The 57,321-nt window shown below is 42.0% G+C and carries 63 protein-coding genes and 3 pseudogenes (1 of these 66 running past the window's edge); 46 read left to right on the forward strand and 20 right to left on the reverse strand.

Features of this window, described 5'->3' with window-relative positions:
* From H1230_RS12755 to H1230_RS12765, 3 genes are all read left to right on the forward strand, one after another.
* Positions 1-362 carry the 3' portion of a hypothetical protein gene (locus H1230_RS12755; RefSeq protein WP_239715828.1) on the forward strand. Its footprint begins 178 nt before the window's first position, so 362 of the gene's 540 nt are visible here — the last part of the coding sequence; its start codon lies off the left edge, out of view; it ends in the stop codon at positions 360-362.
* Between the two features lie 19 nt (positions 363-381).
* Positions 382-750 carry a hypothetical protein gene (locus H1230_RS12760; RefSeq protein ID WP_239715831.1) on the forward strand — a complete coding sequence of 123 codons (369 nt, stop codon included), beginning with the start codon at positions 382-384 and terminating at the stop codon, positions 748-750.
* Positions 751-828: 78 nt separating this feature from the next.
* Complete coding sequence (locus H1230_RS12765) at positions 829-1,269, forward strand: rhs-associated protein (protein ID WP_239715833.1); 441 nt, start codon at positions 829-831, stop codon at positions 1,267-1,269.
* A gap of 10 nt (positions 1,270-1,279) precedes the next feature.
* Here the strand turns inward: H1230_RS12765 and H1230_RS12770 are convergent, their stop codons facing one another.
* Positions 1,280-1,885 (reverse strand): TetR/AcrR family transcriptional regulator, encoded by a 606-nt coding sequence (locus tag H1230_RS12770; protein ID WP_239715835.1) that lies wholly within the window; start codon positions 1,883-1,885, stop codon positions 1,280-1,282.
* 133 nt (positions 1,886-2,018) lie between these two features.
* Complete coding sequence (locus H1230_RS12775; RefSeq protein WP_239715837.1) at positions 2,019-3,194, reverse strand: YhgE/Pip domain-containing protein; 1,176 nt, start codon at positions 3,192-3,194, stop codon at positions 2,019-2,021.
* Between the two features lie 337 nt (positions 3,195-3,531).
* Between H1230_RS12775 and H1230_RS12780 the strand changes: the two genes are divergently transcribed.
* From H1230_RS12780 to H1230_RS12800, 5 genes are all read left to right on the forward strand, one after another.
* The gene (locus H1230_RS12780) at positions 3,532-4,113 is read left to right on the forward strand and encodes a polymer-forming cytoskeletal protein (protein WP_239715839.1); all 582 of its coding nucleotides are present in this window, start codon (positions 3,532-3,534) and stop codon (positions 4,111-4,113) included.
* Positions 4,114-4,329: 216 nt separating this feature from the next.
* Entirely contained in the window at positions 4,330-5,010 is a 681-nt protein-coding gene (locus tag H1230_RS12785) for a response regulator transcription factor (protein ID WP_239715841.1), read from the forward strand.
* Positions 5,007-6,758: a sensor histidine kinase gene (locus tag H1230_RS12790; protein ID WP_239715842.1), complete on the forward strand. Its 1,752-nt coding sequence runs from the start codon at positions 5,007-5,009 to the stop codon at positions 6,756-6,758. The genes H1230_RS12785 and H1230_RS12790 overlap by 4 nt, the downstream gene beginning before the upstream one ends.
* Positions 6,751-7,242: a hypothetical protein gene (locus H1230_RS12795; protein WP_239715844.1), complete on the forward strand. Its 492-nt coding sequence runs from the start codon at positions 6,751-6,753 to the stop codon at positions 7,240-7,242. Before H1230_RS12790 ends, H1230_RS12795 begins: the two co-directional genes overlap by 8 nt.
* Before the next feature lie 25 nt (positions 7,243-7,267).
* Entirely contained in the window at positions 7,268-7,744 is a 477-nt protein-coding gene (locus tag H1230_RS12800) for a GNAT family N-acetyltransferase (RefSeq protein ID WP_239715846.1), read from the forward strand.
* Here the strand turns inward: H1230_RS12800 and H1230_RS12805 are convergent.
* From H1230_RS12805 to H1230_RS12820, 4 genes are all read right to left on the reverse strand, one after another.
* A complete protein-coding gene (locus tag H1230_RS12805) occupies positions 7,737-8,513 on the reverse strand; it encodes an AraC family transcriptional regulator (protein WP_239715848.1) in 777 nt (258 codons plus the stop codon). The two genes, H1230_RS12800 and H1230_RS12805, sit on opposite strands and share 8 nt — an antisense overlap.
* Before the next feature lie 19 nt (positions 8,514-8,532).
* Positions 8,533-9,114, reverse strand: coding sequence for a LysE family translocator (locus H1230_RS12810; RefSeq protein ID WP_239715850.1), 582 nt, complete (start codon positions 9,112-9,114; stop codon positions 8,533-8,535).
* A 443-nt stretch (positions 9,115-9,557) separates the two neighbouring features.
* Positions 9,558-9,740, reverse strand: coding sequence for a hypothetical protein (locus tag H1230_RS12815; RefSeq protein ID WP_239715852.1), 183 nt, complete (start codon positions 9,738-9,740; stop codon positions 9,558-9,560).
* Positions 9,737-9,916, reverse strand: coding sequence for a hypothetical protein (locus H1230_RS12820; RefSeq protein ID WP_239715854.1), 180 nt, complete (start codon positions 9,914-9,916; stop codon positions 9,737-9,739). Before H1230_RS12820 ends, H1230_RS12815 begins: the two co-directional genes overlap by 4 nt.
* A 190-nt stretch (positions 9,917-10,106) precedes the next feature.
* Here H1230_RS12820 and H1230_RS12825 point away from each other — a divergent pair.
* From H1230_RS12825 to H1230_RS12835, 3 genes and pseudogenes are all read left to right on the forward strand, one after another.
* Positions 10,107-10,211, forward strand: a pseudogene (locus H1230_RS12825) (oxidoreductase); the annotation flags it as partial.
* Positions 10,212-10,283: 72 nt separating this feature from the next.
* Positions 10,284-11,192 carry a helix-turn-helix transcriptional regulator gene (locus tag H1230_RS12830; RefSeq protein ID WP_239715856.1) on the forward strand — a complete coding sequence of 303 codons (909 nt, stop codon included), beginning with the start codon at positions 10,284-10,286 and terminating at the stop codon, positions 11,190-11,192.
* Positions 11,193-11,206: 14 nt separating this feature from the next.
* A complete protein-coding gene (locus tag H1230_RS12835) occupies positions 11,207-11,536 on the forward strand; it encodes a nucleoside triphosphate pyrophosphohydrolase family protein (protein WP_239715858.1) in 330 nt (109 codons plus the stop codon).
* Positions 11,537-11,619: 83 nt separating this feature from the next.
* On the opposite strand, the gene H1230_RS12840 is transcribed toward H1230_RS12835, so the two are convergent.
* Positions 11,620-12,207 carry a TetR/AcrR family transcriptional regulator gene (locus H1230_RS12840; RefSeq protein WP_239715860.1) on the reverse strand — a complete coding sequence of 196 codons (588 nt, stop codon included), beginning with the start codon at positions 12,205-12,207 and terminating at the stop codon, positions 11,620-11,622.
* Between the two features lie 204 nt (positions 12,208-12,411).
* Between H1230_RS12840 and H1230_RS12845 the strand changes: the two genes are divergently transcribed.
* From H1230_RS12845 to H1230_RS12860, 4 genes are all read left to right on the forward strand, one after another.
* Entirely contained in the window at positions 12,412-13,152 is a 741-nt protein-coding gene (locus H1230_RS12845) for an SDR family oxidoreductase (RefSeq protein ID WP_239715862.1), read from the forward strand.
* Between the two features lie 159 nt (positions 13,153-13,311).
* Positions 13,312-14,145 carry an AraC family transcriptional regulator gene (locus H1230_RS12850; protein ID WP_239715864.1) on the forward strand — a complete coding sequence of 278 codons (834 nt, stop codon included), beginning with the start codon at positions 13,312-13,314 and terminating at the stop codon, positions 14,143-14,145.
* A gap of 76 nt (positions 14,146-14,221) precedes the next feature.
* Positions 14,222-15,433 carry a multidrug efflux MFS transporter gene (locus H1230_RS12855; protein WP_239715866.1) on the forward strand — a complete coding sequence of 404 codons (1,212 nt, stop codon included), beginning with the start codon at positions 14,222-14,224 and terminating at the stop codon, positions 15,431-15,433.
* Complete coding sequence (locus H1230_RS12860; protein ID WP_239715868.1) at positions 15,426-16,019, forward strand: hydrolase; 594 nt, start codon at positions 15,426-15,428, stop codon at positions 16,017-16,019. Before H1230_RS12855 ends, H1230_RS12860 begins: the two co-directional genes overlap by 8 nt.
* Positions 16,020-16,027: 8 nt before the next feature.
* Here H1230_RS12860 and H1230_RS12865 read toward each other — a convergent pair whose 3' ends face one another.
* A complete protein-coding gene (locus H1230_RS12865; protein ID WP_239715870.1) occupies positions 16,028-16,189 on the reverse strand; it encodes a hypothetical protein in 162 nt (53 codons plus the stop codon).
* Between the two features lie 227 nt (positions 16,190-16,416).
* On the opposite strand from H1230_RS12865, the gene H1230_RS12870 reads away from it, so the two are divergent.
* The 5 genes from H1230_RS12870 (at position 16,417) to H1230_RS12890 (ending at position 21,234) form a co-directional block, all read left to right on the forward strand.
* On the forward strand, positions 16,417-17,358 hold the full coding sequence (locus H1230_RS12870) for a ketopantoate reductase family protein (protein WP_239715872.1): 942 nt from the start codon (positions 16,417-16,419) through the stop codon (positions 17,356-17,358).
* A 97-nt stretch (positions 17,359-17,455) separates the two neighbouring features.
* Positions 17,456-17,746: an ArsR/SmtB family transcription factor gene (locus tag H1230_RS12875; RefSeq protein WP_239715874.1), complete on the forward strand. Its 291-nt coding sequence runs from the start codon at positions 17,456-17,458 to the stop codon at positions 17,744-17,746.
* 18 nt (positions 17,747-17,764) lie between these two features.
* Positions 17,765-18,655: a ketopantoate reductase family protein gene (locus tag H1230_RS12880; RefSeq protein WP_239715876.1), complete on the forward strand. Its 891-nt coding sequence runs from the start codon at positions 17,765-17,767 to the stop codon at positions 18,653-18,655.
* Positions 18,656-19,151: 496 nt separating this feature from the next.
* Entirely contained in the window at positions 19,152-20,789 is a 1,638-nt protein-coding gene (locus tag H1230_RS12885; RefSeq protein WP_239715877.1) for an ABC transporter ATP-binding protein, read from the forward strand.
* Between the two features lie 16 nt (positions 20,790-20,805).
* On the forward strand, positions 20,806-21,234 hold the full coding sequence (locus H1230_RS12890) for a hypothetical protein (RefSeq protein ID WP_239715879.1): 429 nt from the start codon (positions 20,806-20,808) through the stop codon (positions 21,232-21,234).
* Positions 21,235-21,242: 8 nt separating this feature from the next.
* Here H1230_RS12890 and H1230_RS12895 read toward each other — a convergent pair whose 3' ends face one another.
* Both H1230_RS12895 and H1230_RS12900 read right to left on the reverse strand, forming a co-directional pair.
* Positions 21,243-21,884, reverse strand: coding sequence for an HAD family hydrolase (locus H1230_RS12895; RefSeq protein ID WP_239715881.1), 642 nt, complete (start codon positions 21,882-21,884; stop codon positions 21,243-21,245).
* Complete coding sequence (locus H1230_RS12900; RefSeq protein ID WP_239715883.1) at positions 21,881-22,435, reverse strand: hypothetical protein; 555 nt, start codon at positions 22,433-22,435, stop codon at positions 21,881-21,883. The genes H1230_RS12895 and H1230_RS12900 overlap by 4 nt, the downstream gene beginning before the upstream one ends.
* A 123-nt stretch (positions 22,436-22,558) precedes the next feature.
* On the opposite strand from H1230_RS12900, the gene H1230_RS12905 reads away from it, so the two are divergent.
* Positions 22,559-22,960 carry a LacI family DNA-binding transcriptional regulator gene (locus H1230_RS12905; protein ID WP_345773417.1) on the forward strand — a complete coding sequence of 134 codons (402 nt, stop codon included), beginning with the start codon at positions 22,559-22,561 and terminating at the stop codon, positions 22,958-22,960.
* Positions 22,939-23,166 (forward strand): substrate-binding domain-containing protein, encoded by a 228-nt coding sequence (locus H1230_RS31525; RefSeq protein ID WP_345773418.1) that lies wholly within the window; start codon positions 22,939-22,941, stop codon positions 23,164-23,166. The genes H1230_RS12905 and H1230_RS31525 overlap by 22 nt, the downstream gene beginning before the upstream one ends.
* A gap of 8 nt (positions 23,167-23,174) precedes the next feature.
* Here the strand turns inward: H1230_RS31525 and H1230_RS12910 are convergent, their stop codons facing one another.
* Entirely contained in the window at positions 23,175-23,597 is a 423-nt protein-coding gene (locus tag H1230_RS12910) for a DUF1801 domain-containing protein (protein WP_239715885.1), read from the reverse strand.
* 122 nt (positions 23,598-23,719) lie between these two features.
* On the opposite strand from H1230_RS12910, the gene H1230_RS12915 reads away from it, so the two are divergent.
* From H1230_RS12915 to H1230_RS12925, 3 genes are all read left to right on the forward strand, one after another.
* A complete protein-coding gene (locus tag H1230_RS12915; protein ID WP_239715887.1) occupies positions 23,720-24,118 on the forward strand; it encodes an RrF2 family transcriptional regulator in 399 nt (132 codons plus the stop codon).
* Positions 24,119-24,152: 34 nt separating this feature from the next.
* Positions 24,153-24,368: a hypothetical protein gene (locus H1230_RS12920; protein ID WP_239715889.1), complete on the forward strand. Its 216-nt coding sequence runs from the start codon at positions 24,153-24,155 to the stop codon at positions 24,366-24,368.
* 72 nt (positions 24,369-24,440) lie between these two features.
* Positions 24,441-25,349, forward strand: coding sequence for a class I SAM-dependent methyltransferase (locus H1230_RS12925; RefSeq protein WP_239715891.1), 909 nt, complete (start codon positions 24,441-24,443; stop codon positions 25,347-25,349).
* Between the two features lie 619 nt (positions 25,350-25,968).
* On the opposite strand, the gene H1230_RS12930 is transcribed toward H1230_RS12925, so the two are convergent.
* Positions 25,969-26,898, reverse strand: coding sequence for an AraC family transcriptional regulator (locus tag H1230_RS12930; protein WP_239715893.1), 930 nt, complete (start codon positions 26,896-26,898; stop codon positions 25,969-25,971).
* 227 nt (positions 26,899-27,125) lie between these two features.
* Between H1230_RS12930 and H1230_RS12935 the strand changes: the two genes are divergently transcribed.
* From H1230_RS12935 to H1230_RS12950, 4 genes are all read left to right on the forward strand, one after another.
* Positions 27,126-27,842 (forward strand): MOSC domain-containing protein, encoded by a 717-nt coding sequence (locus H1230_RS12935; RefSeq protein WP_239715895.1) that lies wholly within the window; start codon positions 27,126-27,128, stop codon positions 27,840-27,842.
* A gap of 237 nt (positions 27,843-28,079) precedes the next feature.
* The gene (locus H1230_RS12940; protein WP_239715897.1) at positions 28,080-29,111 is read left to right on the forward strand and encodes an ATP-binding cassette domain-containing protein; all 1,032 of its coding nucleotides are present in this window, start codon (positions 28,080-28,082) and stop codon (positions 29,109-29,111) included.
* Positions 29,108-29,920, forward strand: coding sequence for an ABC transporter permease (locus H1230_RS12945; RefSeq protein ID WP_239715899.1), 813 nt, complete (start codon positions 29,108-29,110; stop codon positions 29,918-29,920). Before H1230_RS12940 ends, H1230_RS12945 begins: the two co-directional genes overlap by 4 nt.
* Before the next feature lie 165 nt (positions 29,921-30,085).
* Complete coding sequence (locus H1230_RS12950) at positions 30,086-30,628, forward strand: DinB family protein (protein WP_239717286.1); 543 nt, start codon at positions 30,086-30,088, stop codon at positions 30,626-30,628.
* A 31-nt stretch (positions 30,629-30,659) separates the two neighbouring features.
* Here H1230_RS12950 and H1230_RS12955 read toward each other — a convergent pair whose 3' ends face one another.
* Complete coding sequence (locus tag H1230_RS12955; protein ID WP_239715901.1) at positions 30,660-30,956, reverse strand: hypothetical protein; 297 nt, start codon at positions 30,954-30,956, stop codon at positions 30,660-30,662.
* Between the two features lie 78 nt (positions 30,957-31,034).
* Here H1230_RS12955 and H1230_RS12960 point away from each other — a divergent pair, with 78 nt between their 5' ends.
* Positions 31,035-31,505 (forward strand): AraC family transcriptional regulator, encoded by a 471-nt coding sequence (locus H1230_RS12960; RefSeq protein ID WP_239715903.1) that lies wholly within the window; start codon positions 31,035-31,037, stop codon positions 31,503-31,505.
* Positions 31,506-31,559: 54 nt separating this feature from the next.
* Here H1230_RS12960 and H1230_RS12965 read toward each other — a convergent pair whose 3' ends face one another.
* From H1230_RS12965 to H1230_RS12975, 3 genes and pseudogenes are all read right to left on the reverse strand, one after another.
* A complete protein-coding gene (locus H1230_RS12965; RefSeq protein WP_239715905.1) occupies positions 31,560-32,393 on the reverse strand; it encodes a lipase family protein in 834 nt (277 codons plus the stop codon).
* Between the two features lie 25 nt (positions 32,394-32,418).
* Entirely contained in the window at positions 32,419-33,366 is a 948-nt protein-coding gene (locus tag H1230_RS12970) for a DMT family transporter (RefSeq protein WP_239715907.1), read from the reverse strand.
* Positions 33,366-34,183 (reverse strand): annotated as a pseudogene (locus tag H1230_RS12975) (AraC family ligand binding domain-containing protein). Before H1230_RS12975 ends, H1230_RS12970 begins: the two are co-directional and overlap by 1 nt.
* Positions 34,184-34,307: 124 nt before the next feature.
* Between H1230_RS12975 and H1230_RS12980 the strand changes: the two are divergent.
* The 3 genes and pseudogenes from H1230_RS12980 to H1230_RS12990 form a co-directional block, all read left to right on the forward strand.
* Positions 34,308-34,763, forward strand: coding sequence for a GNAT family N-acetyltransferase (locus tag H1230_RS12980; protein WP_239715908.1), 456 nt, complete (start codon positions 34,308-34,310; stop codon positions 34,761-34,763).
* A gap of 353 nt (positions 34,764-35,116) precedes the next feature.
* Positions 35,117-35,662: a GNAT family N-acetyltransferase gene (locus H1230_RS12985; protein WP_239715910.1), complete on the forward strand. Its 546-nt coding sequence runs from the start codon at positions 35,117-35,119 to the stop codon at positions 35,660-35,662.
* Positions 35,663-35,682: 20 nt separating this feature from the next.
* Positions 35,683-35,871, forward strand: a pseudogene (locus H1230_RS12990) (isochorismatase family protein); the annotation flags it as partial.
* 79 nt (positions 35,872-35,950) lie between these two features.
* Here the strand turns inward: H1230_RS12990 and H1230_RS12995 are convergent.
* Positions 35,951-37,816 (reverse strand): LTA synthase family protein, encoded by a 1,866-nt coding sequence (locus H1230_RS12995; protein ID WP_239715913.1) that lies wholly within the window; start codon positions 37,814-37,816, stop codon positions 35,951-35,953.
* 311 nt (positions 37,817-38,127) lie between these two features.
* On the opposite strand from H1230_RS12995, the gene H1230_RS13000 reads away from it, so the two are divergent.
* From H1230_RS13000 to H1230_RS13015, 4 genes are all read left to right on the forward strand, one after another.
* The gene (locus H1230_RS13000; protein ID WP_239715915.1) at positions 38,128-41,298 is read left to right on the forward strand and encodes a GNAT family N-acetyltransferase; all 3,171 of its coding nucleotides are present in this window, start codon (positions 38,128-38,130) and stop codon (positions 41,296-41,298) included.
* Entirely contained in the window at positions 41,285-42,160 is an 876-nt protein-coding gene (locus H1230_RS13005; RefSeq protein ID WP_239715917.1) for an amidohydrolase family protein, read from the forward strand. Before H1230_RS13000 ends, H1230_RS13005 begins: the two co-directional genes overlap by 14 nt.
* Before the next feature lie 710 nt (positions 42,161-42,870).
* Complete coding sequence (locus H1230_RS13010; protein WP_239715919.1) at positions 42,871-43,698, forward strand: M12 family metallo-peptidase; 828 nt, start codon at positions 42,871-42,873, stop codon at positions 43,696-43,698.
* 67 nt (positions 43,699-43,765) lie between these two features.
* The gene (locus tag H1230_RS13015) at positions 43,766-44,089 is read left to right on the forward strand and encodes a membrane lipoprotein lipid attachment site-containing protein (RefSeq protein ID WP_239715921.1); all 324 of its coding nucleotides are present in this window, start codon (positions 43,766-43,768) and stop codon (positions 44,087-44,089) included.
* Between the two features lie 111 nt (positions 44,090-44,200).
* On the opposite strand, the gene H1230_RS13020 is transcribed toward H1230_RS13015, so the two are convergent.
* A complete protein-coding gene (locus tag H1230_RS13020) occupies positions 44,201-45,676 on the reverse strand; it encodes a protein adenylyltransferase SelO (RefSeq protein WP_239715923.1) in 1,476 nt (491 codons plus the stop codon).
* A 174-nt stretch (positions 45,677-45,850) separates the two neighbouring features.
* On the opposite strand from H1230_RS13020, the gene H1230_RS13025 reads away from it, so the two are divergent.
* From H1230_RS13025 to H1230_RS13045, 5 genes are all read left to right on the forward strand, one after another.
* The gene (locus H1230_RS13025; protein ID WP_239715925.1) at positions 45,851-46,279 is read left to right on the forward strand and encodes a hypothetical protein; all 429 of its coding nucleotides are present in this window, start codon (positions 45,851-45,853) and stop codon (positions 46,277-46,279) included.
* Between the two features lie 60 nt (positions 46,280-46,339).
* On the forward strand, positions 46,340-47,155 hold the full coding sequence (locus H1230_RS13030; protein ID WP_239717289.1) for a copper amine oxidase N-terminal domain-containing protein: 816 nt from the start codon (positions 46,340-46,342) through the stop codon (positions 47,153-47,155).
* A gap of 432 nt (positions 47,156-47,587) precedes the next feature.
* Positions 47,588-48,064: a hypothetical protein gene (locus tag H1230_RS13035; protein ID WP_239715927.1), complete on the forward strand. Its 477-nt coding sequence runs from the start codon at positions 47,588-47,590 to the stop codon at positions 48,062-48,064.
* Between the two features lie 369 nt (positions 48,065-48,433).
* Positions 48,434-49,099, forward strand: coding sequence for a hypothetical protein (locus H1230_RS13040; RefSeq protein ID WP_239715929.1), 666 nt, complete (start codon positions 48,434-48,436; stop codon positions 49,097-49,099).
* Between the two features lie 416 nt (positions 49,100-49,515).
* Positions 49,516-50,334, forward strand: coding sequence for a hypothetical protein (locus tag H1230_RS13045; protein ID WP_239715931.1), 819 nt, complete (start codon positions 49,516-49,518; stop codon positions 50,332-50,334).
* A 157-nt stretch (positions 50,335-50,491) separates the two neighbouring features.
* On the opposite strand, the gene H1230_RS13050 is transcribed toward H1230_RS13045, so the two are convergent.
* A complete protein-coding gene (locus H1230_RS13050) occupies positions 50,492-52,378 on the reverse strand; it encodes a PAS domain S-box protein (RefSeq protein ID WP_239715933.1) in 1,887 nt (628 codons plus the stop codon).
* 287 nt (positions 52,379-52,665) lie between these two features.
* On the opposite strand from H1230_RS13050, the gene H1230_RS13055 reads away from it, so the two are divergent.
* Positions 52,666-53,787 (forward strand): PTS transporter subunit EIIC, encoded by a 1,122-nt coding sequence (locus H1230_RS13055; RefSeq protein ID WP_239715935.1) that lies wholly within the window; start codon positions 52,666-52,668, stop codon positions 53,785-53,787.
* A gap of 671 nt (positions 53,788-54,458) precedes the next feature.
* On the opposite strand, the gene H1230_RS13060 is transcribed toward H1230_RS13055, so the two are convergent.
* On the reverse strand, positions 54,459-55,358 hold the full coding sequence (locus H1230_RS13060; RefSeq protein WP_239715937.1) for a GNAT family N-acetyltransferase: 900 nt from the start codon (positions 55,356-55,358) through the stop codon (positions 54,459-54,461).
* Between the two features lie 383 nt (positions 55,359-55,741).
* Between H1230_RS13060 and H1230_RS31620 the strand changes: the two genes are divergently transcribed.
* From H1230_RS31620 to H1230_RS13075, 3 genes are all read left to right on the forward strand, one after another.
* Entirely contained in the window at positions 55,742-55,792 is a 51-nt protein-coding gene (locus tag H1230_RS31620; RefSeq protein ID WP_239717291.1) for a thioredoxin domain-containing protein, read from the forward strand.
* 113 nt (positions 55,793-55,905) lie between these two features.
* Entirely contained in the window at positions 55,906-56,448 is a 543-nt protein-coding gene (locus H1230_RS13070; protein ID WP_239715939.1) for a 2'-5' RNA ligase family protein, read from the forward strand.
* 51 nt (positions 56,449-56,499) lie between these two features.
* A complete protein-coding gene (locus H1230_RS13075; protein ID WP_239715941.1) occupies positions 56,500-57,096 on the forward strand; it encodes a DUF2441 domain-containing protein in 597 nt (198 codons plus the stop codon).
* Positions 57,097-57,321 lie beyond the last annotated feature (225 nt).

A 57,321-nucleotide genomic window follows, 5' to 3' on the forward strand; every position in this document is an offset into this window, starting at 1 on the left:
TCGAGAAAATATCGAGCCATAAAAATTGGGCTGTTGAACCATTTAGAGAGGTATCCTCTCAAATCAAACAAATGGGGTATTCAAATGAATGGGTATGGAAGAAAGCTATTAAAAGCCCAGATAAGAATTATTATGCCGAAATATTGTGCCAACATAATATTAACAGCATGGATATCTCAATATTAATTTGGCAGATAAATGGTGTGATGATACAAAGGGAAAAAGTTATATCAGAACTTCCTGATGAGTTCGCATATGCCAAGCATCTGGGTGAATTAAAGTGGATATCTGATGTTGAAGTTGCCTTAATAAATAAAAAAGGTGACCAAGTCGGATCCTTGGGGACACTTCCTTTAGAATAATTAATAAGGAGAAATAGACATGTTGATTGAAAAACCGCCCCATCTAAATGATATTTTGGAAAATGAAATGAGCTCGGTGGTATTCATAAGAGACTATATTCAATTAATTTTTGAAGAAGATTATAAAGAGACAATGATATTCACAGCGTTTACACTTCCAATAATAAGGATAGGATTATCATCCTACACTAGATCTGATATAAGTTATTGCAATATTCTTTGTTCCCTTATTAACCAGACTGTTACAGAAATAGATATTAAGGAGGGTGTTGCTATTACCTTATTTTTCGAAAACAATATTGTATTGGAGGTTTCATTAAAGGGAGAATATAACGAAGGGCCGGAGGCGGCTATGTTTAGAAGTGAAAATGGACTAACTGTGTGGTGATTTCCATTTTGTATTTGATACATCTCAGAAAACCTTTAAAAAAATACAAAAGCGGTTTAGATAAAGGGGTTAATTATTTTGAGTATTTTTGATGATGAACTAGTAAAGGATCTAGTATTAAATGAACAAAATATGTGTGTTGAAGTAATAAAGAATCCAGAAAAATATCTGAATATAATTGAACAAAAATTTGAATTTAATGGTTCAAAAATTGATTGGTTGCAAACTAATAAGCATCATAGTAAAGAGTCAAATATCGAATCTTTACTTACTGATGCTAGTCTATTCATTACTGAACTAACAGAAAAATACTTGAATGATAATGTTCAAGTAATGTATTTAGGCGATAGTCTTACAGAGTTTGGGTATCAGTTCGAAATAAAGGATTTAGAACAGATATTAGTCTATTTTTTAGACATTCCACAGCACCATTATTTCATACCTTTAGAAGGTGATTGGTGTCTTTGTATATCGCATGAAAATTATTTAGATTTCGGATTTAGTTTCAACAGGGATTAGGCAATCTTTTCTAACTGTCTGATGCAGCTGCATCTACATAGCCGATAGACTGCAAGATGAACAGAGTTAAATCTGCTAGAAACGATTCTGTATCATCTTCGTTATTATCGAAAAGTGGCTTGAAGTAGAAGGTTTTGTTATGAAAAACGATACAGCCGAGGACGCTCATAAATGTTTGATCCAGCGATCGAAAATGAAACACACCTTGCTCCCGACCAAGCTTCAGCCAATCGCGGAGCAAAACCCAAGCTGGCAGGGTGAATTCGCGCACCTTATCCATCCGGGGGGATTGCATCACGATTTCCTGCTGCAGCAGACTGACCATGTCCGGCTCCTGCAGCCCGTAAGCGGTGATTTCCCGAATGAGCAACTTGAGACCCGAGACGGGATCCAACTGCTGCGGATCAGTTACTTTCAAAATTTCATGAGGGAAAAATTCCGTGAACAAGGCTTCGAATACCTTGTCTTTACCACCAAAATGATAGGAGACGAGCGATATATTAGCGTCTGCCTCATCGCAAATCTGTCTAACAGTTGTGGCGTTAAAGCCTTGTCGTGCAAATAACTTTTTTGCAGCCAGTAAAATTCGCAGCTTGACATCATTATCTGAGCCCATGCTTTTTCTGTTCCCCTTTGAGCCTTATTATGTTGAATAGTGTTCATTCTTGTATGTTTCTATTATAAACGGGAAAAGAAGCACTTATCTAGAGAAGCCTAGATAAGGATCAAATTGTGTAAACCGCTGTCACTTACAATTCGGAAATGGGAGCCGAACGCTGTTGGTGTTCAGCTACTAGCTTGCCGACAGCCGCGGGTTCCCTCCGTAAGGCAGCCACAATAATTATCACGAGTGCCATAACTACCGTGATAGTAAGTAGCGCTACTGCGTCCCCTCCGATACCAGGACCGCCAAACAGCAAGTTCATTAGCCCTTCTACGGCGTAAGTAGCCGGGAACACGTTGCCGACATGGATGTAGAATCCGGACAATAGTTCACGCGGCATCATTGCACCGGAAGAGACAAGCTGCACCGATAACATCAGAATGTTTATCAACATTCCAGCCATGCCGAACAGAACAAGGAATGTCTGCGTAACAATCATAAATGTGAGCACAAACAGAGCCTGAAACCCCCATAAGGCGAAGAATCCCTGTTCGGCCTGACCGCCCAGCAGTAGGACGAGGGAGGTTCCCACGAGCGAAACAATGATTGCAGACGTAGTTGTAATGGCAAATCGCGCGCCGAGCCGCTGCCAACGTCCAGTTCGGGCGGAGATCGCTGTTGCCGATACCTCTAGATTCTGAGCCATAATCATCGCCCCAACAAAGGAAGCAAGCACCATCATCATGGGGACCATTTGGTTGTTCGTACCATTTACTATATTGACTGATTGAATATCGGATACGACACGCTCTGACAGCAGAGAGGCAAGGGGTGTAGCTTCCTCGACGGTCATTCCTTTCGACAACACTGCTTGGGCACCTACTGCGATTGCTTGCTTGTTGGCTGTTGCAGTAATCTGAGTAGCGACGGAGGACATCATACTTTTGATCATCGATGGATTGGATTCGTTCAGGATATACTGAATCGATGCTTGACCGTCTCGCCCGGCCGCACTTGCTGTGAAGTTGGCAGGGATATGCACGATCATTTGTATCTGACGTTTATCCAGCTGTTGACGTGCTACTTCCATGTCCACTAGGGTTGTCACCTGAACAGGTAGTGATGCTGACAGCTGCTTCGCAATAACGACTCCGCTCTGTACATCCTCGTTCACGACCGCTATGCTCAGTTTATCCATTCGTTCCGATACGCCTTCATACCCTGTCATCCAGACTATGGAAAAGATTAGCTGGAAGAGCAATGCTGTGGCAATGCCGATGATCGTCGTTTTTACTTTCATAAATTCCTGTATTGTTCTCATTAAATCGTCCACTCCTTATAAACATTATTGTATAATTCCTTTTTCAAACAAATGATTAAAACATTTGTTTAAATCATTTGTTTGAATTATAAAGAATAAACTTTAGATTGTCAATTGAGATTTAGAATATGGAATACATGAATCCTCGTTGTCTTATTCATTAAGGTAGGGGGATTTGCGCAAACTTTAAGAGGCTTGAAGTATGATTCTATATCTTAAGTCGAGGGAAGGGACTGCGTTAATACGAAAAAAGACACAAATTTGTGAAATTAATCACGTGCTAAATCTTAAATTTTGATATATAATTACTATATAATAGAAAATAGGGGGAAATGATATGAAGAAGATATTTACAAGTTTGCTAGTGGCAGGAGTTTCGATCGCGGTGTTATCTGGTTGTGGTTCGAATAATGAGAATACAGCCAATGAAGCTGCTACTAATGCTCCAGCCGCTACAACTGCTCCAGCCGCCACAACTGCACCGGTAACTGATGCTGTATCTACAGCATCAATCGTAGATCAAGCAGATGCATTTACTAAGGCTGTAAGCGCAGATGGAAACTGGATTGTTGCTATCCTTAAAGACTTAACAGTCGATCAAGATGTTGTTGTAGCCGGTGAATTCCATGATAAAGGCGCCGCTGATGGAGCTATCTACCGCAAGCTTGCTCTTTATGCACAGGATGCAGATCACAAAATCACAGCATCTTATATCCTAACAGCTCCTAAGGTCACCGTGCAAAGTGAGAACTTCAAAGTCCAAGGCGGAACGATCAAAGGTGATGTTTATGTTGAAGCTAAAGGATTTACTCTTGATAAAACAGCTACAATAGATGGTAACCTGTACTTTAAGACTGAAGATTTGAAAACAAGCGCCGTACTTGATGGTAAAGTAACTGGAGCAACAGAAATCAAATAATTTTGCAACTGCACTGATAACTTTAAATAGGGAAGCCTGTAGACAAAGCCCATTATAGCGGCTACGTTTACAGGCTTTTTTTGGCATTTACTTCTCGGAGTTATTTGTACTTCCTCTGGAATTCATATAAAATACACACGACGTACACAGGAGTTCTCTATAGTGGGGCTTGTAGATAAAAAAATAAGATTGTGAGTGGAAGTGGAGTGCACACCAATGAAACGAAGGATCTTGTTAGTTGAAGATGATATGCTCATGCGTGAATTTATAACGGATTATTTCAAAAAGGAACAATGGGAAGTATATGAAGCAGAGAACGGTAGACTTGGGCTTGAGATTTTCGAACAGACCTCTGTTGACCTGGTTGTGCTGGATATTATGATGCCGGAAATGGATGGATGGTCGGTATGCAGATGTATTCGCGCGAAGTCGGACGTCCCGATTATTATCATTACGGCTAGGTCGGAAGACGATGATCAAATGCTGGGATTCGAGCTGGGTGCGGATGAATACGTAACGAAACCTTTAAGTCCAAGGGTGTTAGTAGCTCGTGCTACTGCATTAATGAAAAGAACTGAAGGAACGATAGGGCGTGAAGGAGATACATTGCTCTATGGTGATTTATTAGTGAATAGAACTGCACATACGGTGTCAGTGGCGGGCATGAGGATTAATCTGTCGCCGAAGGAGTATGATTTGCTCCTTTTTCTCATTAAGCACTATGGAAAAGTTGTATCCCGAGAGTATATATTGGACGCCGTTTGGGGCTACGATTATTTAGGGGATTTGCGCACAGTGGACACCCATATCAAAAAATTAAGAGCCAAGCTAGGAGACGAGGGTCAGTATATCTGTACCGTCATCCGTTCAGGCTATAAATTCGAGCTGGAATCATGAGAAGACAGAGTGTTGTTCTAAAGCTGTTCATTGTAACCACGGTTCTGATCTTACTCGTTTTTTCGTTGGTTATGCTTGCAGAAGGATTGTTTTTTGAGCGGTTTTACCGTTCGTCTAAGATTAACACCTTGGAACGGAATATGAATCAATTCACAGAACAATTCAAACATACAGAATCAAGTGAACAATCGCGACTGCTTGGCGCATTTATGAATCATAATGACACAAGTACCACCATCTTGAATAACCGGTTTGAACGAACACCCATAAATCCTTATTTTGTGAAATTACAATCACAGGGTAAGACAATTATGATTCGTATCCCAATGGAAGGGACGCCAATGAATTACATCCCGGAAGGGATTGAGATCGGCAGTTTGCTGGTGGTCGATGGTATTTTCATGGATGAGTTGGATACGATCATGCAGCCGGTGGTCATACAGCAGACTAAGGTAAGTCTTGAACAGGGCTTGGTACGGGTAAAAGGGAAGGTAACGGACTTCATGCTGCCAGAGCAGCGCTCGTATAACCCTCTTTTTCAGGACTCCTTAATAAATGATGCGCTTCAGGACTGGAATCTCAAAGCAGAATCATATCAATCTCGCCTGCAAAACGGTGCACTTGTACAGATGGATTGGCAGGATAAATGGAGCGGTGTCAATTATGCAGTTCTGATTCGTTCGCTCGCAGAGGACAGCAATGAGGGAGGTTATTTATTCGTCATGACCTCTCTGCAGCCTGTCGGGGAAGCGGTTGGGGTCCTTAAGCAATATTTTGTTTATTTGGCGCCAATCATTGTTGTACTGGTGGTCATTTTGTCGTTGATTTATTCCAGAATTGTCTCCCGTCCGTTAGTGATGTTAAATCGTTCAGCGGCGCGTCTTGCCAAGTTAGACTTCACTGAGCAGCCTGAAATTTATTCGAAGGATGAATTCGGAGAGATGTCCCGCAGCCTGATTACGTTGTCTCAGAACTTGAACACAACCTTAACGGAGCTAACAAGTGCGAATGTGAAACTGCAAGAGGATGTTGCGGAAAAACAGCGCTCAGAGCAGCTTCGTAAAGAGCTGATTGCGAACATCTCCCATGAATTGAAGACTCCTTTAGGGATAGTAAAAGGTTTTGCGGAAGGTCTGCAGGACGGGGTGGCCAGTGAAAAGAAAGATCGTTACCTGGCCCTTATTGTAAATGAAACGGATCGGATGAATGCTTTAATTATGGATCTGTTGGAGCTATCCAAATTCGAAGCTAAGGCCATCCGGCTACAGCCTAGAAGCCTATCCTTAACAACTCTTATTCAAAAGGTGGCGGATTCATTTGCTCAACAGTTGGAGAGTAAGCACCTCCAATTCCGGATTAACACAGTTGAAGTGGAAAAACTGTTTGTTAAGGCTGACCCCAGACGAATGGAGCAGGTTGTTCTGAATTTATTAAGTAATGCCATACGGCATGCCGTGGAGAATAGTGTCATTACCATTGACATCAAACGCATCTCTCCCGAAGAAATTACCACAGTTATTGATAATATCGGTTCACCCATTGCGGAGGAAGATTTGAGCAGGATATGGGATCAATTTTACCGGGTTGAGCGATCACGGGATCGTAAATCCGGTGGGACAGGTCTGGGACTTGCGATCGTCAAACATATCTTGGAGCTTCATGAGAGCAAGTTTGGTGTGGTAAATACGAATCAAGGCGTCGCCTTTTCTTTTACACTATATGAAGACAGAGGAGAAACCCATGAATAAACGAAAATCTATCTATCTTATTTCAGCGCTAACTGTGCTGCTTCTAACGAGCGCGTGTGGTAATCAGACTAACTCCGGATCAAGGAACAATGTAAATATGGTACCGACTGCAACCGAACCGGCGAAGACTGATGCTAATGATTCAGCAGCAAACTCTGACAAGGAAATCTTGATCATTATTGACCAGACCCTCAAACCCATTGAGGGAAATAGCTTCGATTTTGTCGTGAATCAACGGCCAGAAGGCTTCGCTTTAGCTGAAATGCAATGGGTATCCAAAGATAATACGATTGTCAACTCGGTTCAAGAGGCCATTGAGCATGGAGGAAACGGGGAAGATGGTTTTTATATTAGTGGAGATGGACAATTCATGGGCTTCTTCTACCCAGATACTATGAAAGGCGAGAAAGGGCAGGTTGTGTTTCTATTCAAAGATGCTGTGGGCAAAGAGCTAACTTGGAAAAAGGAAATAACTTTGAAATAATTTTGGAATTTCGGAGGGGAAACTAATGAATATACGCGTATTGCAAGAAACAGATGCTCCACGCTATCAAGAATTACGATTGAATTCATTAATAATCAACCCGGAAGCTTTTGGGTCTACATATGAGAGAGAAGTGGGATTTTCGTTAGAAACTGTAGTGGAGCGAATAAAACCGTCTAAGGACAAATTTGTACTAGGGGCGTTTGATAGTAATGGTTCGTTAGTGGGAATTGTGACGTTCATGCGTGAGAATAGCCAGGAAACAGTTCATAAAGGGAATGTTTATGGTATGTATGTAGCGCCTGAAGTGCGCGGGCAAGGGCTAGGGAAATCACTTATGCTTGAACTATTAACAAAAGCGAGGGATTGCGAGGGGTTGGAACAAATAAATTTGACGGTGGTATCCAACAACGATTCCGCAAAGAAGCTGTATAAGTCCGTAGGGTTCGAAGTTTATAGCATGGAAGGTAACGTTTTGAATTTAAGATGTAATATCAATTGAGCTGTGACATGTATTCATATGCAGTTATTCCGAACACACTCTTAAAATGCCTGTTTAAATGAGTAAGATCCACAAATCCGTATTCAGCTACTGCTGTATAGATATCCTTGTTCTTCTCAATGGACTGCTTGGCATGTTCTACCTTGCTATTCAAGAAAAACTGATAAGGCGAGATTCCGGTATGAGCCTTAAACTCGCGATTGAACTGATATTTGGACAGATTAAATTCTTTACAGAGGTCGTCAAGCTTCAGCACATTGTCTATGTTGCAGAACATCATTTCCTTCGCTCTTTTGACAAATGTACTATTATTTCTGTGAGCAGTATTTATTTCTGTATTGGAAACAAGGTCGACTAGGTTTAACAGCAGCTCGCTGCACAGAGATTCATCTTTACCGTGCTGAATAGCCTGGCTAAGGGACAATATACATTGCGCCAATTGGGCATCGTAGACGATGGGGGAGGAGAAGTGCACCAATTCTTTCTTGCCCATTATCTCTAAAAATAGAGCCGGCTTGATATAAAGCATGACATAATCAATGCCAGCCCTATCAAATGAGCTACCGTCGTGATACTGCTCGGGATTAAACAGCATAACACCATTTTTATGGGAGGATTGAAAGCTGCCATCCAGATTATATTGCTGGATACCACGCAGGGTAACACCAAGCGCATATTCCTCATGACAATGCTTTTTATAAGTAAAATCAGTCATGCTTGCCGATAATGCGAGGATATCTGCTGATTTCTTGTAGTTGAATTTCTCCACGCTACCCACCTCCAAATCTCTATAGGATTCCCGATACCATAATTGCCGAGTAAACTAGAAAAAGTGCCGTCAGGGTATTGATCACTTTTTGATAATTTTGTAAAAAACTTCGGAAGACTGCACCAAATACAACCCAGGTCGTAAAGGCTAGAAATCCAATGACGGTTATGATCATAACAAACACGAACGATGCAAGTGAAGAAGTATAGTAGGGCATAACATAGCTAGGTATAACCGTTAGTGTGAACAATAGAACTTTAGGATTTACAAATTGCATCAGCAAGCCAGAGACGAAATTGGCGGTTTGTTTAGGTTTGGCTTCCGCGGAACTCATTCTATAGATTTGATAGGCAAGGTAGAGCATATATAAGCTGCCTATGATCTGCATGATGTTCAGAATATTCGGTATGACCCCGGCAAGAATATGATTTAGCATAGCAGAAGCGGCAAGTAATAAGCCAAAGGCAATCGTGGCCCCGCCTACATACTCCATTGCCTTTTTTGTGCCAAAATGATGCACGGAAGATAAAATAACAATATTGGTAGGTCCGGGCGTAAATGTAACCACAATGTAATAGATGAAAAAGGACGTTATATTCATGATGACCTCCAGTAAAAGTAGTCACATGAATATACACCTAATATTTTGAATGCTTATAGTATATTATTGCGCCAGGCATAAGTGGAAGTCCCGTCTTTATTGTGCATGAACTATCGGACCTGTATCCAATATTGTTGTTATTCTGGTTCTGAGGAGTCGGAATATATTCGCCGCAGGTCGCCTGATGCTAGCTGCATTCGAGCTTCAACGAAGTAACTTAAGGATCATCGACATCGCCTTTTCACAAAGCACTCACCGAGCGGCTCGCGACTCTGGAAGCGCAGAAAGATCTCGCCTTCTCAACTGACTTCCCGGCGAACGCCTAACGAGGAGAGAACTGCCTCTTCTTTCAGGACGCAGTTCACGCGGGGGAACTTATACCTTACTAACTAACTGAAACAGGGTATCTCTTTTGCTATATCAGCTCGTTTTTACTCGTACGCTTATTCCAAATGAAACTTGTTGATAAATTGAACAATCTGTTCTTTATGTTCGTTATCATGGATAACAAATTCCTCAATTAAGAAGGCTAGAGAATAGTTCAATTGTGCATTATATAGATCATCCGGCATTTCTATAAGCTGAGTCACAAGCTGTTCTCTGGTGCGAATGACTTCATCAATCAATGCTGATTGTGTAATTCCTGATTTGGCATAAGCAGCATAAGATGAGAAACCATTTCGCTAATCGACCATTTCCCTTCAGACATTGGTTTAGTCCATACCTCGGCATCCAATTGGTTTAACGTACCAACCCACGGAATAAAGGCTTGAAAATTCAAAATGTTATTATTTTTAGGCATACACTATCGCTCCATTTCCAATAAATCCTCTTCATTTGTACTTGCTAATTCATTATACGACTCGTAATTAGACGGCATCGTGTCATATTTAAAAGTTTTTATAATATGACCCATCGTAGTCATATTATTAATTGTATAGTAAGAAAGCAATTACAGATTCCTTTAAGGAGGTCAAGCCAGCCAATTGGCCATTTCTCCATATAGCATCGCCAGAGCGATTGCCTACGCCATTAATGAACCCGATGATACAGGAATCAATGAAATTATTATTAGACCAACCCTACAACCCTCCTGATAGATATCTCTTTCTGGCGTTGGGTTTGTAATGTCAGCCTTTGGCGTATAATGTTAAATTGAGGTGGTATGTATGCCGATCAGCCGACATTTCGAAATTATTTATCTACTCCTGCAAAAGAAGACTTTAACAGCAGCCGAATTTGCTGAACATTTCGAAGTTTCCACAAGAACAATCTATAGAGACATTGATACCTTAAGTGCGGCCGGCATTCCAATATACAGCAGCAGAGGAAAAGGTGGCGGAATATCATTATTGGATAGGTATGTTTTTAATACCTCTTTGTTATCGGAGTCAGAGCAAAATGATATCTTGATGGCTCTTCAGAGCTTAAGTGCTATTAAACTTCCTGACACACATGACGTGCTGGACAAGCTAAGCAGATTATTTAAGAAAGATATGAATAACTGGATTGAAGTGGATTTTTCGAAGTGGGGAAGTGGAGACCAGCAGCGAGAACTGTTCCCGCTCTTGCGACAAGCGATAATCGCCCATCAACTGATTGAATTTCGCTACTATAATTCAGCAGGCGAACAGAGCCAGCGAAGCGTTGAGCCTCTCAGACTGCTGTTTAAAGATAAATCCTGGTATTTGGAGGGACATTGCCGCAGCAGCGACAGTTCCCGGGTGTTTAAGATCAGCCGTATGAAGGAGATTATTGTTACTGAACTCGTTTGTGATCCAAGACCGGTGGTGACATTTGCAGATGCCGAGGAGAACGTGATGCGCAACGCTATTGAAGTGACATTACGAATTGCTGCACAAGGAGCTTATCGGATCTTCGATGAATTTGCGGAGCATACGATTACACGTAATGAAGATGGCAGTTACAGTATTACGGAATATTTCTCTGAAGGCAACTGGCTGGATAGTTATCTGCTTTCGTTCGGAGTTCTTCTTGAAGAGATTAGGCCCGAACATTTACGGACCCGAATATTGGCTCAATTAGACACGATAAGAACTAAATTAAGTGGGAATTAAAAAGGAGAGATAACATGAGCACAACGAACATTGATTTAACTGCAGCCACTGAGCGAGCTATGCATGTGCGCAGACTTTATCATCAACTTGAACAACAGAGCCTTGGGCGTGAATGGACAATCGAAGAGGATATGCTTGGTTTCTTCACCGATGTTGGTCTCGTTGGCCGCCAGGTTATGGCTGCAGAAGGCACATGGGGCAAAGGCGGAGATACGCAAGTCGAACTCAAACACAAGCTCGCGGAGTCTCTATGGTGGATTCTAGTCCTGTCCGACCGCCTGGGTGTAGATATCTCGGAAGCCTACACCTCGTTTATCGACAAGCTCGACACAGACCTCGCGTAAAGTGTTTAATTATCGCTACATCCAAAAGGTAACTCCAGATCATGTGGAGTTACCTTTTCTCATTCCAGTAACTATACCCTTAGTTAGGTAATCTCTAACTGAGGGTGAATATCATTACGTTCAAACAATTTCCATAATTGTTCCGCCATATACTGCGGGGAATGAGGCATTTTATGCAAAATCCACCACTCCAATGTGCCCACGAAAGCCGAGGCTATAAATTGTGTGATTAATTCCTGATCCATGCCCTGATTGATGCCTTGCATACTAACCTTCACTTGGATGCTATCAACAATGTTCTGCTGCATCCGTTCCCGAAAGGAGAAGGTTCTCTGATTTGAAAGCATGGAAGAAAAGAAGAGGTAGTTCTCCTCAAAATAAGTAAAGGCGGGCTTCAGCGCACTGATCAGATCTAGATGTTCATGAGTTGAGCCGCTTACTAGGCATGATATAAACATTTTGTTCAAATGATCATCTATGCATTTATTAAGCAGGTCATATTTATCGGTGTAATGAAGATAGACGGTTCCCCGGTTCACATTAGCCCGTTCAGAAATATCATTAATGGTGATTTGGTCGAGTTCTTTTTCGGAAAAAAGCTCCAGAAAGGCCTTATTAATTGCTTCCTTTGTTCTTAGGATTCGTCTATCGATCTTCGTTACGGTTTCCATTCTTACATGGCCTCCTTCAGTTAATGAACAATACTATTGCAGATGTTGTATATGAAACAAAAGGGCATGTATTAACGATTGAATTAACTTCTCTTCTCTATATAATAATAATCAACAACAGTTAAATAATCAACCTATGTAAGATATTGAACAATTGTTGCATAGTAATCAACCATTACAAATTCCTTAAAGGGGCGAATCACATTGGAAAACTTAAAATCGAAGGTAGTTGTTATTACGGGAGCCTCCAGCGGAATAGGAGAAGCTACAGCTAAGCTTTTGGCCCAAAACGGTGCAAAGGTAGTACTAGCCGCAAGAAGAGAGGACCGCCTGCAATCTCTCGTGAACGACATTATACAAGCAGGCGGCGAAGCCGTATATTTACCTACTAATGTAACTTCAGCAGAAGATATGCAGAAGCTGGCCCAGTTTGCCCTACAGCAATATGGACGTATCGATGTGCTGATCAACAATGCCGGAATTATGCCGGTTTCTATGCTGAGTGAACTAAAAGTCCAAGAGTGGGACCAAATGATCGATGTGAACATCAAAGGCGTTTTGTACGGAATTGCAGCTGTGCTGCCAACCATGAGAGAACAGCAATCAGGACATATTATCAACCTATCCTCGGTTGCGGGTTATAGTGTCACCCCACTTTCATCGGTATACAGCGCTACAAAATTTGCCGTTAGAGCGATTTCTGAAGGGTTGCGCCAGGAAGAATCTCCGGCCTCACATATTAGATCCACCATTATTTCTCCAGGAATGACGCAGTCTGAGTTAACCCATACGATAAGCAATCCTGATATCCAAGCGATGGTACAACAAATGACCGGTATTTCCATTTCTCCATACAGCATCGCCAGAGCGATTGCCTACGCCATTAATGAGCCCGAGGATACCGGAGTCAATGAGATTGTGATTAGACCGACACTACAACCCTAATCGTATGATCCAGATAGACGTCCTCTACATGTTCAACATGGGGAGGGCGTTTTTTTGTTTTTTCTCAAACTTCACCGTTGATTTGGCTTTAAAATATTATCCTAAGGCGTATACTGTTGTTACATTATAGTGGATTTACATTCGCTTGCGGAGGGAAATATGAATATCAATAATCTCTTTTTTTACATTCATTATTGCAATTTCAGGAAATTTAATGACACTAGAATATATACAAACAAAAAAATCGTCAGATCCCTGCAACATCATGAACTTATATTTGTGACGGGGGGGAAGGGCAGCATCATCATTGAAAAAAAGAAAGTTCAGTTTAAAGAAGGCATGCTTTTTTACATTTGTCCTGATGTACTTCACTCTATAGAGATAGATTCTGAAGATCCTTTATGTTTCCTCGCCGTACATTTCAGTTATACCCATGTGGACTTTAATGATGGCAAATGGGCGGTAAGAGAGAAGTCAGAAATGCTGAAACTGCATGCTATACAAGAGTTAAAGGATTATTACCAAGTAGATGAACTATTTAATAAATTGGTAGACAGCTGGAATGCGAAATTACCGGGATATGAGTTTATGGCTAAGACTTTGCTACAGCAGCTATTCATCGCAATTTACCAAAATATCAAGAAGCAAAATCAAAATTACTCTACTTCTTTAAAAATAGAAAAAGTCATTCAGTATATGCAGCAAAATATCAATCATAGAGTCACCTTGGCTGAATTATCAGATTTGGTGCAATTGTCCTCTACATACCTGTCGCGAGCGTTCAAAGAGATTACGGGGTATTCGATCATTGAATTCTTTAATAAAATGAAAATGGATAAAGCCAAAGAAATGATTCTCGAAGGCGACAAAAAGATAAAAGAGGTCGCACAGACACTTGGATTTACGGATGAGTTCTATTTCAGCAGGATATTTAAAAGAATTCAAGGGCTCAGCCCCTCAGAATTCTACAGCAAGAATGTCCATGTAGTCTAATATAATGCATGGTCTAAGGCCAATTCGGCTGTTAATATGAGGATGTTATTGTTAACAGAAGGAAGGCTTGTCAGTCATGCCAATTTGGAAAAGGAATCTGCTCGTTTGCTGGTTTGGAATGTTTGTAACCGGTGTGGGAATGAGTCAGATAGCTCCGGTATTGCCGCTTTATATCAAGCAGTTGGGTGTGAATAATCCAGCTTCCATTGCTGAACTATCTGGAATTGCTTTTGGGATTACCTTTATCATTTCTGCCGTTTTCTCGCCTATTTGGGGTCTGGCTGCGGATAAGTTCGGACGTAAACCCATGCTTTTGCGGGCAAGCCTTGGTATGGCGTTAGTCATAGGCTGTATGGGTTTTGCACAGAATGTATATGTGTTGATAGCACTCCGATTACTGCAGGGCGTAATCACAGGTTATGGCACAGCTTGTACGACATTAATTGCTACTCAGACGGATAAGGAGCATGCCGGCTATGCTTTAGGTACCCTTTCAACGGCCAGTATTGCCGGTTCTTTGCTTGGGCCAACAATTGGTGGTTTTATTGCAGAGAACCTGGGCTTGCAGAATACCTTTTTTGTCACAGGTGCAATGATGCTGATTGCTTTTATTTCGACCGCTTTATTTGTAAAGGAATCCTTTGCCCGCGAGCATAAAAAGACTCTTCGAATGAAGGAAGTATGGAGTGTTGTACCGGAAAAAAGTTTGACGATTACCCTGTTTGTGACCTTTTTTATACTAACGGTAGCCTTATATTCTGTAGAACCCATCATCACCGTATATGTTTCTCAGTTGTCCAAGAATGCCACTCATATTGCGCTGCTCGCGGGAATAACCTTCTCTGCTTCAGGATTAGCCAATATCGTTGCCGCGCCAAGACTAGGGAAGCTTTCTGACAAAATTGGGGCACATAAGGTTATATTAATCTCACTTATTGCGGCAGGCCTTATCTTCATACCACAGGCCTTTGTCACGAATCCTTGGCAGTTAATGGGGCTGCGCTTTCTATTAGGATTGGCAGCAGGTGGGTTGATTCCCTCGGTGAATATCCTGGTCAAGAAAATTACACCCGCTGCGATTACAGGCCGAGTGTTTGGTTTTACCATGTCCGCAGGGTATTTAGGCATATTTGGAGGTTCAGTGATGGGCGGGCAAGTGGCCGCTTGGTTTGGCCTCCGCTATGTATTTTTTATTACAGGTGCCTTGTTATTGATTAATGCAGGCTGGGTGTATCTTAAGTTGTACAAAAAAATGGGCTTAATGAATGGGAGAGAAGAATATGAATGATGTAACAGCAACAGAAGTGGAATACATTGCAGCAGATAAAACAGCACTGGTAGTCATAGACTTGCAAAATGGTATTGTAAACGGTCGTCAGTCGGCCCCTTATACGGCTGCTCAGGTTGTTCAGAATGCCAGTCATTTAGTGCAGGCCTTCACGGAAAAGGGAGCTTTTGTAGTTCTGGTAAGAGTCTCAACTATAGATGGAAAAGATATGGTGAGACCCCTTACAGATACAAAAATGAATCCGATGCAATTCTCGGCAGGCTGGGATACCATTATTCCTGAATTAGCAGACTTCAACAATACGCATACCATTACCAAACGCCAATGGGGAGCCTTCTTCGGTACTGACCTAGATTTGCAACTGCGCCGCCGTGGAATCGATACCATTGTGCTCTGCGGTATTTCTACCAGCATCGGCGTGGATACTACGGCAAGAGAAGCCTATCAGCATGGGTATAATCAAATTTTTGCAGAAGATGCCTTGACCGCTTCAACCCAAGAAGAGCATGATTATGTCTGTAAAACTATCTTTCCAAGAATCGGCAAAATTCGTACGAGTGATGAAGTGATTATGGCGTTGAGATAAAATGGATCTTAAATCTTAGGTGTTGTCCGTAACTGCGGCGAATGTTTGGACTTCCGGCCGCTGTTGTCTCCCGATTTCTTCAATTGTACCGCTGTTCGCGGTTGAAATCCGGAGACAAAGGCGGTCGCTATCGCTCCTACAGTTCCAAAATTCCCCTCCGTTACTTTCACCTTTTTATTGTTTTCTCTCTAGTCCACTTAGATAGGGCTAGAGTACAGAATTTCAAACATAACTACTGTCAATGGTAGTTTGCTCCTGGCCAGCGTCTGAGACGCTGGCTATTCACATTGAATCAATATTGACAATCAAGGAACTACGCTATACAATCAATTCGATACTTATCGAAATGTAATATTATTATTAAATTTAAAACAAACAATCAGGAGGTTCATTGTAAATGAGAGTATTAGTTTATGGCGCCGGGGTTTTAGGAAGTTATCTTGCCCATGTGTTGGTGCGAGGTGGCAATGACGTAACTATGCTGGCGAGAGGACGTAGGGTGGATGAACTGTTGAATGACGGACTTGTCATTCGTCATTATTTTCAGCTTCGTACTACGGTTGATAAGGTGAATGTGATTACTGAGCTGCAGCCGGAGGACGTCTTTGACCTTATCTTTGTAGTGATGAAATATCCGGATTTCCAGGCCGTACTACCTGCTCTTGCTGCGAATCACAGCAGACATGTGGTAATCACGGGGAATAATGCAAGTCCTGGTGAGATGTTGAGTTATTTGCAGGATAACAGTCCTGTGGAGAAAAAGGTAGCGTTCGCTTTTCAGCTTAACGGTGGCTGGAGGGAGAGTGGCCGGATGATCAGTGTGCGTGGTCCAAAGGTGCAAATGGCCATCGGTGGTCTGGGCGAAGAGTTATCCTGGCAATCGGTGATCAATCAAGCTTTTGTTAAGACTAATTATAAACTGACCTATTATAAGGATATGGATGAGTGGCTGAAAAGTCATATGATCATGGTGTTGCCGTTAAACTTCCTCGCTCCAGCCAGTAACGGTAATTTGCGCCAAGCCGCAAGAGATAAGTTGCTCCTGAATCAGACGATTGACGCTTTAGATGAGGGGCATCAGGTATTGGAAACACTTGGGGTTACCATTACACCAGCAAGTCAAGCACAATTGGTGCGGGATAAGCGGAAGCTGCTCTATATAGGGCTACGAATTATACTGGCGACCCCGTTCGGTAGAACTCTCTTGAGTGATAAGGCGGTGTCTGCAGATGAGATGTCAGCGCTACAGCATGCTTTTAATGAGTTGAAGCTACGTGCGAACATACCGACACCTAACTGGGATAAGCTTCAGGAATATACTCCGACTTTACAGAATTGATTGTATAACTTATATAAATTGACAGGTACTCCAGGCTAAGCTAGAATTATTTGATAATTATCGAATAATGACATTGTTTGATTGGAGTTGCTCAACATTGGATACCAAAAAAATGGCTAAAATCTTTAAAGCCCTTTCGAATGAGAACCGATTGGAATTATATTTAAAAATCGCAGAGTCACATGAAGCCAGCTTTGAAGCTGGTGGTGGACTTTGTGTTGCAGATATCGTCTCATGCTTGAATATTGGCGCTCCGACCGTTTCACATCATATCAAAGAATTGGTGAATGCAGAACTCGTGACCACTGAGAAAAAGGGGAAGTTCCTGATCTGCAGCGTGAATAAAGAAATCGTTACGGAGATTATTGAGATGCTGGCTTTGCGGTAGTAAGAATGGGGTGATGTTATGTCAGTAAAACAAAATCGGATTTTAATTTTTGGTGCAGGAGTTATAGGGAGCGCATACGCAATCAAATTCATTGAAGCAGGGATTGACGTTACTCTGTTTGCACGTTCGAATAGATTTAACACATTGAAAGAAAATGGCCTGCAATATAATGAAAAAGGTGCGGTTAAGTCTATAAAAGTAAATGTCATTGATACGCTTGAAAATGATGATGTATATGATTTTATTTTCGTTACCGTTCGTTACGATCGATCACAATCTGCGTTGTTAGCCCTAAAAGACAATCAAAGCCAAAATATTGTTACGATGATTAGTAATTCAATTGGATTTTCTTCGTGGCAAGATATTGTTGGAGATAGACTTTTACCAGCTTTTCCCGGTGTTGGCGGACAGATTAAAGATGGGATTTTGTATGCTCGATTTCCACCAAAGTTTCTAATGGCTGCTGTGTTTGGAGAAATTAGTGGTTTGGTGACAGAACGAGCAGATAACCTTGCAAAATTATTTAAAACAGCAAAACTTCCCTACGCAATTAATAAGGATATGAAATCGTATCTAATAACACATTCAGTATCGGACATTGCAATGCTTAGCTTTTTAATGGACGAAAAAACAGCTAGTATCAGAAAAACGGCACACCAAATAACATCCACTTTAAAAGCAGATTTAAGGGCAATCCAAAAAGCTGGCGTTGTTATTAATCCATTTGCATATAAAATTATGCTTAGGTGTCCAAACTTGATCTTGGATTTGTTCTTTATGCTATGGTTACGGACTAAAATGGTGAAGGATATGAGGTTGCCGGATTATGCGACTAGTGCTAACAACGAAGTTGTGCAGCTGAATAACGATTTATTGAAGTTTTTAAGTCAAAATAATATCACGCCATAAGAACGGAAACAATCTTGTCTATGTTTTTCCAGTTTCAAATGTAGATTAAATCGTCAAGTAGAGAATACTCATAAAAAAAGCACTCGTGATTATCGAGGCCACTGAAATAGTCCATTAGTATCTAGAAGAGACATCTCCCTCATTTTGCTGAGGAAAATGTCTCTTTTTTTTCGGTACAATTATAGCATCCAAATAAAGGCTGGTGGTTCCGATGCTTCCCAAAGATAATTTGCGGTGGAGAATGGACGAGTTGGTGGACGTTGTCCCAGCTCGAACTATATGATGAACAAGTTTATGTTCCTAGAATCAGAACGAATGAAGCCAAATTTCTTGAAAGTAATCATATGGATGTAAAAAGTGGCCTGTGAAAATGAAAACTAAGCTTTGAAGGATTGGGATGATATGGTACAGAATATTATTAAACTGGGAGTGAAATCCGGAACATACAAGGGAATGAAGTACTGCAGCGAAATCAATCAAGGTCAGGAGAAAGTTCATGTGGAAGAATCTAAAGTTAGTATGGAACTATAGCAAACATTTTCAGAAGAAAATTATTCAATCTTTTCTTCTCTTAATCGTGATTACGTTGGTTGGATTAGTTCCTGCTTTTTTGATTCAGAAAGTGTTTGATGAGGGGTTGATGAAAGGGGATTATGGAGTTGTCCTTTTTTACAGCATCGCTTTGGCTAGTATTTATCTAATTAGAAGTATCCTAAGTTACGCATCGACCTATTTATTTACTCATATGAATCAAAATATTATTTATAAAATAAGAGAAGAAATCTCAATAAAGCTTCTTAAATATCCGCTGGATTTTTACAATTATAAAGAAAGCGGATATATTACTTCCAGGTTAAATGAAGTCAACAATTTGAGTGGGTTATTTTCAGCCAATACATTTAAAATGGTACTTGGTTTTTTTGAATTTGTGGGTGTACTTGTTATATTGATGATCCAAAATGTTCCGTTAACCTTGATCATGTGTCTTTTGATTCCTTGTTACTATTTGGTTTCTATCCGGTTAATGGGGTCCGTTTCCAAATATTCAAAAGATATTGCAGAGCAAAGTGCCCAACTGAACAGTAAAATCCAACAGTCCGTTAGCGGAATTGAGGAAGTGAAAAATTTATCGCTGGAAGATGTTGAATCCAAGAAAATTAATGAAATGACCCAAAAATTGATGAAGGCTAGTGTGAAACAAACGTTAAGCTACTCTTTGGGGATGGAAATGATTATTTTTCTGGGTTCGGTATCCACAGTAATTTTGATGGTAGCTGGAGGTAAATTTATCATCACTCAACATTTGTCGATAGGCGTGTATATGCTATTTCTGAGTTATGTGCCAAAGCTTTACACTCCTATCCAAAGTATTTCAACCGCTACATTAACTCTCCAACCAGCTTTTATTAGTTTGCAAAGATTAAAAATGTTTTTGGAGGAAGCTTTGGAAGATGCCGATGATAGCAATAAAATTGAATTGACTGAAATAAACACCATCAATGTGGATCATGTGGGTTTTCAGTATAGAAATGCTCCGCTCCTTTTTCAAAATCTCAGTCTGGAACTTGAGTTGTATGATAAATTAATGATATTTGGCGAGAATGGTTCCGGTAAAACCACTTTCTTCAGACTATTAATGGGATTATATGAGTGCACAGAAGGTAACATAACGCTGAATGGAATGGAAATTTCGTCTATATCTAAAAAATCTCTGCGAAAAAATATAGGGATTGTCTCGCAAAAAATTTTTCTGTTTAATGATACGATTGAGCACAATGTTAAATATGGGGTAGACGAAGTAAATGAAGCAAGGTATGAGGAAGTTATTAGGCTGACCGAGTTAAATAAAGTGATTGCTAAACTCGGGAATCAAAATATTGGAGAGAACGGGAATCTGCTTTCTGGCGGGGAAATTCAGCGTGTTGCCATTGCAAGAGCATTGCTCAGGGAGTCCTGTGTTTTTTTGTTTGATGAAATAGCCGCTCATTTGGACGATGAAACCAAAAGGCTGATGAATAAGTTATTAGAAACTGCGTTAAACGACAGAATTTGTATTTTTATAGACCATAGTCATTCTTTTGATATTTTATGCAACAAATCTTTATGGCTAAATGCAAGCAAATCATATCAATGAGAAGGCAGCATTTCATGTGAAGCGCGATCGCTATAATCCCTTCTGCAAATTCAAGGCTTTTTTTCTGAGTGAAATGGAAGGTATTCTGGAGCAGGATTCCGTCTTCATTCGCTTAAGTGCTATAAAGAATACGATACTGGAGAAAAATATTGATGAAGCAACGGCGATTAAAGCCGGCACTACCTTGTATGCTTCCTTAGAACCCATTGTACGATTTCTGACTGAAAGAGTAAGCTTTTTAAATGCAGAGTCCTTCTTTAATTTAATGGTGGCACAGAACGCTATTATTGTAGGGTATGTTAATATAGCCAGCATGCCAGATGTGATGGTCAAAGCTATTGCTGAGCAAAAGCTTAAAGACTTTAAGATTGATTTCAAAGAAAATGCCTTGACCGCAATGGAATATTTCCTTGATGGATTATATGAAAGCCAGAAGAGGAATTGAAAGAAGCTTCAGTTTGTAAGGCTTTGCTTAATGAACTCCTTAAATTCCTTTACCTGTGTAAAGAGCCAATCGGGCTGGAGGGCCAACAGCTCCTCTGGATCGGTTGTCTCTGCCCAAGCGGCAGCTACAACGGGTACTCCAACTTCTCGGGATTCAATAATATCACTTGGAGAATCCCCTACATAGATACACTCCTCAGGAGCAACGCCCCATTGCTTTAATACATTTGTTATGGCCTCTACTTTTCTGGACCCTTGGGGAGAACCGGTTTCAATAAGACCAAAATAGGAACCAATCCCAAACGTAGCTAGTGTAATCGTTGTGCCTCGTTCTCCCTTGCCAGTAACCAGGGCCAGCTGAACATTAAGGCTTTTGGCATAATCCAAGACCTCCACAATTCCCTCAAAAGGTGCAGCACACATCGTATGCAGATTGTGATAATGCACTAGGAAATTCTCGATCCCTTCATCATAGTGGTCGGGAATCAAAGCCTGTAGTATTCCTTCTTCGGAAGGTCCAAAGGTAGCTCTAATTTCTTGATCTGTATACGTTCTGCCCGCCAAGGGTTCAATGGATTTTTTTAAAGCAGCAATAGATAACGGCAACGTATTTCCAATCGTACCATCCAGATCAAACAGGATACATTTCAACTTGTACATTCTCCTTTTGTAAATTCATTCACATCTGTTAACAATAAATCTAATTTATTCTTCAAAATTTGATTGAGCTCATTATCATGTGTATTTATTTCAAGCGTGTAACCGAGTAGCGTAGCTGTTAAGTGACAGGATTCGGTAAGCAACTCATCGGCGTTAAAGTGTGCTGGGCCAACGGGAAGGGAAAGTTCCCCCAAATCCATCCTCAAAGGAGTGGACCAACAGAGCATGTGTGTTTCATTCATAAACTGCAAAAGTCGCTCATCTGGATTATTTATCATGGATTTTAAGGTGCTTGTATATTCAACCATCAAGCGTAATACACCATAAGCCTCATCGCCAAAACCGGAAATGGACAGAAGCTGCAGTGCAAGCATGGACTTATGAAATCTGGTTATAAAGGATGCCGATACATGGGATAGCAGGCTTTGCGGAAAAGGTTGTTCCAGCAGATACCCATCCAATAATCCAACCCAATCCTCATAGATTCTCAACAATTCCTTATGCTTATTTATCATTTCGATACGGACTTCTTCGTTGTACATACTCCTCTCACCTCGATACTAATGTAAATTATGAAACGCCTTCCATGTCAACTTTTTTATTTGCTTTTGAAAAAAATATAGGATTATACTGGTGTGACGATTCTTTGGAAGGAAAGGTACCTTATGGCGAATATTAAAGATATTGCTAAACTTGCGGGTGTATCGGTTACTACGGTGTCACGAGTCATTAACGGTCATCCTTATGTAAGTACTCTAAAAAAAGAAGCTGTCCAACGTGCTATGGAGATGGAGAACTATGAGCGTAACATCAACGCGGTTCATTTAAGCAAAGGGAAAACGAATCTTATCGGTGTCGTAGTCCCTTCCATAAGACGTCCTTATTTCGGAATGGTAGTAGAAGGAATAGCGGATGAGGCCATCAAAGATAATTATACATTAGTGCTCATTCAGACCAATTATGAGGTGGAACGGGAGATGGATGCGCTAATGATGTTGAAGCTGAAACAAATTGACGCACTCATTATTTGTTCGAAAACAAGCGGTTGGGATGTTGTGGAGGCATAACTTACTGCAAGGAAAATAACATACGCGTACCGGAGGATCTAGCCATCGTAGGATTTGATAACCAGCCTATCGCAAAAGTGTTGCATATTACCACCTTTGAAATTCCAATTGTTGAGATGGGAAGAAAGTTATTTCTCAAGGCGATTGACGGAAGTCACTCCCATGAAGAAATCCCGATACATTTAATCGAACGTTTAACTGTCTAGACTAAATCTCAAGGATTCGGATAGGTTTCTTTCAGAAACTGTATAGATTGCTTTATTAACGCAGCTAAGACATCGACATTAATATCAGCTACTTTATTGATGTAGACACATGCTTTTGCAGCTGTATGTTTTCCCAGATCTTGCAATAATGCCGTTCGTTCTGGATTTCCAGTGGCAAAATACAAGCTTATCTTAGCTTTGCGAGGTGAAAACCCAACTAGAGCTGCATCGCCTTCATGACCAGAAGCATATTTGTAGTGATAGTTTCCAAATCCAATAATACTGGGTCCCCACATTTTCGCCGAGAAACCCGTCGTTTCCGTGAATATATCTAACAATCGATAAGCGTCTTCACGTTTTTTAGGATTTTCAACATTTCCAATAAACTCAATCACACTGTTGTCGGTTTGTTTTGTTTTCTGTTCATACATCGGAAGAAACACCCCTTTCCATATCATCAATAGTATAGAGTCAATTATAGAATTAATCTAATTAGCTTTTCAACTGCATTAAGGGTATAATAGATAAACAAAGTCCTTAATAGGAGTGAACTATGAAATATTCAAAAGCAACAAATTACGCACTGCATCTCATGCTCTATCTGGTAGCTGCTGCGCCTGACAAGCCTGTAGGTGTGCAGTCACTTGCGGAACACCAGGGCGTTTCCCCCACTTATCTGTCCAAGATTCTGACCAAGTTGGTGAAGGCAGGACTAATTGAATCAGCGTCTGGCGCGAATGGCGGTTATCGGCTCAAGCGGAACAAAGAAGAGATTTCCTTTCTGGATATTATCCACGCCATTGAAGGAACGACATCGCTGTTTGACTGCTCTCTTGATCATCCCAGAGAGTGTCCGATCCAGCAGGAAATGGTTCGCGCCGAGCAGCAGATGGAGCAGTACCTGAGAAATAAAAAAATATCCGAGCTTGCCGGAAAAATAACAGCGGTTTAATGGCTCTATCTAAAATCAGAGGTTGACTAAACGTGTGGACGTAAGCGGAGGGTCGGAGGGATTCTGGAGAAACGAAGTGGTCGCCTTTAAAGCCCGATTTCACCCTATAGTCATTGTTCGATCAGGAAATCGGGCTTTAACAGCGATCGTAAGAACCCTCCGAACCGTAGCGGCTCTACTCACAACAGGTCAACTGCTGATTTTGGCTTTGAGCTGGTTTAATGAAGCCATTGTTATTTTTCTGACTTAATTATAGATATCATAAGACTATTAAGTCTATAAAGGCTTTGGAAATATAGAATGCAGAAAGGGATGGACAGGAATGATAAACGAATTATTTAGTACTGCGGTTTGGGAGAAGGCTTGGAAGGAAGATCCTAACGCAATGGGCAATAAGATGAAGAAAATGGGGATGGACACCACCCATTTTGATCATAAGGCGGTGGCTTTTAACAAAGAGGTATTCAGTGAAGGTGGAAGACAGCGGAGCGAGCGGATCATCGGCTGGCTGGAAGGTCAGGGAGTAGATTTCAAAGGTATCTCCGTTCTTGATGTGGGCGCAGCCTCAGGCGGATTCACTGTACCTTTTGCCGAAAGAGGTGCTAGGGTTACGGCTGTAGAGCCTAACATTCCTCTTGGGGATCTGCTCTTGGAAAATACAAAACAGTTCGATCAGGGGCAGGTAGAACTGGTGCGTGAACCTTTTGAGCATATAGATATTGTGTCCAGGGGCTGGAACAATGCCTTCGATCTCGTATTTGTATCCATGTGCCCGGTGGTTGTCGATTGGGCAAGTGTGGAGAGGGTACTCAGTTGTGCGCGCCAATTTTGCTATATCAGTGGTATTGCCGGAAGAATGGAGCATGGTCTGGTAAATGAACTTCTACCTTTGCTGACCGGCCGGGAACTGCACGCGGCGAGCTCGGATATGGCCTATTTGAACCATTTGCTCTATCTGAAAGGTTATTCATTTGAGTCGCTGATCACCCAGGAAATGAAGAGCGCCGAGTTTACAATCGAAGTGGCCATCGAAGAGGCGATGCAAGGGTTGAAGCCTCATGACGTAACCTTAAATGAGGCATCTCGGAAAATTGTGTTGGATTATATGCACCGCACTTATCCTGACAATAAGGTGGTCATCCGCCAAGGCGGACGTTTCGGGAAGGTGCTGGTCCGGCTGCAGGAGCAGCACATGTACAGCAGGGAAGCAGTTGTTAAAGGTACAATGTGAAGGGGCGGCCGAGAGGCCGCTCCTTTTTGCCTACATATCGGTTAATAGTTTCGTGAAAAGAAGGGAGAAAGTGAATGGATATAGAAGATAACGGAATAGAATACGCCACAAGGAGGTAACCACTTGTTTCATCCTTTGAGTCTCTTGATCCCGCTTATGATATTGTTGCCTAACCTTATTTTCTTTAGATTAGGACCACAGAATATGCCCAGTGAAAACAATAAAACCTCGATCTTTACTGTAGCAGAAGGTATTGGGAGATTTGGAGTGATCCTAGTGCCTTTATTTTTTTCAATACATATCCAAACTACATTTGAAATAATCTCACTGATTGTGATGTTACTTTCGCTTGCCGCCTACTATTTTGGGTGGTTCAGATATTTTCGGAATAATAGGGAGTATAAGCTGCTATTTTCTCCATTATTGGGTGTTCCGGTGCCTTTAGCGATTAGTCCGTCCCTATATTTTCTGTTCGCTGCAGTGGTTCTGCACTCATTCTATTTCTTTATCTTTAGCGTAATTTTTGCAGTTGGACATATTCCAAACAGTCTTAATGACTATAATCGGAGTGAAAAGTAATGTTATTTGACTTGGGTTTACGAATTACCTATATAGATCATTAAGTGACGCTTCTATTCTTAAAGAATTCGACTGCTGCAGAATTTTTTTGCAAAGCTTTTATATCTTGAAGTGGAGGTAGTCCAAATAAACGCCGGTATTCTCGGTTAAATTGTGAGGGACTTTCATAACCAACTTCCAAAGCGGCAGATGTAACATCTTTAGAACCGCTTAGCATGAGTCGTCTTGCTGCTTGAAGGCGGAGTTGTTTCTGATATTGTAAGGGACCCATTGTCGTTATAGCCTTGAACTTATGATGTAGTGCCGAGACGCTCATATTGTTCGATTTTGCCAGCTCCTGGGCGGTGAATGAACTAGTGTAATTTTCTTTGATCCAGGCAATGGCTTTGCCCACTCCCTTGGCTTGTTGGTCAAAGAATACTTGTTGGAAAAATAAGTGTCCGTAATCTCCTGTCAGTAGTTTGAAGATCATTTCCCTTTTGATGAGTGCGGACAGAAAGCGTACTTCCTGGGGGTGGTCGATGAGGTTTAGTAACCTAATAAACAACTCTAAAAAGTTGGCATCGGATTTTCCAAGGAAAGCTCCGGTATTCAACTTTTTATTCTTAGGATTAATGTTGATTTCAGCCTCCATCATTACAGAAGCAATTTCTTTTGTCGTAAAATCAATCCGCAGACCGATATAAGGAAACTCTTTGGTTGCACCGTCGATTTGCGCAGATGCAGGCAGATCAATCAAAGAGGCTAGAAAATCGCCTGCATGAGCATAAATAATGTCTTTACCAAAATGGATTTTCTTGGTTCCTTGCAGAATAAGGCAAAAGGAGGGAGTCAACACACTGGGAATGGGCGGAGTTTGACTGCTCCTTCTGGAAATAGAAAGAAACGGGATGATAGTTTGGAATCTTCCATCGGCAATGGTAATTTTCTCAGTCAACGCAATGATTTGATCCACATCTTTTTCTAACATTCAATGTTCACCTGTCTCTGTTTTATTAATTCCATCAATATTCAAATTATACCTTTATGGTGGCAGGACGCAATATAGTGGAACGATGTGAATTATAATGTACAGCAGCTTTAGGCAACGTACAGCCCTCAACCTGATGAAAGGTGAGGGCTGTTTACTTTTTTTTCTATTCTAGCTTAGAATGTAAGAAGAGCAGTTGTATTTTAAGACAGATGGAGGAGTTAGACTTGCAATTAACTGTTGGTGAGATCCGTGACATTAATCGTTATCCGGTGAAATCATTCGCGGGCGAGCAATTGGAAACTTGTGTTATTGAACCGTACGGAATGCTTGGTGATCGCTTTTGCACTTTTTACGATGAGACCAAAAAGGACTGGTGGCGTTATATTACAGCAAGGAATATTCCGAACATGCTTACTTATCAAGCGCAATTCATCAATGGAGAAATCCTCATAACGGCAGCGGATGGACGAACTTTTGGCTGGGATGCTGATTTATTGGGAGAGATCCAGAGCCAAACTCCAACTCAGATCTCCATGTCTGGTATCAAAGATCCCCACCCAGAGCATCCGCAGCTGTTATCGGTTGAAGGGGCTAGTATTCTGCTTATTTCGGATGCCAGTTTAGCAAAGCTTGAAGCCCTGTGGGGAAAGAATCTAGATCAACGCCGGTTTCGTGGGAATTTCGTTGTGGCCTTAAACGATGCTTCGTTAGTCGAAGGTGATTGGATTGGACGGCAGCTTCACATAGGCGATGTGCAACTGCAAGTGGATAGTTATTGCGAGAGATGCGTTGTCATAACGATGGACCCCGACAGTCTGGAGAAGGAGCCTTCACTGTTAAAAATAGTGAACAAAGAGTTTGGGCTGCACTTCGGCGTTTACGCTTCCGTGGTCAAAACCGGACAAATCACAATCGGTGACAAAGTCGAATTAGTTGAATAGCTGATTGAAAGTAGTGGCGCTTGTCCGCAAGAGCTAACAGAAGCAAGAAGAACCAAAGTACTAGTATAGGATACATCTACAGGCTGATCCATAAGGGTCAGCTTTTTGATTTAATAGAAGCGTGAGGGAATGATAACGACCGGTGAACAGGCGCGATGAAGGAAGGGCGTGTTTATATTCAGTTTAAATATGTCTGTTATCATGCTTATATATTCAGTTGTCTAGGAGGAATAGCGAATGAATCAAGATTTAAGAACAAAAAAAGCGCCTAACTATGGTGAGCTGGCCATCGAGGCACAGGGGCTCGTCAAAATCTATGGAAGCAACCGTGCAGTTGATGGCGTAGATCTCAAAGTGGGTACCGGCATGATCTACGGTGTGCTGGGACCGAATGGAGCAGGGAAGACTACCGCAATCCGCATGCTGGCGACCTTATTGCGACCGGATGCAGGTTCGGCACGTATCTTCGGACACGATGTGGTGAAGGAACCGCATATCGTGCGTCAATTGATCGGAGTAACCGGCCAGTACGCGTCCGTCGATGAGGCACTCAGTGCAACCGAGAATTTGATCATTTTCTCTCGATTGCTTGGACTGGGACGTGCGGAAGCTCGGAAAAAGGCAGCGGATCTGCTGGAGGAATTTGGTCTGACCGAAGCTGCAAAACGTCCACTCAAGAATTTCTCTGGCGGTATGCGTCGCCGGCTGGATTTGGCGGCAAGTCTTATTGCACAGCCGCCGCTTATTTTTCTGGATGAACCAACAACTGGACTAGATCCACGCACGCGTAATCAAATGTGGGATACGATCCGGCGGTTAGTGAAAACAGGTTCAACTGTGTTGCTAACTACGCAGTACCTTGAAGAGGCTGATCAATTGGCAGACCGGATTGCGGTTATTGATCAGGGGCGGGTAGTCGCCGAAGGCACTGTGGATGATCTGAAAGCATCTGTAGGTACCTCATCGTTGCATTTAAGAGTTCAGAATCTTAAGGACATCGAGCAGGCCCGTCAGACCGTTGAACAAGTGCTTAAGGTACAGTCCAATGTATCAGCTGGAGCTGGAAAGATTACTGCACCGATGGGGAACATTGACCGTGTTACCGACCTGCTGATCGCTCTTCGCGAAGCGTCAATCCCATTGGCTGAGATGAGTGTGCAGAAACCAACGCTTGACGAAGTGTTTTTGACTCTTACGGGTCATGGTGTTCAAGAAGATACACTGCTTTCGTCCAGTGAATCGAACCATGTAGAGGGGGTAAGAGTATGAGTACTTTAATAAAGCCAGGTGTTGACCGTCAATTGAAAAATCATACGAGTTTCGGCCAATCGGTTCGCAACTCATTGACGATGGCCTATCGGGGTCTGCTGAAAATTCGCCGTACACCGGAGCAATTGTTTGACGTTACGCTCCAACCGATTATTTTTACACTGATGTTCACCTACATCTTTGGCGGGGCCATCTCTGGAGACGTGGTGAGTTATTTGCCTGTCATCATTCCCGGCATCCTTGTTCAGACCGTGATTACAACCTCAATCGTCACTGGGGTCCAGTTGCGTGAGGATATGGAAAAGGGCGTGTTTGATCGCTTCAAGTCACTGCCGATCTCACGAATTGCTCCGCTCGCAGGGGCTCTGCTTGCAGATACCATCCGGTATACAATTGCTACTGTGCTTACCTTTATCATGGGATATATCATGGGTTTTCGTCCTGAGGGGGGCATTGGATATGTCGCAATCGCTGCGCTTCTCGTAATCGTGTGTTCTTGGGCAATCAGTTGGATCTTTGCCTTCTTCGGTGTGATTGCACGGACGGCTTCAAGTGTACAAGGGATATCGATGATTGTGCTGTTCCCGCTCACTTTTCTCTCTAATGCTTTCGTGCCGGTCGATACTATGCCCAATTGGCTCCAGTGGTTCGTGAACGCCAACCCGATTTCGCATCTTGTCACTGCCGTCCGACTTCTTGTCAACTCTGGGACCGTAGGCAGCGATCTTGTCTATTCCCTCGTTGGCGCTGCAGTCATTGTGGCGATCTTCGCACCAATCACGGTACGTGCTTATATGCGCCGCACATAAATAAGTTTTTCTTAATCATAATCTTGGTTAAAGACGTTAACGGATGTCAAACATCCAGGTGACGTCTTTTTTTTGGAAATCAAGAGGTTTTTGCATGTATAATTTTCCAAATTATAGTATAATGAGGCTATATTACATAGCTTGGAGGGTCATCAATTGATTAACATGGACAAGATCTATCTCATTACCGATATTCCCGGGTATTCACCACAAATTAGTCGTTTGCTATCTATGATGAATTACGCAAGACATACAACGATCGAATCTACAAATGATTTATCTATTGAGCAATTGGATTATTTGCTTGATCCACTCAGCAATTCAATTGGAGCATTATTATTACACTTTGCAGCTGTAGAATACGCGTATCAAGTTGCAACATTCGCGGGAAGAGACCTATCTGAAGAAGAGTTATTGGTCTGGGGGCCTGCGTTAAACTTGGGGGAAGAGGGGCGAGTGAACATTAGAGGTAATGATTTGAATTATTACATAGATCAATTAAATACTGTAAGACTTAGAACTTTTGAATTATTTCAATCCGTAAATGACGATTGGTTAACTAAAGAAGAACCGTTCTGGTATGACAAGCCCGCTAATTATTATTTTATGTGGTATCACGTATTTGAAGATGAAATAAACCACAGAGGTCAGATCAGAATGATCAGAAAGAGATTGACGGCACAGACACCTCCAACATCACTAATTTAATAAAGATGCTGGAAGCGTCTTTTCGTTTGCCTTAGAACTGGAGCACAACCATTTGATGACAAATCCATGACGGAACCGTATAGCTTACGGTTCCGTTTTCCTGCTGGAAGGAAAGGGGAGTCCGCTGCGGAGCCAGATAAACCTTACGCACCGGATCGGTTGCGGAGAGAGTAACCGTGATGTCTATAAGCGCAGGTAAATCTTCAATGACCTCGACATTTTGCCCTCTGCGAACCGGAGAGGCATATAGCAAATGGTTAATCCAGCGGCTATCCGCGCTCTGCGCCTGCAGCGTGGTAATGCCCTGTGCTGGCAGGTTGGTGAGCAACGATTTCTGTCCTAACAGACGATCCAGCGCGCAAACAACAATTCCCTTAAATTTTCCACTGTAGATTTACGGACGATTATGCCCCTGCTCATTGAAATGCTTGAGCTGCACCAGGTACTTACGCGTTATCGGTCCTTTGAACTGCAAATGTTGTTCGGCAAGCTGCTTTTGCAATTGCAGCAGGGTATTAAGAGAAGCAGTCCGCAAGCTCGTTCTTATTATCTTGGCGAGCAGGTCGCAACCTATTTGGCAGGGCGATTGGAGTTGCCGTTTGATTCCGGGCAAGTGGAGCACGATTTGCATTATCATTTTGATTATTTGGCGCGGTGTTTGAAGCAATATTCAGGGATGAGTCCACTACAATACAGGCATCATTTGCAGATTGAGCGAGCCAAACGGCTATTAGCGCATTCGGAGCTTCCGCTCATCCAAATTGGGGTAGAATGCGGATTTTCGGACAATAACTATTTCATACGTATGTTTAAACGCCAAACCTTACTTACGCCCGGCGAATACCGTAAACAGCATCAGCTGTTTCGGCTGGATTAGGAAGTTTCCGCTGGAACCACCATCCGCTTTATTTGCGATGTTATCTCCATGGTGTTACAGCATGGGGGCTTGCTTTACCGACTTATTTTCTCCTCTGCCTGATTTTGCTTCAATAACAGGACAGAAACCTGGGTTCGCCCCACATAATTTTTGGGTGAATTTCGGTTCAAGTTGGGAGAGCTCGGCGAAATAGCTTCCAATAATGTGATTGAGGCCTAAGGCTCCGTTCTGGAAAGACAGCGATGAAAGGGTCTGGACATGACTGTAATAGTACTTTTTGTCCCGCTTGGGCAGCTTGTAGATGGATGGTGGAGCATGTGTTATGACATCAAAGAGATTCGCAATACGGTAGCTGTTCGGGACATACATTGTAAAAGCCTTCGCAAAAGCCGGATCACCTACACGGGGAGATCCAAATGTATATAAGTTGGGTGAGCTGTAGGTAGTATTGGCTGCAATATCCATCGCACATAATGTCGCGAGTGCTGCACCAAGACTGTGACCTGTAATGTATAATGTCTTATCAGGTGATAGGCTGGCAAGTGTGGAGATGATCTCGTTGCGGGCTGAAGAATAGATATCCGTGAAACCACGATGTGTAAGACAGTCTTCCTTAATATATTTGAACCTCTTTTGCGAGGCGATCGTATCGGAGATCCAATTGGTTGTTGAGCTGGTTCCTCGAAAAGCAATAATAATCTCTTGCGGAGATTCAATAATAAACCCGAAACGTTCCCATGTAATGGATTTCGCTTGAATTGTATGACTGACCGAATAATTCAATGGAACGACAAACGAACCGTCCGTATTAGCAAATTGGGCATAGGTCTGTCCACAGATTGCAGCCAAAAAGATAGCCCGCTCCTCAAAAACTTCAATGTTCCCCATCAGAATCCCGCCCTTCTTTTCTACCTTATGTATGATAAGAACGCGGGATTGGTGCTTTACTTCTCACTCTGATCCTCTTTTTGGGGATCATTTTAATTTTGCGTTCCGAGATATATGAGCCGATTAGTGTCAGGAAGGCTCCCGTCAATGTGGCCCAAGTTATTTTTTCATGCAAAATAAGGAAAGAGGCGGCCAGTGTAATTACAGGCACAAGATAAATGTACACGCTTGTTTTTACTGCTCCCAAGATTCCTACTGCCCGGTTCCAGGTCACAAAACATAATGCGGATGCTCCCAAGCCTAAGTAGAGAAGGTTTGTTGCATTTGCGACTTCGCCCAAACGTTTGAAATTTAGATGGAACTCAAATAGAAATAAAGTAGGCAGCATACCCAATAGCCCATAAAAAAACACTCTGCGGGTAGCTCCAATAATAGGGTAATTTAGCCCGCTTATTTTGCGCATTAACACAGAATAAATCGCCCAAACCACAGGAGCCAGGAAAGCAAGCAGGTCTCCGATTGGGTTCAATTGTAAGAGGAAACTCCCGTTCAACCCGATAAGAATAATTCCTGTGAGTGCAATCAAAAATCCAGTAATAAATTGAGTATTTAATTTCTCTTCTTCTAAGAAAAAGTGTGCAAGTAACGCCGTGAAAAATGGAGCGATCGACACAATCACACCTACATGGGAAGCAAGTGTATATACAAGGGCAATATTCTCGATTAGAAAATATAAAGTGACTCCACAAAGCCCTGCCGAGATAAACAGCAATTCTTCTGAAAACGATTGAGTCCGGATGCGACGCGAAGAGATTAGAAATAATACGAAGTATCCCATAAGAAAGCGGAAAAATAGAATTTCAACGGGACTAAAGTCAATTAACAATATTTTTGTAGAGATAAAGGTCGTTCCCCAGATCAAAATCGTAATGAATGTGAGCAGATGCCCGGTTGTGACCTGACGTTTATCCATTATGGTGTGATATCCACTGTACGTTTCGAGGCCACTTCATGAGTAAATATGCGCATGTATTGTTTAGGGGTTACGCCGATCAGTTTTTTGAAGAAATTTGTAAAATGGCTCTGATCACTAAAACCGGTCTGAATGGCCACCTCCATCGGAAACACTCCTTGTTCTAAAAGCCTTTTAGCATGATTAATCCGAATCGTTTCCAGGTAACAATACGGCGAAATCCCTTTTTGTCTGGTAAATAAACGCAGCAAGTGATATTTGCTTATACCTGCTAATTCACTAAGTTGATTGAGAGTAATGCTGTCCGTATAATGAGATTCTATGTATTCGCAAATGATTTTAATTTCAGTAGTAAGCTCCTGAGAAGGACTAGGTGTAGCTGTATCTGAATAGTCTCTGAGCAGTTGCTCCAGCAGAAACAGAAACAACTCTTCTTTTTGGAAATCGGATTGACTCTCTAAAATCTTAAGATGCAGCTCATGCAGTGACAAGGCCAGTTCACTCTGATAAAGAACGTAATTTCCAACACATACTCTCGCATGACCTGCGGTTGGATGTTGATAGCGCGATAGTCAAGGGTACTCCCGTCGATCTGTTCACAGGCATGGGGATCTTGTGGGTTAAAAATAATTACATCTCCGCTGTTAAGGATATACTCTTCATTGTTGCAAACTAGATATCGCTTGCCTTGTTCAATAAACCCAATTACATAATAGTCATGAAAATGGTTGGGAAACCTCTGCATGATCCCTTCAAACTGATACCCCTCAAGCTTTAATTCCTGATCAAAGACTACGGTTCTAACTTCGCGAGTCACCGTCTCACCTTCTTATTCTGTAATGTATGTTCATTATAGTATGGAAGTTAGAAACATTCTTGAACGATGTTGCTGCAAGGGTATAATAGTGATAAAAAATAATAGAGAAGTCGGAGTGATTATTATGGATATTAAGCTAGATGATTTAACTGGATCTGAAGTGGTTGCATTAATCGGGGAACATCTTCAGGGTATGGCCCTTCATTCTCCGCCAGAAAGTATACATGCCCTAAATCTGGATGAATTAAAAAAGCCGGAAATAACATTCTGGAGTGCCTGGGAAAAAGAAGAGTTATTGGGTTGTGGGGCACTTAAAGAGCTTGATCGTCAACATGGAGAGATAAAATCAATGCGAACTTCTTCAGCACATCTAAGAAAAGGGACGGCAAAGCGAATCCTTGAACACATCATTGCAGAAGCCAAGCAACGTGGTTATCAACGGCTAAGTTTGGAAACGGGTTCGATGGAGGCTTTCGAGCCAGCCAAAAGACTATATGCAAGTTTTGGGTTTCAGTATGGCAAGCCGTTTTCAGATTACACTGAGGACCCTCATAGTGTATTTATGACAAAGGAATTATAAGTGTTAAATAAGTACAAATCCTTCTTCATTGAATCCATTTTCTCTTCTTAATGTTAACGCTATATTGAGAAACAGGAAGTGAGTATTTATTAGGCTTCAAATAAAGAGAATCTCACGAAGAAGGATCTTCAGGAACTGTTCCTTTCGGTAGAATGGGAGTCTGGTAAGTATCCGAACGAACTGTTACAAGCAATCAGAGGTACACATTCCATTGTTACTGCATGGGAATAAGGGATAGGTAAGGAACTGATGATTATGATGCTTAATAGATATAAGGATTGTAAAACAAAAGTATTGATTTCTTATCCTAACGTCTTTATTTCAGAGTAACTTTGAATAGAGGTGTCCAAAACATGATCAATCAGTATGAGTTGACCATAAGCAATCTTACTCAAGCGGATACATTATCGGTAAACCAGCTGTTCGAAGCCTCGATTACAGATGCCTTTGAACAAGAAAGCTTGGGTCATTTTCAAAATGATATTCAACTAGAAATTGAAAATAAAAAGCGGCTAGTGGAGAGAGCGCTTGACCCGACTATAACAGATATCCATTTCCTTCTTGCCAAAATAAATGAGGTCGTTGTCGGCACAATTTCCTACAAGCCCTGTGGCGAAGATATCCGAATATGCACAGAAAATGGGCTGGATGATGTAGGCGAATTGGGCAGTTTATACGTGTTGCCTAGCTATCAGAACCGACGTATCGGTTCGGCCTTAATTAAAGGCATGGTAACTTTTCTAAAAAAACAGGGTATTGATGAATTTTGCTTGGACAGTGGCTACAAACGTGCTCAGGAGAGATGGGTGCGGAAGTTTGGAGAGCCTTATAAGACGGTTAAGGACTATTGGGGACCTGGTTCAATTCATATGGTCTGGCTGTGTAAAGTAAACAAATAGAAGGGGATTGTTTGAATCAAGCGGATTCGCAAATCTTTGACAAGCTAGCGAGAAATTCTTTTCATGGGACGGGACTTCTTCAATATTTAAAAGATAAACAGGAAGAGCATATAGTCATCATGGGTTGTAAAACACAATACTGTATCGATACTGCAGTCAGAAGTGCTGAGGAAGACTTATTTCGTCCAACACATGATTCTTATAGATAATCGCCACAAGCCCGTAAGAGTTGGAAAACCCGTCAATATCCTTGCTTTAGCATGGTATTGACGGGTTTTTGTATCTAACTTATTCCTTGACTGCTCTATCCGGTAATTGTGTCACATAACTATCGGACAGTTGAAGGAGCTTCAGCGCACGATTGAATTCATCTTCTGTGGATTGAAGCGGTTTGTTGCCGTCACCGGACAAAGTATAATGCTGCCCGTCCTCAAATCCGCTGCCGGATAAGAACAGTTCTTCGTTATTAACGAATGATCCGGTTGGCAAATAGTACCGTTGAGGCAGCAAATTGTAGGCAGTCTGATTCAATAAATCTTGTCCAAAATGAATATGGTTATTCAATGAAACTCCTAATAGATTTGTTACAGTTGGTAGAATATCTACCTGTCCACCTAATTGATTGTTTACACTTGGAGTCACAACCCCCTCAGAGGCTATGACCAATGGAATATTGATCAGATCGCGTTCGGTATATTCATGGTTCAGAATTTCCTCCATCAAGGTTTTATCCTCATCTTTCAGCGAGAAAATAGGCAGTCCGCGATGATCACCGTACAGTATGACTAAGCTATCATCCCATACACCGTTCTCCTTGAGTTCTGCAATAAACTGCCCAAGCGCGTAATCCGCGTAATTCTGGGCACGAATGTAATCACCAACAAAAGTGCCCTCGAATCGTTCTGGGAGAGCCATTTGGTATTTATCTTCCGGGATCGAGAAAGGATTATGCGATGACATCGAGATAACCTGTGAATAGAAAGGCTGACTGCTCTCATTCATGCGGGCCAATTCAGTGGCTGTCTTCGAATACAGAACTTCATCGGACGCTCCATAAAATAGGGTGTCGTCTTCACCGAAAAAAGGTTTGTCATAGTACCGGTTAAATCCTAGTGCACTGTACAGCTCGCCACGGTTCCAGAAGTCAACAGCATTCGTATGAAAAGTGGCGGTGTCGTAACCTTGGCTCTGCAGCAGTTTAGGTAAGCTTGGAAGCTCTTTGGGAGCGTATATCTCTGTTGCCGGCCCATCTGGCGGAACATAAAAGGAGGTGTTTACGATAAATTCGGCATCAGAGGTGTTGCCTTGCCCGACCTGTTGGAAGAATCGGGGGAAATAGAGACTGCTATCCGCGAGCTTATTCATATTCGGTGTAATTTCATGTCCATCAAGCGATAAATGGATTAAGAAGTTCTGAAAGGACTCCATTTGAATGATGATCAGGTTCTTTCCTTTGGCGGCACCATATAATACCGGGTTAGACTGAGATTGGATTCCTTTTGTTTGATCAATAACAGATTGTGTAATCTGAGAGAAGTCGATTTGCTCTTCCTCTTGACCCGCGAGCAGCGCGTAAGCTTCGTAATTTAGAATGCCCATCTGCTCAGCTTGGACGTTCTCATTCATACTGGCCTGGTTCGGGAAGATATTCATCATACATAATGCCAAGGATATACAGAAAAGGGCAGCGACCACCTTCCGGTTGCTAGGGCCAGACATGGATTTCTTCCAGGCTAGCGCTTTCTTCCGGCTGAGCATAACAAAGCTAATGATAATAATATCCAGAAAAATAAGCATATATTGAGGGTGGACGACTGCGAAAATACTCTTCTTGACGGCTCCTACTTGCTTTGCCTGACCGATCACTTGAGAAGTAGCAATAATGCCAAAGTGATTGTGGTAGATTATCAAGGAGAAGAATAAAATGGTAATTAGTAGATTTACAAGCATATAGATGGCAATCTTCCGTTTCGTGGCAAACCATTCAATCAGGCAGAAGATTAATAGTACAAAGGGAATTTCTTTGAACAATGTACCCCAGGTTGGCCCATCTTCGAACAAGTAGTACCAGGCAAAATAACTTTTTGCAAGCATAATAATAGAGAAAAACAGTATGGATCTTTTGCTGAGTGTTCGTGTTTTATGCAACCGCATTGCTTATGCGCATCCTTTTCTTTTTAATTAGTTTATTCTATTACATTGTAGGTTTCATAATCAACTATAAAAGATTAGCTAAACATACTACAAGAATGCTCATTTGTACTATCCTCAAGTATTTCAATTAATCTTGCGTCACTTATGCGCTCTAGCGAGTAATACTAATAATGACCCATACCGCTTACCTGAGAAAAAGCCGTGTTTCTTGTCATAATATTCCAAATAATAGTATAATAAGAGCTCAACGGCTATTATTGAATCTTTATTACGAATACATACTCATATTTGAACAATAAGGAGAAGAGTTCATGACACCAAATACCATCGCGGAACAAATCCGCATTATCGAATACGATCCTTCCTACGCTCGAGCAGTCGCTGATATGTGGAATCTCAGCAATGAAAGCTGGGGAGGCGGCACTAACCAGAGAACAGAGGACACGGTGCGTCGGGAGATGGATATTTCATCCAATCTTTATGTGTTTCTCGCCGTGGATGGCAAGGAGGTAGTCGGCTTCTGCAGTTTTGCACACTATCGTCAAGATGAAGGTGCCTTGTATATACCGCTACTAAATGTGCGACCCGACTATCACGGTTATAAGGTCGGTCGCAATCTGATTTTGCACGCCGTCCGCAAAACAGTCGAAGCGGGTTGGCCGCGACTGGATCTATTTACCTGGGCTGGTAACACCAAAGCTGTACCAATGTATAAGAAATGCGGTTTCTTTTGGGAAAAAAATGAAGATTATGTCCATCTGATGAATTTCATTCCAACTGTCCTGAAAATGGAAGCGCTTGCTCCTTATTTCGAGGAGCTGGATTGGTACGCAGACAGCACTCGCGAACTCCCTATCCAGCCAGATGGCCGCCGAGAGCGTGGCTTTGATTTCTTAGATTACACTTGGCAAAAGGGAGAACTTTCTTTGCGGGCAGAATTCGAGAAGACCGGTCGCGGATTGACCGCCCTTGACACTCCTGACTATGAAATTTCTACGGAGATCGACGACCATGATCTTGTGTTTGGCTCCGCCTACAAGATTCGCTATCACATCAAGAATCGCTCTACGACCGAACTGGCAATTGAGATCAAGGGCCAGAACGACAAAAACATTCGTTTTTCCCTGTTCGTTGCCCAAACGCTCGCCCCGGGAGAAACGGTCATCGTAGAGGGTGATTTCGAGCTTGATCCTGTTCGGGAGGAGCAGAATGAGAAGAAGACCCATCCGGTGGTTAGGAGCAATTGGATTATCGGTGGCAAGCGGGCTGAGTTCCGCCTTGGCATCGCTCCGAAATTTCCAGCCAAGCTGAAGCTAACATTACCAACAAGGGAGCTGTATCCGGGCCTTCCGGCCGAAATGTACTTGAACGTGGAGAATAATTTTGCCTCGGAAGCAGAGTTCACTTTTGACTTGCCGGAGGACGAATTCCTGAAATGGAGTGATCGTGCGGTACGCTTCACGGTTCCGGCTAAGAGTAAAACTTCTGTCCCGGTACCCTTCACTCTGCAGTCTTACGGACTTTATTCACGAGATATTGAGGTAACGGCCATTCCGGTTGGAAAGAAGGCGGTCTCCTTCACAAGTAAACTATCCGTCCTAATGAAGGGAACGCATGGCCGATTTGGTGGACAGGTGGGGGAGCAGTGGGTTGCCGTAAACGGTGCATTCTCCCTCCATCTGAACAAGATCGACAATGGAATATGGATTGAATATCCCGGCTCCAGCCACAACTTCTGGTGGGCTTTTCCGAGGTTAGGCAAGCCGTTCGCAGAAGAATTCTCCAAGAAGCAGGCCAAAGAAGTGAAGATCTATGCGGAAGGGGAGAGCCAGGTTCTCGAAGCCCTCTACGAGTCAGATGACTTCCCAGGCTTGGAGATAAAGACGGTAGCCAAGCTGTTCGCAAACGGAATCGCTGAGTTTCATCATGAGATCTGCAATACCAACAGCAAAACACTGGATGAAGACGTATATGTATTGACGAATTTCGGCTTTTTTGGCAAGCGGCTCGTCCTGCCATACCAAGGCCATTACGTGGATATGGGCGATGCGCACTCTAGTGATCCGAGTTATTGGGATAGTGCCCAGATCACGGAGAATTGGCTGTTCTGCAAGGAAGAGAACGTCACCTGCGGAATATGCTGGGATCCTGCTCTGAAGCTGCTCCGCCCGGAATATACACTTGGGCTGGAGCACAATCTTGGCCGGATTTCCGGCGGAGATGTCGTGCGGACAAAGGTGACTGTGTTTGCTCTAAATACCTTCGGCAAGTGGTCCGAATTCCGCTCCTTTGCTCGGAAGCAACTGAATTCGGTCGTTCCGGTGCTGGACGATCATCTTGAATTAATGCTAGGCGGCGGAAATCCGTTTGCGGCGGGGGCGCTTCATGCAGAACTAATCGAACGAAAGATGATTCCGCTTGCTGGAAGCCTTGAACTGTATGTGCAAAACGATGGTAGTACGGAGTGGAGAGCGGCTGGTATCGAGTTGCAAAGGGAGCAGGATTTGCATTCTGCGGGTTTTGAGCTTTCTGCTGAGGAAATGGAATCGTCGGGACACGGTGAGTCCGGCCGAAAGGTCCGGCTCGTCTATCAGGGAGAGGATCGCGTTCAGGAACGGTCGGGCCTCTGGTTCCCTCAGAGTGATACAACTTTCGTTTGTGAGATGGAAGAAGGCCCAGCAGGTTCCCTGTACACGATGAGCAACGGAGTTCTCTCCATAGCGGCTACCCCTGAATTCGGGAGTGTCGTGCATTCACTGAAGTACCAAGGGGAAGAATGGCTGGACAGTTCTTATCCGGAAGCAGGCCCGCGTTCCTGGTGGAATCCCTGGCATGGTGGACTCGGTGTGGGAATTCAAGGCCTAGGTGGATTCAGCCGGCAGCAGGAGACGAGAACCGCGGCTTGGGTGAAGCGAATGGATGAACACGGCAATGTCTGGAAGGGACTGCGAATAACCACTTCTATCGAGAAGCAAGAAGCAAATCGGGGAATTACAATTAATCAGCATTACCTTATGCTGCCCGGCGTCCCTATGCTCTGTGTACAACATTCGGTGACCAATGGTAGTGGATTAGTTCTGCCACAGTATTCGCTATCAGAGGATAGTTACTTCAAGCCTTCGCCTGTCTTCTCCGAAGGATGGATGGAGTTCCCCGAGGAAGGCAAGTTCCTGCTTGGAAAGATAGAAGCTCAGCTTGATTCCAAGGGGATCATACGAATCGGTGCGGCAACACGTAAGGATATGTTGCATATTGTGAATAGTTATCCCAATCAGAAGGCTTCGGCGTATGTGAACAACAAGGTGTTCTCTCATAGTGTGAATCACCAGCTTCCACTTCTCAATGGAGAGGCCGCATGGACTCAGCCGACCTTCCTGATCTTGGGACAGATCGCTCTGAATCCAGAGGATGTACGTAGCCTTCTGAAGCTGAACTTTGCCAATCCTACTGATAATGAGGAGACCTTACATGCCGATCATTGACATTCACATTCATCTGTCCAATATTGACAGCTTTCATCAAACAGCGGTGGAGCTGTCCAAAGTTGATTACACTGCAGCTGGCCTCAAGGCGGAGTTTGACAAGAACAACGTCGTTCTCGGCATTGGCATGGGTGTTACGGAGCAGACGGAGGGAGCCTTTCCGGACTCTACTTCACCCAATCCGATGGGTCTTGACTTGGAAGACACTGTTCCGCCGTTCTTAATGGAATGCATTGGCATCAATCCGAACAGGCTCACAGGGGAGCACGCCCAAGAGGAGCTGGAGCGAATCGAAGCGCGGTTGCAAGCTCCCGAGGTAGCGGGAATTAAGCTTTATGCTGGGTATTATCATCATTACGTCTATGACTCAATCTATGGACCGATCTATGAGCTGGCTGCCAAGTACGGTATGCCCGTGGTCATTCATACTGGCGATACGTACTCGATGAATGGATTGCTCAAATATTCGCATCCTCTCACCGTGGATGAATTAGCCTATCAGCAGCGTGGTGTGAACTTTATGATCTGTCATCTGGGTGATCCTTGGGTAATGGACGCTGCCGAAGTGGTGGCCAAGAATCCGAATGTCTATGCCGATTTGTCCGGCCTCGTCGTCGGCGATCGGCCGCATTTTGAACGGTTCATGAATGAACCCTTATTCATGGACCATTTTCGCCGGGCGCTGGTGTACTCCGATCATTACGAGAAAATGTTGTTCGGAACCGATTGGCCGCTTGCACCCATTGACCTGTATGCGGAATTCGTTCGCCGGCTCATACCTGAGCAGCATCACGAGAAGGTATTCTACGAGAATGCCTTTGGGCTGTTTCCACGCATCCAGCAGCGGATTGCGGCGGTCTGATTGTAGAAGTTTTCGTCAATTGCCTTGGTCGAAAGGGTGATTTTAGAAGCTGCTGTTCATACTTGCTTGTCGCCATGCGGTTTGTCCCATCAGTTCCCGCATGGTAGACAGGTACTCGTGTTCCGATTGATGCTCAAGAAAATAGATTCGAAAAGCTACCGTAGTATCATGATTGGTTTAGTTCATTCGACCCGATCGTTTGTGTCAGCCGCGTCTGGTAAAGCGCTGTCCTCCAAATAAGCTGCCTCCGGTAGAGTACCGTAAACAGCTTATAGCCAAGGGTCTTTTTTTCAGTGTCTATAAAATGGAGGCATGGCCAACATCAAGATTAGGGTTAATTGACGCTTACGTATAAGAAATCTCCGGTAAAGTATTTTTTAAATAATTATCGTAGTCATAGGCTGTATTCTGTACGATATAAACATGAAATGCTTTTATTTGTTCACTAGCTTCTATTATTAAAAGTATACCAATCTGTACTATTAATTAATCTTCGTCACATAAAAAAATATAAAGGAAACCAATTTTCAAAGATACATAAATCATCACTCCGTTAACTATTACTTGTAAAAAGCCTGCCATAAAGTAAAAAGGACGACATGTTCGTCGTCAAATTTCCGCTGTTGCATTCCTATTATGGGAGTTTCATATGTTAAAAAAAAAGAAAACTCGTCTTTATTACAACAGCTTTTCTACTTTGTTCAATGTCGTTGGCTACTTCTGGATTTGCGAGCGTTGAGGGTGCAAATTCAACCTTCAACGCAGATGAAGTGAAAATCTTTTACCAGAAGTATGCTACACAGTCTGAGGGTTCTCCTATAGAGACCTCGCCACAATTAAAACTATTCACTTCAACTCCTACACCGAAAATTGAAAGATCATCTGTTGCACCTATATTTGATGAGAGTGGCAAGATTGTTAGCACAGTAAATATTGGAAAAAATGTTGTCGGTACTAAGTCAATAAACTTAGATTCCGCTAGTGCCGCCGCCACAGGGAAAATCTGTTCAGTGTTGGTGGCCGTTGATGAAGAATATCGTGCAAAACACAGTGATTGGCAAACACTAACAACAAACATAGTTGAGGCCGCTGATGATGCATTCAACTCTAATTTCGGGGTTGATTTATCAGTTACTGCTTATCGATACTGGTTCTCATCTGGAAGCAATTCAGCTGAAATACTTGATAACTTAAAAGGTAGTGGAACGGATGGTTATGATTTTGTTACTGGCTTTACTGCTGAACCTGATTTTTTTACTAATGGGGTACAAATTGGCGGGAAGGCATATACTTATTCCTCTGCACCTTTATATGCGGCATATAGTGCGGTCTGGGATCAAGCATCGTATGGTTCAAATTGGCATGCATTACAACACGAACTTTCACATAACTATTCTTTAGAACATGACTTACCAGAAGGGCCCACCCCGGTTTGTATTATGAATTATGGTACAATGTATCAGACAACCGCATGGCACACTGACCATCGTACGCAGTTAGCTGCACATGTAAGCTGGTACGGAAATAATATTAATTAATATTAATACGGATGCGCCATAAAACATGGTTTTGTGGCGCATTTGATAAAGAGAGGACCACCAATTAATGAAAAAATTCCTTGTAATATTTCTTTTTGTTCTATTTTTGAGCGGATGTGTTACAAGAGAATCCAGTAATAGTGAAACTGAAAAAATCGTTGATGATCCAGTGACTTGGTTGAATATTGAAGGAAAGAAGTACTATTACTTCTCTTCTCAGCCTGTTGCACTTGAAGAGAATACTCTTGTTGATACGGGAATAATTACGGACTCAGATGATGGTATATCTGACGTGGGGCTGAAAATTTATAAGAGTGATGATTTTACAGATAGCTTCTTTATCAAGAATCCAGGTGATGGAGTATGGCTTGAATATCGATATCGCAAATAAATCAAATTAAAGGTACAATTCATGATGCTTGAACAACAAACAACAAAATTATTTTTAACATCGGGAACATTGCTACTAATTTGACGCTTACACTGACCATAGAAGTAAACCTCAGGTTCCGCAGTATGTACGGAAAGGACGGTCTGAAGGCATAGCAGGCGTGGAATATTCGGCTTGCTCCGCAGTGTGGGCATAGGGGTCTGATAGAGCCAGCATAAGCTCAGTCATTTTCGTATAATCACCGAGTGTCACTGCAGCTTCCAACGCTTCTTCCACTTTGTGATTGCGGGGAATGATTGCCGGATTACTCTTTCGCATCAGTTGCTGGGAGGCGGCGTCAGATTCCTGCTGTCTGCTTTTTCTGGTGTTCCACCGTTCTACCCATTCCGTAAAAACTGTGGTGCCAGATAAGACGGTGTCTTCCTGCTTGTCATAGGTCAAGGCTAGGAAGGTATTGGTGTAGTCCGCACCATGCTTTTGCATCATCACCAGCAAATCCTCGAAAAGTGCCTCATCCTGAAGCTCTTCATTAAAAAGACCAAGCTTTGCTCTCATTCCTGAAAAAAAGTGCTGTTCGAAGTATACAGGGAATTGGGCTATGGCTTCCTCCGCCAGCTCAATAGATTGATTCTCATCCTCATGCAGCAGAGGAAGGAGCGCTTCGGCCAATCTGGACAGATCCCATGCGGCAATATTAGGTTGGTTCCCATAAGCATAACGCCCTCCGCTGTCAATGGAGCTGAATACAGTGCCAGGATCATAGGTATCCATGAAGGCGCAAGGACCATAATCAATGGTTTCGCCGCTAAGAGTGATGTTATCCGTGTTCATGACCCCATGGACAAAACCCACAAGCTGCCATTTGGCAATTAATGAGGCTTGCGCCTTGAGAACAGCCTGAAGCAGGGCAAGATAGCGTTGTTCTTCCGCTTCAGCTTCAGGGTAATGTCTGTGCAGCGTATAATCGGCCAACGTGCGGAGATCTTCGGTAGTCCCCCACTTTGCAACGTATTGGAAGGTGCCCACTCGCAGATGACTGGCCGCTACCCGGGTCAAAATGGCGCCCGGAAGATCGGATTCACGCGTGACAACTTGTCCGGTATCCACCACCGCCAGACTTCGAGTGGTAGGAATGCCAAGCCCATACATTGCTTCGCTGATGATATATTCACGCAGCATCGGTCCAAGCGCAGCTCGGCCGTCACCTCCGCGAGAATAAGGAGTTCTACCGGAGCCTTTGAGCTGAATATCCAATCGCTCTCCTGAAGGCGTGATCTGTTCCCCAAGGAGAAGTGCCCGCCCATCGCCCAGCATATTGAAGGAACCGAATTGATGTCCTGCATAGGCCTGGGCAAGTGGAGAGGCACCTTCGGGGATGCTATTTCCGGCGAGTACCTCCAGTCCGTCACTGCTGTACAGATATTCTAAATTCAAGCCCAAGGATGACGCCAGCGGCCCGTTAACAATCGCCAGTCTTGGCGCTCTTACAGGCACAGGGTTCATTCGGGTAAAAAGCATTTCCGGGAGAGCGGCATAACTGTTATCGAAGTTCCATCCTGTTTCATGTCCTGCTTGTTTCTCTGCCATTATAACTTCTACTCCCTCGGGTGTTGGTTTTAGGATTTTCCTAAGCAACGATCTATTTAGTATGAATTTTATCACATATCTAATTCTCATCAAAACAAGGGGTATGACAGCTATTATCGATGGACAATACAATAAGATATATATTCCAACATATGGTATAATTGAGATGTTTTTATGATGGAGAAGCAGCTCGAAAGGATAAACAGATGGGGTATTGGAAAAGTCATCCATGCAGAGGGCTACTCCTTTTATGACCCATCCGATCATATAACCAAAGTAATGTTATTGGCGAATGATAAGAAGTTGGCTCTTATTGAGATGCGAAAACAGCCCGTTTGGGGATGGGAAACATTTTATACGGAATTCCATGATTTTGTCGCCCGATATGTTGATGCAATTGATTCAAATATCAATAATACTGTAGTGCCACCGCTTATTAAGGGAACCGAGCAAATGTATCTGAACGTGGATTACTTTTCGGTCAACGGCCGAACGCTCCTTTTTGCTCACGCTATATCGGGAAAACCCAATCATAGCTTCGGTTCTGAGGAAGTAACAGAATATATTGATTCACGCTTGAACGAGTTGGGGAGAGAAGACTGATTAACATCATTTATGCTGTTCGTAATAAAAAGCAAGGGAGAATTGAAGAACTTGGACATCATGAAAAAAATGACTTGTTTCATTCTTTTAATCTTATCTCTTTCGTTAGGAATACCTACATTCAGTCAAGCCGAATCATTAAAAAGTAACGCCAATGTACATTTGAAAATCAATCAGTATTTTGTGCTTTACTCCACGCCAAAAGCTCCTTATTTAAGCAATGGAAGGTTGTATATTCCTTTACGTTCTGTGAGCGAATTGCTTGGTGGAAAGGCAACTTATGAAGCGACAACTAAATTGGCTAAAATCGAGTTGAACAACCATAAACTTGAAATCAATACAGCAACTAATCAAACTTTTTATGATGGTGTAATGGTGCAAACAGAAGTGGAAACACAATTGTATCAACAAAGTTTATTCGTTCCAATGCGCACTTTGGTTGAAAGTTTAATGGTGAATGGAACCTGGAATCAACAGCAACAAATGTTCACTTTAACAAATGAGAACCTAAACAAGACGCCGATTTTCATTAATATTGAAGAGTTCGATGCTACAGATGTGTATAATCAGGATGTTTTTTTACCCATCTCTTATACCTATGATATTAAGAAGGAAAAAAATCGGTATACACTGAATCTCAGTGTGAAAGCTCAAAATATATCGGGAAAAGATATCCCAACGGGAGAAGAATATCTGCATCCTCTCTATTTGTTTTCAAATGGTGGTTTTTCCTACGATAGAAAAAAAGGAACCAGACCTGCAGTGAAAAAAAACGCGATCATCACACGTTCATGGAAGAGAACAGAGTTAGAGAGTTTTCAATATATACTTTTTGAAGGCATCACAGGGACTGACCGGACGATAGACTTGCCTTAACAGGGAGAACAAAATCACTGGAGTTTTTAGTGGATTTGCAATATATCAATCAATACTTGCCTAAACATGGTTGCATTTTGGATAATAGTGCTGGACCAGGGAAGTATAGCAGATGACTTTTCTATGTGGAATGAAAGAAGTGATTGCGATATTCATTCAGGGACCAATGATTTGTACTTTTATTGATGACGAACAATGCATTCACGCTTCTTTTTTTCTAAAAAGCCTCTATGTTTTCACTGGGGATGTTGTTAGATCAGGAGAAACTTAAAGCCTGGATCGAACGTTCAAAACACCTTATACAGAATCCCGAAGAGTATGATTATGACTATTGGGGTCTTGGGTCTAAGTACGTATATTAAACCCCTTTTATTTTGCAAGCACCACTAGTATTCAAGAAATGATAATGGACTTAAAAGGAGAATTATCATAATGGCATTATTCAAAAATAATTCCAAAAAATGGTCCATACTCGGAGTTGCTGTTATTTTATTGATAAGTGGCACAATTGTAGAAAAAGATGAGACAATTAAATCAGAGGTGAATATAGAAGATCTTACTACGGTTTGGGCAAATGCACTTAAATCAAGAGATGGAACCCCACGATATGAAATGATGTCTAAAAAAGCGAAAGAAAAATTCAAACAAGAACAGATTATTAGAAGTGGAGAAAACTGGAATTATAATATTGGTGATTCTAGTCCTTGGGTTGTTGATTTTGAGATTAAGATTGACGGCATGAATGCTATGATCGATTATGTAACCGAAACAAGTGAACCGTCCTCTTATAAAATGCAGGAATCCCTTTCATTTGCTAAGGAAAATGGGAATATTGTAGTAGATGATTATCAAACAAGCCTTGTTTTTTTTGATAAGAGTGCCTTGCCCGACATCAGCACAGCGCAGTAAGCAACAGTTCCATCGCGAGCAAAGTGGGCTTTTTATGATAAAAGCATTACCCTCTCGTTACATTTCTTTTTAATCGAAATTTACATGATGGAGCCGTAGTAAGAGAGTGTAATGGTGCGGTCATACAAGGTAAAGATGAACTAGACTTTCACGTGAATTATCAAGGGATTATAGTGAAACTATAAGAAACGAGGGAGTTTTGTGCGATTATTTCGAAGGTTCTACTTTGCAATTCCAAAAAAGGAGAAACCCGAAGATGTTGCTAACAGAATTCAAAGAGTTATAAACTCCGTTGGTGGAAGTTATTCAGTACAATTCTATATGAATGATCATGATTCATTGCTTAGGTCCGTTTCAGCAGTAAAGAGAGTGATTAAGAAATTTCCTGAGATGGCTGAATTTTTCTATACAATGAACAAAAATAGTGTTGATGAAGTCAATGTACTGTCGAATTATAATGAAGACTGGGGATTCGAGGCATATCAGAACCCGAATAATCAGACTAGCGACGTAGATATAAAGATTCTAGTAGATATCATCACGGGAATCCCAAGAACATTTCCCTTTGCAATGGCAGCTATGATATTTAAAGATTTGTGCATTCCTGGCACTATTCAGAACGATGTTATACCCAATTTCAAAGGTCAAAAACCCTTACTTCACAATACTTATTATCCGTTCCTCTCCAATTCAATACAATATATCAATTCTTGGGGCTACAGTTCCCGAATTCAGTACATACATGTAATAATGGAAGTTCCTGTCCCCGATAGTTATAGTCTTATCCTTCCTGCGATCACTCCAACAGCCCATGAATTTCTGGATGTTCTCGGTAAATTCAAAAGTGAGGATGTTGTGGCGACACCTTCGCCAGAAGAAGAAATGAATTTGTTACTTAGAGAAGAAGAGGCAAAAAAATTGATTGATAATTGGAGAGATTCCGAATATTATCAAAAAATCATTTCCCTAACAACTTGCCGCATCCCCAGGATCAAAGCTTTGATTGGAATATTGGGTCGCGTAAAAACGGTTTGATAAAGTTTTTTAAGCCTAGGTACTACAAGTATCACGCCAATCGTTCAAGAGGGCCAGGTGAATATATTCTTGACAAGAAAACGGATAACAATAATCAAATTCTTCTAACTTTTGAATCAGGTAACTTGACAGCACTCTCAGGTCGTATGACATTTAAAACGCCATTTTCCGAGCATGCGGTTGAAATACCGATATCATCAACATTTGGTATAGTGGGGCTTTACCCCATTAAATACGAAAGATATGGTTTACAGTCCTAATTTTCTTGAATTATAGGTACTTAGCCCGTTTGTCCATGTTTATTGTCACGAGAAAATTATTGGGGAATCCATAACTAAATAATTAAGAATTGTACACTTGTTGTACACAGCTTAGTTATATACTCGGAGTATAAATTGAATTTGGAGGAAACAACTATGATAAACACTAGCATGAAAAAAGCCGCAATGATTCTGAGTTTCTCCATTGTTTTAACAGCATTTTCCGGCCAAGCTTGGGCTGAGCAAGGTACTAATACTTCAACGCCTGCTTCCGTAACGAGTTCAGATAGCCAAAATCCTTATGAGATTGCGGGCATAAACGATCCAGCAGAATTCACCACTTATTTTGCCAAATTACAGAAAGCTGTTAAGGATAACAAACCAGCAGTAGTGGCAGAGCTGATCTCCTATCCAATGAATTTAAACAAAGACAACAAAACTTATGTGATTTATAGCAAGGATGAATTTATTAAGAAATACGATCGCATCTTCACTTCTCTTGTACGTGACAATCTACTAGCCCAAAAAGTCGATAAACTGTTTGTGAACTATCAAGGGATTATGGTTGGAAATGGCGATTTGTGGATGGGTCAACGAAACAATAAAATTGGAGTTATAGCGGTTAATATCTTTAATAACCCATATGAAGTCGCAGGCATCAAGAATCCGATCGTATTTGAGCATAACTTCAGTTTGCTCCAGAAATACGTTATAGAAGCGAAAAAATCCGGAGTCGCCAATTTGATGGTGTACCCATTGAAAGTGAATACTAAGGGAAAAACCATGGAAATCAAAACCCAAAAAGAATTTATTGCAAAATACGACAAAATCATGACTGCTAAAGTTAAGCATGCGTTATTAGCACAAAAAGTCGATAAAGTATTTGTTAATTGGAAAGGTGTTATGATTGGTAACGGAGCGCTATGGATGGGCCAGTTTGGAGAACAAGTTGGTGTATTCGCTATAAATCAGTAAGTGATGTTATGAATAAACAATTTGCAATATGTTTGAAAAAGCCGCCTAATAGGCGGCTTTTTGTCGTTTTCCTTGAATCTAGTGACTTTAGTCGACGTGATAGCATTTCCATGGATCTGAAAAAACAGACATCAGAATTTTATTACCCCAATATGAATTACTTCACAAACTGGTTTAATAGCTTTTGAACAACTTCACGATTTACAGGCTTACTGATATACTCATCCATCCCTTCAGTGAGGCATTTTTCCCGATCACCCTTCAAAGCATTGGCCGTGACCGCGATGATGGGAGGACTACTCTCCATGAGCTCCTCTTTAATCATCTTCATCGCATCGAAGCCGTTCATAATCGGCATGTGCAGATCCATAAAAATGAGATCAAACAGTTCTTTGCGCGTTGCGTGCACTGCGTCTATGCCGTTTGAGACGGTGGTAACCTTATGACCCATTTTTTCAAGTGTTTTGGTCAGTACCAGTTGATTGATATGGTTGTCTTCAGCAAGCAAAATGTTCGCCTCTCGTGCTGTTTGAGGTTTGTGTATGTGAATTTTTTGGTTGGGTCCTAAGACTGTTTTCTTGAGCCTGATAGTGAACGTAAACGACGAGCCGCTCTTCCCGTCGCTTTCCGCGTAAATCTCACCGCCCATCATGTCGATAATTCTACGACTGATGGCTAGCCCAAGGCCAGTGCCTTCATGCCTGCGTGTCATAAAACTGTCAATCTGCGCAAAAGGTTCAAAAATCTCGTTGAGCTGCGTGGAATCAATCCCTATGCCTGTATCGGATACCGTAAATACCAATAGGGAGGGATCTTCTTTTTCAAGCATTATCTTTACGGATATGCTTCCCTTGGATGTGAATTTCACGGCATTGTTGAGCAGGTTTAGCAGTACTTGTTTTAAGCGTTCGGCGTCGCCATAAATATAGTCAGGAACACCGTGATTTATAGTGCTTGAGAGCTCCAGGTGTTTTTGCTCGGCTTTAATAGAAATGACTGCGAAGCTTTCCTTAATGCATTTATGCAATTCGAATGTATCCTCTTGCAAATCTGTTCGTCCTGCCTCAATCTTAGAAAGATCAAGGATGTCATTGATAATATTGAGCAGAGTATCCCCGCTTTTGCGGATGATCTCCACATAGCCTCGTTGTTCTTCATTGAGCTCCGTGGTGTCAAGCAAAATATCCGTCATGCCGACCACCCCGTTCATGGGGGTGCGGATTTCATGGCTCATCATGGCCAGAAACTCACTTTTAGCTTTGTTTGTAGACTCGGCGGTCTCCTTCGCTAGCAACAACTGTTTCTGCTCGGAAATGTCTTTGCATATAAGATAGAATCCGATATTTTGATTGTTCACAAAAATAGGTGCAATACTGGTAAGCACTTCGATTTCTTTGCCATCTTGGGCCACAAGAGTGTTTATGTGCTGCTCAACCGTATTATCGTACAACGCCCTATCTAGAATGTTCTGGACATTCTTCTGTCCAATTAGACTTGCAAGCTCCATACCGATCAGTTCGGACTCGATGGAGTAGCCTGTTATCTTTTCCGACATACTGTTGGCGTTAATGATTCGACCGTCAAGGCCAAAGGAAATGACGCTGTCATGGTTGTATTTCTTGAGAGACGTATACCGTTCAACAGATTCCTGAAGTCGTTGCTCGGATTCCTTTTGCTTTGTGATTTCAATAATTTGGAAGATGTAATACGTCGGTAGGTTCGCCTCATTAATGAAAAGCTTTAGAGAGAGCAATCCCCACATATCGTCACTCATCCTTGTGAGAAAACGCTTCTCAACCTGTACTTCCATTTTCTCACTCATGAGTGCCTTTAGATCGTTAATATTTCTGATATTATCATTTTCGTGGGAGAGATCTTCAAACTTCATGCCGTCAAACTCTGCTTTGGAATAGCCAAAGATCCGTTCCATAGCGAAGTTTACTGTTAAAATTATACCTTCTGGTGTAACAAGTGCGATCCCAGAGGAAGCATGATCAAACACTTGTTGATGGAATTGATCCTGATTTAGGTTAACTCGATGCATAGCGACCTCCATAGGGTAAGATAATGTTTTCACGAAAAATAGACCTTTTATTTGAAGGTCATATCAATATCTAAAAATTAAATTAATATAGCTCTAAAGTTATTCACCCACTTATTGCTTATCGAAACATATCCTAATTGAAATGAATTTTTCGTTTAATAGGAATCAATAAATACACTAATTTTAGGGGTGCCTGTATTAATAATATCTATGATATAGTACTCTTTGATTGTTTGGTGGGGGGGATGCCTTTGCCGGCTAATTTGTTGGGAATGTAGGAGGTACATATGAAGGTTGAGAATCAAGTTATTTCTGTCGAGCAGCCCCGGAAGAACATAGTTAATATCATTATAGACGGGATTTCAGGCATCTTTCTTCCACTGGTGAATATTTTGAGCGCGGCGGGAATTATGAAGGGTTTGCTGGCTGCTGCAGTGGCATTAGATCTGTTAAACAATAGGGAAGGTACCTATCAGGTACTAAATGCGATGGCTGACAGCCTGTTTTATTATCTTCCCGTACTTCTGGCATTTACATCGGCTAAAAAATTCGGGGCAAACCCATTTACCGCCGTAGTCATTGCCGGAGTGCTGCTGCACCCGAGTCTTAGCACTCTCTTTGGAGACGATCAAGCGATTAACTTTTTTGGCCTGAGCATTACGCCGGTTACTTATCCGGCCAGTGCGATTCCCATTATTATGGCGACGGGCTTGCTGCTATATATCGAAAGATTCTGCTTTAAAGTTTTACCTGAAGTCATCCGAGGCTTCTTTACTCCTTTATTTTCTATAATTATGGTCTCTTCCGTTACGCTGTTGGTCTTTGGTCCAATGGGCATGATCGCGGGGGATGCGCTCGCAAAAGGTTATGGCTTTGTGTATAATCTCAGCCCGGTCGGTGCGGGAATGGCTCTGGGGGGAGCGATCCAGGTGATGGTCATATTTGGACTGCACTGGAGTTTGGTGCCTCTTGCCATAAACAATATTGCACTTAACGGTTCGGATACGATTTTAGCTTTGATGGGTCCGGCTGCGTTCGCCCAGGCAGGAGCGGCGTTAGCGGTTTTCTTTAAAGCCAAGGATAAAAAGTTTAAAACTCTGGCATTATCCGCATCGATTTCAGCATTATTCGGTGTAACCGAACCCGCGATGTTTGGTGTGAATCTTCCCCTGCGCAAGCCGATGGTTGTCGTTTGCTGTGCCGGAGCTGTTGGCGGTGGAATGGCCGGATTTTTTCACTCGGCTGCAATTTCTTTCGCCTTTCCCGGATTGGCAACCTTGCCGGCTTATTTGGGGGACGGATTCAGCGGCTTCCTTATCGCCTGCTCGACGGGCTTGGTCATATCCTTTGTTGCAACCCTGTCCCTAAAGCTGGCGTTGGCTCCTGCCGAACCGTCGGTAAACGAGTAGAAGCAGGCAGGCGTCGATTAGACCCTATTTGAATAAATTTGTACACTTTGCCGGTTGGCATATGAAATGATTATGCTGATCTATTATTTACTGGTTTCCTTGTTTAATAGCAAGACAGTATAAAGCAAGAACAAAAGCCTATACTCCTAGGTTTTTGTTCTTTTTTTGTGGTTCAACCTCAAAATCAGTGCTTGAGATGAGGAACTGCTTGTGCGACCCATTTATCGAAACCTTAGCAATTGTAAAATTGGTCTAGCGAGATTCATCCCGACTACATCACCTAAGGAATAACGTGAACAAAAAATGGTTATGTAGAAAGCAAGAAACAGGGCAATATTGGAGTGCTTTATGATTCTCAAGTCAAAACTCCCCATTTGGATAGATTAGTCCAAGAAGCAGAGGCGAAGTACCATAATGAGATGAAATAATAATAGGCATATTGCTTACAAAACAACGGGCTCCCGGTGGAAGAACGGAGAATACTTCGATTATGAAATAAAAACAAGCCGGCGCATAATTGGTTATGTGCATCGGCTTGTTTTTATTGAGTTTCGGGCCATCGCTTTCCCTTTGTCATGCACAATCAAAGCATCCATGGAGCGATTGCCAAAATTCATTTTGCGAAGCGCACCGCCGTCAATGACAATGTCGCCTCTCACATTTTATTATGTTTATCTTTTTACTTTCTTCGTCCATATGGTAGAGGTACTAAATGGATGCAATCCAATACTGTAATAGAACTGTTGTGAAGAGCCTACTAAAGCAGTCTTTGCCCCAAGCTCTCCAGTACGTCTGATTCCCTCTAAAACTGCCGCCTTCCCTAATCCCATCTTTCGATAATCAGGATCTGTTGCTACTGGTTCTATCACTGCAAAACCAGCTTCTAGGTCATACCACATTCCACAGTAGGAAACAAAATTCCCATCAGGTGAAACAACAGCCACCTTTAGACTTAAGTCTACATTAGGACGCAGCATTTCTTCATTTGATGCTTGCTCGTCTTCTTTTGAAAATGTGAACTCTCCTTCACCATTCAATTCATGGTTAAATCCTTTCCACAATACACGTCTATATTGGTAAAGGTCATAAGTATCCTTCATGGTAGTAATATAAAATCCTTCTGGCAAATTATATTCAGTTGATGTTCTGTCCATATAAAAAATTGCATCATTTTCTTTCTGATCTGTTGCAGTAAACCCTGAATGTGCAGCAATGTCTTGAAACTTTAAATCCGAGTCTGAAATTACTATGCAAAACTTTTCATCTTTATTCAGATTATCCTTTGCATATAGCAACATCTCTTTTTTTAAGAAAGCGTATTCTGGAAAAGCTAAACAATAGGAGTCTCCGAGCTGGCAGTCAAAAGTAGCTACCCCCACAATTTGTTCAGCATCCTCCCATATACCAATTCTCCCCACAGTAGACTTGTCTAAGTGTCCGTGCGTTGTCATCCAATCCCATCTTGCATATGTGAATTCAGAATATCCCAGCTTTACAAGGAATGACCTGACTTTATGATAGTCTTCTGTAATACCCGCTTGATTTGTATAGTTTCTAAACTGTATTGTCATAATTTACTTCCCCTTTTTTATTCTATTATATGTTCAGATAAATACGGTTTATATCCCTACTTTGAATATAATTATTCTATACCGATTGTTCCTGAAGAGGAACGAATCAAGGTGCTGGGAACGCATTAGAAGTTGAAGACATTGTGCCAAAACGCGGCTGTAGAATGCAGTTCAGAGTAGGTCAAAGCAAGAAACGGTTTTTTATCTGGGGAAATTTAGTTCATTTGGAAGGGGAGTAGAGAACTTTGTCGAATAAAAAAGAGATTGGGGTACTGGAGTTTTTGGAATAATTTCTGATGATCTTAGCGAGAAATTGATGACCATGAATTTCCGGTCCCTTACTAAATCTTCCCTGGTTCTCTTGGTCGGAAGAGGCTTTTGAAATCGCAAAGCGCGACAACCAATCGATCTTCCTTTCTATTGGGTATAGCTAGTTAGCTACTGGATACATGTTGAATGGAGAAGCTACAAAAATATATGAAATAACAACACGTTCAACAAACGTGAAACAATAGCCGAATAGTTCCTTTTTAAGGTGGGTGTAAAATTGCAGTATTTTTTAGGTATTGTTCCTCCAAATGAGTACAAGGAACAAATAATCAGATTTCAAAATCGTTGGTCTAGTAATCGCATTTTGGATGTGGTAGAACCTCATGTTACCGTTAAAGCCCAAGGAGGACTTAACCAGGACATGGTTTGGATGGATAAAATCAAAGAGGTATGTTCTTCATTTTCGCCTTTCCAGCTATCGCTTTCTGAAACGGCGTCGTTCGGCAACTCTGTTGTATACATAAGCGTTCAATCGAATATGATTTTTGAGCTACATAGGCGTCTGGTTGAGGCAGTGATGCCATCACAGGAACTTATTGAACGATATTTTGAATTGGACAATTACGCACCTCATTTGACACTGGGACAAACCTATTGGGGTATGAATGAAACAGAACTGGAAGCTATGAAATTTGATTCAAGCAAGGCGTTATCCCCATTTCCAACTTTTACTGTGACGCGCGTTCGGGTATATAAAGAAGTTGAACCTGACAAGTACGTACCTTATGAAGATATTCGATTGGACGAGTACGAGAGTTGATTGGTAATGTAGTGAAATATGTAAATAATATCTTTGAATAGGGGATTTTACATGGAAGAAGAGAATGAATTGTACGTTTATCATATTGTTACTAGAAAAATAATGTATCCTAGACAGGTGATTTATTTTGATAAAGACAAGAAAAACCAATTATATAACTTCTTTTTTGAAAAGGAACAATTCAATTCTAAAGGTGAAGACTTTATTCAAATTTTAAACGGTCATTATACAAATGAAGGCTTGAAGATGGATAAAGAAAATGCCGAAGTAGCCATTAAGTATGTAGGACAAACAATCAGAGCCATAAGAGAAGTGATAGTTGAAATGGTAAGACTACAGGAATATCCTGAGTATCCATCGAGATTGTCTTGCTTATATGCTGCAAAGAGCTACAAAGACGCTTTGAAGTGGAAGGAATTATTTGATTCTTATAATCGGAAAGTTTTGCAAATTGTTAAACTAAGGGTTAATGGAAATATCTTTGAAGGTGATGGAGACTTATTACCGAAGGAAGATGCGGTTCCCTTCTCCCAAAAAATTGAACAAGCCAGGGAATACTGGAAAGGTAACGTGAACAACGAGCTTCCTGAGCTTTTAATTAACGGGGAAATTGAAGTGGTCGAGATTATTGAGGATTTTTCTGCTTAAATTAGGTTTTAAAAGAATGATTGATTTAACGGAGACTGAGAACTCAATAATATACACCGCGATGGCTACTGTAGGACTTTATTTCTCGAAACCCTTGATTACTAAAAGAAGCTATCCGTTAAAACCCTCATATTTTATTTGATGCTTGAACAATTCAGTTCTTTCTTGGGAATTTATTGTATTTATTGGAATGACTGATTCAAAGAAATCCATTACAATTAAGAA

This window comes from Paenibacillus sp. 19GGS1-52 (genome assembly GCF_022369515.1).
Taxonomy (GTDB): Bacteria; Bacillota; Bacilli; order Paenibacillales; family Paenibacillaceae; genus Paenibacillus_AQ.

Coding starts and splice junctions, on each gene's coding strand:
- H1230_RS12760 (WP_239715831.1), top strand. CDS start 382: ATGTTGATTGAAAAACCGCCCCATCTAAATGATATTTTGGAAAATGAA.
- H1230_RS12770 (WP_239715835.1), bottom strand. CDS start 1,885: ATGGGCTCAGATAATGATGTCAAGCTGCGAATTTTACTGGCTGCAAAA.
- H1230_RS12775 (WP_239715837.1), bottom strand. CDS start 3,194: ATGAGAACAATACAGGAATTTATGAAAGTAAAAACGACGATCATCGGC.
- H1230_RS12780 (WP_239715839.1), top strand. CDS start 3,532: ATGAAGAAGATATTTACAAGTTTGCTAGTGGCAGGAGTTTCGATCGCG.
- H1230_RS12785 (WP_239715841.1), top strand. CDS start 4,330: ATGAAACGAAGGATCTTGTTAGTTGAAGATGATATGCTCATGCGTGAA.
- H1230_RS12790 (WP_239715842.1), top strand. CDS start 5,007: ATGAGAAGACAGAGTGTTGTTCTAAAGCTGTTCATTGTAACCACGGTT.
- H1230_RS12795 (WP_239715844.1), top strand. CDS start 6,751: ATGAATAAACGAAAATCTATCTATCTTATTTCAGCGCTAACTGTGCTG.
- H1230_RS12800 (WP_239715846.1), top strand. CDS start 7,268: ATGAATATACGCGTATTGCAAGAAACAGATGCTCCACGCTATCAAGAA.
- H1230_RS12810 (WP_239715850.1), bottom strand. CDS start 9,114: ATGAATATAACGTCCTTTTTCATCTATTACATTGTGGTTACATTTACG.
- H1230_RS12820 (WP_239715854.1), bottom strand. CDS start 9,916: ATGCCTAAAAATAATAACATTTTGAATTTTCAAGCCTTTATTCCGTGG.
- H1230_RS12830 (WP_239715856.1), top strand. CDS start 10,284: ATGCCGATCAGCCGACATTTCGAAATTATTTATCTACTCCTGCAAAAG.
- H1230_RS12835 (WP_239715858.1), top strand. CDS start 11,207: ATGAGCACAACGAACATTGATTTAACTGCAGCCACTGAGCGAGCTATG.
- H1230_RS12840 (WP_239715860.1), bottom strand. CDS start 12,207: ATGGAAACCGTAACGAAGATCGATAGACGAATCCTAAGAACAAAGGAA.
- H1230_RS12850 (WP_239715864.1), top strand. CDS start 13,312: ATGAATATCAATAATCTCTTTTTTTACATTCATTATTGCAATTTCAGG.
- H1230_RS12855 (WP_239715866.1), top strand. CDS start 14,222: ATGCCAATTTGGAAAAGGAATCTGCTCGTTTGCTGGTTTGGAATGTTT.
- H1230_RS12860 (WP_239715868.1), top strand. CDS start 15,426: ATGAATGATGTAACAGCAACAGAAGTGGAATACATTGCAGCAGATAAA.
- H1230_RS12870 (WP_239715872.1), top strand. CDS start 16,417: ATGAGAGTATTAGTTTATGGCGCCGGGGTTTTAGGAAGTTATCTTGCC.
- H1230_RS12880 (WP_239715876.1), top strand. CDS start 17,765: ATGTCAGTAAAACAAAATCGGATTTTAATTTTTGGTGCAGGAGTTATA.
- H1230_RS12885 (WP_239715877.1), top strand. CDS start 19,152: ATGTGGAAGAATCTAAAGTTAGTATGGAACTATAGCAAACATTTTCAG.
- H1230_RS12900 (WP_239715883.1), bottom strand. CDS start 22,435: ATGTACAACGAAGAAGTCCGTATCGAAATGATAAATAAGCATAAGGAA.
- H1230_RS12905 (WP_345773417.1), top strand. CDS start 22,559: ATGGCGAATATTAAAGATATTGCTAAACTTGCGGGTGTATCGGTTACT.
- H1230_RS12910 (WP_239715885.1), bottom strand. CDS start 23,597: ATGTATGAACAGAAAACAAAACAAACCGACAACAGTGTGATTGAGTTT.
- H1230_RS12915 (WP_239715887.1), top strand. CDS start 23,720: ATGAAATATTCAAAAGCAACAAATTACGCACTGCATCTCATGCTCTAT.
- H1230_RS12925 (WP_239715891.1), top strand. CDS start 24,441: ATGATAAACGAATTATTTAGTACTGCGGTTTGGGAGAAGGCTTGGAAG.
- H1230_RS12930 (WP_239715893.1), bottom strand. CDS start 26,898: ATGTTAGAAAAAGATGTGGATCAAATCATTGCGTTGACTGAGAAAATT.
- H1230_RS12940 (WP_239715897.1), top strand. CDS start 28,080: ATGAATCAAGATTTAAGAACAAAAAAAGCGCCTAACTATGGTGAGCTG.
- H1230_RS12945 (WP_239715899.1), top strand. CDS start 29,108: ATGAGTACTTTAATAAAGCCAGGTGTTGACCGTCAATTGAAAAATCAT.
- H1230_RS12950 (WP_239717286.1), top strand. CDS start 30,086: ATGGACAAGATCTATCTCATTACCGATATTCCCGGGTATTCACCACAA.
- H1230_RS12960 (WP_239715903.1), top strand. CDS start 31,035: ATGCCCCTGCTCATTGAAATGCTTGAGCTGCACCAGGTACTTACGCGT.
- H1230_RS12965 (WP_239715905.1), bottom strand. CDS start 32,393: ATGGGGAACATTGAAGTTTTTGAGGAGCGGGCTATCTTTTTGGCTGCA.
- H1230_RS12970 (WP_239715907.1), bottom strand. CDS start 33,366: ATGGATAAACGTCAGGTCACAACCGGGCATCTGCTCACATTCATTACG.
- H1230_RS12980 (WP_239715908.1), top strand. CDS start 34,308: ATGGATATTAAGCTAGATGATTTAACTGGATCTGAAGTGGTTGCATTA.
- H1230_RS12985 (WP_239715910.1), top strand. CDS start 35,117: ATGATCAATCAGTATGAGTTGACCATAAGCAATCTTACTCAAGCGGAT.
- H1230_RS12995 (WP_239715913.1), bottom strand. CDS start 37,816: ATGCGGTTGCATAAAACACGAACACTCAGCAAAAGATCCATACTGTTT.
- H1230_RS13000 (WP_239715915.1), top strand. CDS start 38,128: ATGACACCAAATACCATCGCGGAACAAATCCGCATTATCGAATACGAT.
- H1230_RS13005 (WP_239715917.1), top strand. CDS start 41,285: ATGCCGATCATTGACATTCACATTCATCTGTCCAATATTGACAGCTTT.
- H1230_RS13015 (WP_239715921.1), top strand. CDS start 43,766: ATGAAAAAATTCCTTGTAATATTTCTTTTTGTTCTATTTTTGAGCGGA.
- H1230_RS13020 (WP_239715923.1), bottom strand. CDS start 45,676: ATGGCAGAGAAACAAGCAGGACATGAAACAGGATGGAACTTCGATAAC.
- H1230_RS13025 (WP_239715925.1), top strand. CDS start 45,851: ATGATGGAGAAGCAGCTCGAAAGGATAAACAGATGGGGTATTGGAAAA.
- H1230_RS13030 (WP_239717289.1), top strand. CDS start 46,340: ATGAAAAAAATGACTTGTTTCATTCTTTTAATCTTATCTCTTTCGTTA.
- H1230_RS13035 (WP_239715927.1), top strand. CDS start 47,588: ATGGCATTATTCAAAAATAATTCCAAAAAATGGTCCATACTCGGAGTT.
- H1230_RS13045 (WP_239715931.1), top strand. CDS start 49,516: ATGATAAACACTAGCATGAAAAAAGCCGCAATGATTCTGAGTTTCTCC.
- H1230_RS13050 (WP_239715933.1), bottom strand. CDS start 52,378: ATGCATCGAGTTAACCTAAATCAGGATCAATTCCATCAACAAGTGTTT.
- H1230_RS13055 (WP_239715935.1), top strand. CDS start 52,666: ATGAAGGTTGAGAATCAAGTTATTTCTGTCGAGCAGCCCCGGAAGAAC.
- H1230_RS13060 (WP_239715937.1), bottom strand. CDS start 55,358: ATGACAATACAGTTTAGAAACTATACAAATCAAGCGGGTATTACAGAA.
- H1230_RS13075 (WP_239715941.1), top strand. CDS start 56,500: ATGGAAGAAGAGAATGAATTGTACGTTTATCATATTGTTACTAGAAAA.